The 57671-nt window shown below is 56.5% G+C and carries 41 protein-coding genes (2 of these 41 cut by a window edge); 8 read left to right on the top strand and 33 right to left on the bottom strand.

The window, feature by feature from the left end:
• From HMJ29_RS07655 to pdhA, 5 genes are all read right to left on the bottom strand, one after another.
• On the bottom strand, positions 1 to 842 hold the 5' end (the start) of the coding sequence (locus HMJ29_RS07655) for a pseudouridine synthase (RefSeq protein WP_171590929.1). 1036 nt of this gene lie to the left of the window's left edge; 842 of the gene's 1878 nt are visible here — the first part of the coding sequence; it begins with the start codon at positions 840 to 842; its stop codon lies off the left edge, out of view.
• 165 nt (positions 843 to 1007) lie between these two features.
• Positions 1008 to 1391 carry a TraR/DksA family transcriptional regulator gene (locus HMJ29_RS07650; protein WP_135429831.1) on the bottom strand — a complete coding sequence of 128 codons (384 nt, stop codon included), beginning with the start codon at positions 1389 to 1391 and terminating at the stop codon, positions 1008 to 1010.
• Between the two features lie 278 nt (positions 1392 to 1669).
• A complete protein-coding gene (gene ribH, locus HMJ29_RS07645; RefSeq protein WP_171590928.1) occupies positions 1670 to 2146 on the bottom strand; it encodes a 6,7-dimethyl-8-ribityllumazine synthase in 477 nt (158 codons plus the stop codon).
• A 170-nt stretch (positions 2147 to 2316) separates the two neighbouring features.
• Complete coding sequence (locus HMJ29_RS07640) at positions 2317 to 3090, bottom strand: tetratricopeptide repeat protein (RefSeq protein ID WP_171590927.1); 774 nt, start codon at positions 3088 to 3090, stop codon at positions 2317 to 2319.
• Positions 3091 to 3139: 49 nt separating this feature from the next.
• Positions 3140 to 4309, bottom strand: coding sequence for a pyruvate dehydrogenase (acetyl-transferring) E1 component subunit alpha (gene pdhA, locus HMJ29_RS07635; RefSeq protein ID WP_171590926.1), 1170 nt, complete (start codon positions 4307 to 4309; stop codon positions 3140 to 3142).
• 66 nt (positions 4310 to 4375) lie between these two features.
• Here pdhA and recF point away from each other — a divergent pair, with 66 nt between their 5' ends.
• Entirely contained in the window at positions 4376 to 5488 is a 1113-nt protein-coding gene (gene recF, locus HMJ29_RS07630; protein WP_171590925.1) for a DNA replication/repair protein RecF, read from the top strand.
• 77 nt (positions 5489 to 5565) lie between these two features.
• Complete coding sequence (locus HMJ29_RS07625) at positions 5566 to 5889, top strand: DciA family protein (RefSeq protein ID WP_171590924.1); 324 nt, start codon at positions 5566 to 5568, stop codon at positions 5887 to 5889.
• 261 nt (positions 5890 to 6150) lie between these two features.
• Here the strand turns inward: HMJ29_RS07625 and HMJ29_RS07620 are convergent, their stop codons facing one another.
• The 3 genes from HMJ29_RS07620 to HMJ29_RS07610 form a co-directional block, all read right to left on the bottom strand.
• The gene (locus HMJ29_RS07620) at positions 6151 to 6648 is read right to left on the bottom strand and encodes an acyl-CoA thioesterase (protein WP_216634099.1); all 498 of its coding nucleotides are present in this window, start codon (positions 6646 to 6648) and stop codon (positions 6151 to 6153) included.
• Between the two features lie 283 nt (positions 6649 to 6931).
• A complete protein-coding gene (locus HMJ29_RS07615; protein WP_171590922.1) occupies positions 6932 to 7318 on the bottom strand; it encodes a helix-turn-helix domain-containing protein in 387 nt (128 codons plus the stop codon).
• Positions 7319 to 7660: 342 nt separating this feature from the next.
• On the bottom strand, positions 7661 to 8494 hold the full coding sequence (locus HMJ29_RS07610; protein ID WP_171590921.1) for a glycerophosphodiester phosphodiesterase family protein: 834 nt from the start codon (positions 8492 to 8494) through the stop codon (positions 7661 to 7663).
• A 115-nt stretch (positions 8495 to 8609) separates the two neighbouring features.
• Here HMJ29_RS07610 and HMJ29_RS07605 point away from each other — a divergent pair, with 115 nt between their 5' ends.
• On the top strand, positions 8610 to 9236 hold the full coding sequence (locus HMJ29_RS07605) for a hypothetical protein (RefSeq protein WP_171590920.1): 627 nt from the start codon (positions 8610 to 8612) through the stop codon (positions 9234 to 9236).
• Between the two features lie 87 nt (positions 9237 to 9323).
• Here the strand turns inward: HMJ29_RS07605 and HMJ29_RS07600 are convergent, their stop codons facing one another.
• The 5 genes from HMJ29_RS07600 to HMJ29_RS07580 all read right to left on the bottom strand — a co-directional run bounded on the left by HMJ29_RS07600 (position 9324) and on the right by HMJ29_RS07580 (position 16548).
• Positions 9324 to 9605 (bottom strand): hypothetical protein, encoded by a 282-nt coding sequence (locus HMJ29_RS07600; protein WP_171590919.1) that lies wholly within the window; start codon positions 9603 to 9605, stop codon positions 9324 to 9326.
• Between the two features lie 110 nt (positions 9606 to 9715).
• A complete protein-coding gene (locus tag HMJ29_RS07595) occupies positions 9716 to 10354 on the bottom strand; it encodes a rhomboid family intramembrane serine protease (RefSeq protein WP_171590918.1) in 639 nt (212 codons plus the stop codon).
• A gap of 66 nt (positions 10355 to 10420) precedes the next feature.
• Positions 10421 to 11392, bottom strand: a complete 972-nt coding sequence (locus HMJ29_RS07590; protein ID WP_171590917.1) for a polyprenyl synthetase family protein — start codon at positions 11390 to 11392, stop codon at positions 10421 to 10423.
• Between the two features lie 307 nt (positions 11393 to 11699).
• Positions 11700 to 14213, bottom strand: coding sequence for a ribonuclease R (rnr, locus tag HMJ29_RS07585; RefSeq protein ID WP_171590916.1), 2514 nt, complete (start codon positions 14211 to 14213; stop codon positions 11700 to 11702).
• A gap of 334 nt (positions 14214 to 14547) precedes the next feature.
• Positions 14548 to 16548: an ABC transporter ATP-binding protein gene (locus tag HMJ29_RS07580; protein WP_171590915.1), complete on the bottom strand. Its 2001-nt coding sequence runs from the start codon at positions 16546 to 16548 to the stop codon at positions 14548 to 14550.
• Positions 16549 to 16941: 393 nt separating this feature from the next.
• Here HMJ29_RS07580 and HMJ29_RS07575 point away from each other — a divergent pair, with 393 nt between their 5' ends.
• Entirely contained in the window at positions 16942 to 17928 is a 987-nt protein-coding gene (locus HMJ29_RS07575) for an aldo/keto reductase (protein ID WP_171590914.1), read from the top strand.
• A 216-nt stretch (positions 17929 to 18144) separates the two neighbouring features.
• Here the strand turns inward: HMJ29_RS07575 and HMJ29_RS07570 are convergent, their stop codons facing one another.
• From HMJ29_RS07570 to HMJ29_RS07560, 3 genes are all read right to left on the bottom strand, one after another.
• Positions 18145 to 18798 (bottom strand): lipoprotein signal peptidase, encoded by a 654-nt coding sequence (locus HMJ29_RS07570; protein ID WP_171590913.1) that lies wholly within the window; start codon positions 18796 to 18798, stop codon positions 18145 to 18147.
• A 274-nt stretch (positions 18799 to 19072) separates the two neighbouring features.
• On the bottom strand, positions 19073 to 22519 hold the full coding sequence (gene ileS, locus HMJ29_RS07565) for an isoleucine--tRNA ligase (RefSeq protein ID WP_171590912.1): 3447 nt from the start codon (positions 22517 to 22519) through the stop codon (positions 19073 to 19075).
• Positions 22520 to 22663: 144 nt separating this feature from the next.
• Positions 22664 to 25102, bottom strand: coding sequence for an efflux RND transporter permease subunit (locus HMJ29_RS07560; RefSeq protein ID WP_171590911.1), 2439 nt, complete (start codon positions 25100 to 25102; stop codon positions 22664 to 22666).
• 224 nt (positions 25103 to 25326) lie between these two features.
• Here HMJ29_RS07560 and HMJ29_RS07555 point away from each other — a divergent pair, with 224 nt between their 5' ends.
• Positions 25327 to 25734 carry a hypothetical protein gene (locus HMJ29_RS07555; RefSeq protein WP_171590910.1) on the top strand — a complete coding sequence of 136 codons (408 nt, stop codon included), beginning with the start codon at positions 25327 to 25329 and terminating at the stop codon, positions 25732 to 25734.
• Positions 25735 to 25854: 120 nt separating this feature from the next.
• On the opposite strand, the gene HMJ29_RS07550 is transcribed toward HMJ29_RS07555, so the two are convergent.
• Positions 25855 to 27372 carry a glycine--tRNA ligase gene (locus HMJ29_RS07550; RefSeq protein WP_171590909.1) on the bottom strand — a complete coding sequence of 506 codons (1518 nt, stop codon included), beginning with the start codon at positions 27370 to 27372 and terminating at the stop codon, positions 25855 to 25857.
• 360 nt (positions 27373 to 27732) lie between these two features.
• On the opposite strand from HMJ29_RS07550, the gene HMJ29_RS07545 reads away from it, so the two are divergent.
• Positions 27733 to 29139 carry an inorganic phosphate transporter gene (locus HMJ29_RS07545; protein WP_171590908.1) on the top strand — a complete coding sequence of 469 codons (1407 nt, stop codon included), beginning with the start codon at positions 27733 to 27735 and terminating at the stop codon, positions 29137 to 29139.
• A gap of 191 nt (positions 29140 to 29330) precedes the next feature.
• On the opposite strand, the gene HMJ29_RS07540 is transcribed toward HMJ29_RS07545, so the two are convergent.
• The 11 genes from HMJ29_RS07540 to HMJ29_RS07490 all read right to left on the bottom strand — a co-directional run bounded on the left by HMJ29_RS07540 (position 29331) and on the right by HMJ29_RS07490 (position 47412).
• Positions 29331 to 29816, bottom strand: a complete 486-nt coding sequence (locus HMJ29_RS07540) for a hypothetical protein (protein WP_171590907.1) — start codon at positions 29814 to 29816, stop codon at positions 29331 to 29333.
• Between the two features lie 63 nt (positions 29817 to 29879).
• Complete coding sequence (locus tag HMJ29_RS07535) at positions 29880 to 30371, bottom strand: DUF4385 domain-containing protein (RefSeq protein WP_171590906.1); 492 nt, start codon at positions 30369 to 30371, stop codon at positions 29880 to 29882.
• A 1486-nt stretch (positions 30372 to 31857) separates the two neighbouring features.
• Positions 31858 to 33477: an Ig-like domain-containing domain gene (locus HMJ29_RS07530; RefSeq protein WP_171590905.1), complete on the bottom strand. Its 1620-nt coding sequence runs from the start codon at positions 33475 to 33477 to the stop codon at positions 31858 to 31860.
• A gap of 369 nt (positions 33478 to 33846) precedes the next feature.
• Positions 33847 to 34740, bottom strand: a complete 894-nt coding sequence (locus tag HMJ29_RS07525; RefSeq protein ID WP_171590904.1) for a class I SAM-dependent methyltransferase — start codon at positions 34738 to 34740, stop codon at positions 33847 to 33849.
• Positions 34741 to 35024: 284 nt separating this feature from the next.
• Positions 35025 to 36893: a tRNA uridine-5-carboxymethylaminomethyl(34) synthesis enzyme MnmG gene (gene mnmG / locus HMJ29_RS07520; RefSeq protein WP_171590903.1), complete on the bottom strand. Its 1869-nt coding sequence runs from the start codon at positions 36891 to 36893 to the stop codon at positions 35025 to 35027.
• Between the two features lie 429 nt (positions 36894 to 37322).
• Complete coding sequence (locus tag HMJ29_RS07515; RefSeq protein WP_244678868.1) at positions 37323 to 38051, bottom strand: GNAT family N-acetyltransferase; 729 nt, start codon at positions 38049 to 38051, stop codon at positions 37323 to 37325.
• 286 nt (positions 38052 to 38337) lie between these two features.
• A complete protein-coding gene (gene ybeY / locus HMJ29_RS07510) occupies positions 38338 to 38826 on the bottom strand; it encodes an rRNA maturation RNase YbeY (protein WP_171590902.1) in 489 nt (162 codons plus the stop codon).
• A gap of 7 nt (positions 38827 to 38833) precedes the next feature.
• Positions 38834 to 39286 (bottom strand): ATP-binding protein, encoded by a 453-nt coding sequence (locus HMJ29_RS07505; RefSeq protein WP_171590901.1) that lies wholly within the window; start codon positions 39284 to 39286, stop codon positions 38834 to 38836.
• A 51-nt stretch (positions 39287 to 39337) separates the two neighbouring features.
• Positions 39338 to 42757, bottom strand: coding sequence for a DUF4175 family protein (locus HMJ29_RS07500; RefSeq protein ID WP_171590900.1), 3420 nt, complete (start codon positions 42755 to 42757; stop codon positions 39338 to 39340).
• Positions 42758 to 43073: 316 nt separating this feature from the next.
• Positions 43074 to 44195, bottom strand: a complete 1122-nt coding sequence (locus HMJ29_RS07495; protein ID WP_171590899.1) for an MBL fold metallo-hydrolase — start codon at positions 44193 to 44195, stop codon at positions 43074 to 43076.
• A gap of 166 nt (positions 44196 to 44361) precedes the next feature.
• A complete protein-coding gene (locus HMJ29_RS07490; RefSeq protein ID WP_171590898.1) occupies positions 44362 to 47412 on the bottom strand; it encodes a M16 family metallopeptidase in 3051 nt (1016 codons plus the stop codon).
• Positions 47413 to 47884: 472 nt separating this feature from the next.
• On the opposite strand from HMJ29_RS07490, the gene HMJ29_RS07485 reads away from it, so the two are divergent.
• Both HMJ29_RS07485 and HMJ29_RS07480 read left to right on the top strand, forming a co-directional pair.
• Positions 47885 to 49606, top strand: coding sequence for a M28 family metallopeptidase (locus HMJ29_RS07485; RefSeq protein ID WP_171590897.1), 1722 nt, complete (start codon positions 47885 to 47887; stop codon positions 49604 to 49606).
• A 156-nt stretch (positions 49607 to 49762) separates the two neighbouring features.
• Positions 49763 to 50173 carry a hypothetical protein gene (locus HMJ29_RS07480; RefSeq protein ID WP_171590896.1) on the top strand — a complete coding sequence of 137 codons (411 nt, stop codon included), beginning with the start codon at positions 49763 to 49765 and terminating at the stop codon, positions 50171 to 50173.
• Positions 50174 to 50192: 19 nt separating this feature from the next.
• Here the strand turns inward: HMJ29_RS07480 and HMJ29_RS07475 are convergent, their stop codons facing one another.
• From HMJ29_RS07475 to HMJ29_RS07455, 5 genes are all read right to left on the bottom strand, one after another.
• The gene (locus tag HMJ29_RS07475) at positions 50193 to 51290 is read right to left on the bottom strand and encodes a glycosyltransferase (protein WP_171590895.1); all 1098 of its coding nucleotides are present in this window, start codon (positions 51288 to 51290) and stop codon (positions 50193 to 50195) included.
• Positions 51291 to 51504: 214 nt separating this feature from the next.
• Positions 51505 to 52920, bottom strand: coding sequence for an MFS transporter (locus HMJ29_RS07470; protein WP_244678867.1), 1416 nt, complete (start codon positions 52918 to 52920; stop codon positions 51505 to 51507).
• Between the two features lie 155 nt (positions 52921 to 53075).
• Positions 53076 to 54911 carry an alpha-amylase family glycosyl hydrolase gene (locus HMJ29_RS07465; protein ID WP_171590894.1) on the bottom strand — a complete coding sequence of 612 codons (1836 nt, stop codon included), beginning with the start codon at positions 54909 to 54911 and terminating at the stop codon, positions 53076 to 53078.
• A gap of 122 nt (positions 54912 to 55033) precedes the next feature.
• Positions 55034 to 55741 (bottom strand): SDR family oxidoreductase, encoded by a 708-nt coding sequence (locus HMJ29_RS07460; protein WP_171590893.1) that lies wholly within the window; start codon positions 55739 to 55741, stop codon positions 55034 to 55036.
• Between the two features lie 96 nt (positions 55742 to 55837).
• A protein-coding gene (locus tag HMJ29_RS07455; RefSeq protein WP_171590892.1) for a glycoside hydrolase family 13 protein crosses the window boundary here: on the bottom strand, positions 55838 to 57671 show its 3' portion. It continues 71 nt past the right edge of the window; the window shows 1834 of its 1905 coding nt (coding positions 72–1905); its start codon lies off the right edge, out of view — the gene reads right to left on this strand; the stop codon is at positions 55838 to 55840.

Genomic DNA, 57671 nt, shown 5'->3' with positions numbered 1-57671 from the left:
TTCTCTCCGAAGCTGCCACCACCAAAGCCACCTTCTTTCCGCTCACCGTAAGGGCGCTGGCTAAAGCCGCCCTCGCGGCGCGGCTCCGAGCGCTCTTCCCGCGGAGCAAAGCCTTCGCGGCGGGGTGCCCGCTCTTCCGAGTCTAGCTCATCGGGGCGGCCACGGAAATCGAACGGACGAGCAGGACGTATCTCCCGGTCAGGGCCACTGCCATAGTCGCGGGTAGGAGCCGCTGGCTCTTCACGCGGCTGGAAGCGGTCAGCCTGCGGGGCATCCTGCTCGAAGGGGCTTTTCTTGTTAAACTTGCGGTTACGCTCCCCAGCTCCGCCACGGGGTACGGTGGGCTTGCCTTCCTGGCGGTAAGGCTGGCCAGGCCAGTTAGCCTTGGGCTCATAGGCGCGGGCCGGCCGCTCATCACGGCGGTCATTATCACGCTCAAAGCGACCTTCGCGGCGGTCATCAAAACGGCGCGGGGCATCGCGGTCAAAAGACCGTTGGGGGCGGTCGTTGCCGTACTCACGGTTACCATATGGGCGAGAGCCGCCACCGCTGGGCCGGCCTTCGCCGCCGCGGTTAAAGCCCCCATTGCCTCCCGTTGAGTTAAACTTCTTGGGCCCGCCAAAGCCAGAGCCACTGTTGCCAAATTTCTTGGGGCCGCCGTAGCTGTTGCCACGGGGGGCGTCGCCAAAGCGTGGGTTACCGCCGGTGGGGCGGTCGTCGCGGTTGCGACCCGCGCCACCAGATTTGCGGAAGCCCTCAGGGCTGCTGGAGCTGCCCGAAGGACGATAACTTGAGCGGCCGCTGCGGCCTGGCGTTTCGCCGGAGTTGTGTTGCTTACCCATGAGTAAAAGCATGTGTTCCGTATCGCTACGGTACGAGTGAAAATTCAATTAATGCTGCCGAACCATGGAAACCACAGGCGGCAGAAAACAGTGCCCGGACCAGCGGCGCGGCTCTGGCAAGAGCCCCGGCCGTGGGTCCGGGCAGAAATATCATCTATCGCGGGTTTAGTCGCGACGGGCCATTTTAGCCTCAATTGAGTGCTGCGTGTGGGGCACAGCGCGCAGGCGTTCTTTGGGAATCAGTTTACCAGTACCGATGCAAACCCCATAGGTACCATTCTTGATGCGCACCAAGGCATTTTCCAGCTGCTGGATGAACTTCATCTGACGCGAGGCCAGCTGGTTCAGGCTTTCTTTCTCAGCTGTATCCGCACCATCTTCTAATACTTTCGAGGAAGAAGCAGTGTTATCGGTACCTGAATCGTTTTTGCGGCTCAGCGTTTCTTTGATAAACGCTACTTCCTTGCGGGCAGCCGTGAGCTTATCCTGAATGATTTGCTCAAACTCGGCCAGTTCTTCCCTGGAATAGCGTAGGGATTCGTCACTCATGTTGGTGCAGGGAGATTAAGGGGGGGATATTAAAAAAAGTTGGCAGCTACTACTGCTAGAGAGCAACTCAACTCGTTATGCATCCCAACAGTATGCTCAGAAAATTAGTTTAGGATTTTCTGAGGCTGTAGGATTACCAGGTTTCGCAGTGGCTTCCGGCGCAGTATTTCTGGCCGCAAAGCTACGGTTTTGTAGCTTATTGAGCTATACTTCAGCTTGATTAGCCTAGCTGACACCAGTTTCTTTAGCTAAGCCAGTTTGCTTATCTGCAATAGCTCTTAAAAACCGAGCATGTGGATGGCGGCAACTGCTCCTTCTACCCCCTTGTTGCCGTGCTTTCCGCCTGCCCGGTCCCAGGCCTGCTCTAACGTGTTGGTAGTCACTAATCCAAATATCACGGGCTTGTTAAACTTCAGTCCTACGTTAGTGATGCCACTGGCCACAGCATGGCAGATATAATCATCGTGCTTGGTTTCCCCTTTGATTACTACACCTAAACAGATTACCGCATCTATTTCCTCGTGCTGGGCTAGCAGTTGCGCTCCTAGGGTAAGCTCAAAGCTGCCAGGTACCGTATTGCGGAAGATATTCTCGGGCTTGGCTCCGTGCTTAAGTAGCGTTTCATACGCCCCGCGCGCTAAGGTGTCGGTTATTTCGCGGTTCCACTCGGCTACTACTAATCCAAAGCGCTTGTCAGAAATATCAATGAAGTTATCGGAGGTGTAGTCGCTGAGATTTTTTAGTGCGGTTGCCATGTGGTTTTTGGTATTTGGTACGAGGTGGCCTAGCGCGTATAGCAGTGCGCCGGAGGTATGTAGTAGTTTGCCTACCTACTATTTTAGCTTCGCTTTGTTTTTTTGAAGGCTATTTATAAACAGAAAAGGTGGCCTAGGCCACCTTTTCTGTTCCTGATGAGGAGGTACAGCTAGTTACCAGCCATAGCCTCATCACGTGCTTTGTATTGCTTTGCCTCGCTGGCTTCAGCAGCAGTGGGGTAGTCAGTTAAGATCTTGTCGTAAGCTGTCACCGCACCGGTGTAGTCCTTCGTTAACTCACGGGCCATGGCCTCTTTCAGCAGGTAGCCGGGCGAGAAGTACTCGTTGGCATTGTGGTTAGCAGCTTTGCTATAGAAGTCGGCGGCTTCCTTCGGCTGGTTGAGCTCCAAGTGAGCATCCCCGAGCAGGGCGTATGCCCGAGCCTGCACCAGCAAATCATCGGAACTGAAGTCCTCCAGGTAATCTACTGCTTGCTGGTACTTGCCTTCCTTGAGAGCACCTACGCCCGCGTAGAAGTTAGCTAGGTTACCTGCCGCCGTACCACTGTACTCTGAAGCTACGCGCTCCAGCCCCAAGTTGCGGCCGTCGCCTTTCATTGCCTTCTGCAGTGAGTCGGCCTCCCAATAGCTAACAGCCCGGAACATGGCAGCCTGCCCTTTTTCATCCTGAGATGAGCGCCACAGGTAGTACCCAAAGGCACCCGCAACGGCTAGTATTACCACAGCAGCCAAGCCCAGCAATACATTCTTATTACGACGCAGGAAGTCCTCTGACTCAGCCAGGCGAATAGCCAGCGCGTCTGGGTCTTCCAGGAGCGGATGCTCCGGGTTATAGGCTTCGGCCGGCTGCAAGGGGTCCGAGGACACTACTTGCTGCTGCTGGCGAGCCTGGGGACTCTTGCCCGTAAAAGGAATCTTCGACATGGGTTTAGCTCAAAAAGGCAGCTACGTGAGGCTGGTTAGTTTCCGCTGACTAGTCGCGGATGTAAGGATAGTCCTGCTGCACGTACACGTCTTTGTACAGCTCGTCGGCGGTAGGGTAAGGGGAAGTTTCTGCAAACTCCACTGACTCCTGAACCTGGGCTTTAATGTTCTCATCGATAGCAGCCAGCTCCTCTTCCGTAGCCATATTATTGGTTAGGATGGTGTGGCGTACTGACTCGATGGAGTCGCGGGAACGATAATCTTCCAGCTCCTCTTTGGTGCGGTACTTAGCGGGGTCACTCATGGAGTGGCCTTTGTAGCGGTAGGTTTTGAACTCCAAGAACGTAGGGCCTTCGCCAGCGCGAGCACGCTCCGCAGCGCGAGCTACAGCATTGTGCACGTCCTCAACGTTCATGGCATTCACTGGCTCCGATGGCATGTCGTAGCTCTCACCCATGGTGTAGAGTTCCGTTACGTTGGAAGAACGCTGCACTGAGGTACCCATTGCGTAACCGTTGTTCTCTACTACGAAGATCACGGGCAGCTTCCATAGCATAGCCATGTTGAAAGCCTCGTGCAGGGCACCCTGACGCACGGCGCCATCACCCATGTAGCAAATGCAGAGGTTGCCGGTCTTGTTGTACTTCTCAGCGAAGGCAATACCAGCTCCCAGCGGAACCTGGCCGCCCACAATACCGTGGCCGCCGATGAAGTTTACGTTTTTGTCAAAGATGTGCATAGAGCCACCCTTGCCTTTTGAGCAACCGGTAGCTTTCGCAAACAACTCCGCCATAATAGCGTTAGGAGAAGTACCCAGGGCCAGCGGATGTGCGTGGTCACGGTAAGCCGTAATCCACTTGTCATCTTTGGTCAGGGCCGATACGGCACCCGCTACGCAGGCCTCCTGGCCAATGTAGAGGTGGCAGAAGCCCTTGATCTTTTGCTGACCGTAGAGCTGACCTGCCTTCTCTTCGAATTTGCGCATGAGCTGCATTTGCTCATACCACTGCAGGTAAGTCTCCTTCGGAAACTCAGGGGTAGCCGGCGTGGTAGCCTTGGGGGCGCCGGTTGCGGCTTTTGCCTCAGCATTCGCTGGGGGCAATACCGAATCGGGCTGCTTCACCGTTTTGGTGTCCTTAGAGGATGCAGCTTTAGGGGTCGACGATTTTTTCGTCGAATTGGAAGCCTTGGAGGCAGCCTTTACTTTCGTCTCCGCCATCTTGCTCTCGGTTGTTCGCGTTTGGGATGCGAAAGTACGTAAAAGGATTGCAATTCCGAACCGCGCATGATTCTAGAAAACCTGCATTTATTGTTCTTCAAGAACTACGACGAGGCAAACCTTTTACTCTCCCCTCACATCAATTGCTTTGTAGGCGATAATGGTAGTGGCAAGACTAACCTGCTGGATGCCATCCATTACCTATCGCTTACTAAAAGTGCCTTCACATCTTCTGATGCACAAAGCATAAAACAAGGAGAAGAGTTCTTTGTGGTGAGAGGCCGTTTTAAACTTTCAGCTGATGACAAGGGCGAGATTATTCAGTGCAGCCTGCGCACCAGTCAGAAGAAATCAGTGCTGCACGACAAGCAGGCTTACGATAGAATATCTGACCACATTGGGCGCTTCCCGGTAGTACTTATCTCCCCGTACGATACTGACCTCATTCGGCAGGGCAGTGAGGAACGGCGCAAGTACTTTGATAGTCTCATCTCCCAGCTCGACCACGAGTACCTGGAAGTTCTGATTAAGTACTCGCACCTTCTTAAGCAGCGCAACTCCCTCCTTAAGCTGGCCGCCGACCGGCAGGGTGGCTACGACCGCGACTACCTATTAGTACTGGACGAACAGTTGGCCCCATTAGGTGAGCAGTTAGCTCAGCGCCGGCAGGTGTTTCTTCAGGAGTTTGAGCCCGTGTTTCAGCGCCATTATGAGCAGCTGGCTGATGCCCGCGAGGTAGTCACGCTTACCTATAAGAGTGAGCTTCCCGGTGCCGATTTTCTTAAGCTCCTCCGCCTTCAGGAGCGCAAGGATATTACCCTACAGCGCACCACTCTTGGCCCCCACCGCGACGATGTTACCTTTCTGATGGATGGCCTAGCCGTGAAAGGCTACGGCTCCCAGGGGCAACAGAAGTCGTTCGCTATTGCGCTTAAGCTAGCCCAGTTTGAAGTACTTGCTGCTCGTAAGCAGCACAAGCCTTTACTCCTACTTGACGATATTTTTGACCGCTTAGATGAAAAGCGCATAACCCGGCTTATGCAGCTTGTCGCGAATCAAACCTTTGGGCAAATCTTTCTTACCGATACCCATCTCGAACGCACCGACCGAATACTCTCCTCCCTTTCTGATGACATCCGTCGTTTTAGTGTTGATTCGGGTAAGGTAACGCTACTGTAGGCCACCTTCAGGCTATCTTTGTCATGAGCTTGCTGGCCCTAGGTTAGTTGCTTTTTCTCGCGCGTTATTATACCAAAATGGCTTTTAAAAAACCTTATTCACCTGAAAATTCCCGTCAGTCGGACATAGTGCCGCTGAAGGATGGTATTAAGGCTTTGTTGAAAGCATACCGGCTTCAGGGAAAGCTCAATGAGGTAGTAGTGGTAGCTAGCTGGGAGCGGGTGATGGGCAAGGCCGTTGCCATGAAGACGCAGGAAGTATACGTTAGTCATGGCAAGCTCTTCGTACGTCTATCCTCGGCTCCACTAAAGCATGAGCTCTTTATGGCTAAGACTCGCGTTCTGGAAATCATCAACGCGGAGGTGGGTGAGGAAGTGATTAAAGAGGTAGTGTTCCTCTAGGCCTGCCTCGCTCAACCTTTCCTCCGCCTTTCTGCGCGTTAGGTCACTTAGCTGTTTTTTAATAGGCTCACATATCCGTGCTCATATCTTTGGGCTGCTTGCCCAGGTGTCTTTTGGCGTTTGACAGCAGTTCCGGTTCTCTGGGTAAGCTCAGCATCTACAATTGGCTTTTTTGGTGTAGCAGCTTAGTATTCATTTCACCTGCTATAGCCTTACCCAATTCCCTCTTCCAGACTGAGCAAAGTAGTAGACAGACTCAGCTTAATACCCAATCTCGCATCGCTCCTCTTGTAGCAGGTGCAATTGTCCATCAACGGCTAGTTCGGTCCGGGCATTATCAAACTCTTTCCGGTACTGGGCATTGAACTCTCGGCGCTTTATGGCTTCTAGAAAGCGCCTCGTGTCTTCTTCATTTTCCAGGCGTAGGCCTGGTACCAGCGTGGGCTTACCCGCATCGTCTTTTGCCACCATTGTGAAGTAAGATGTGTTGGTATGCTTTACCAGTCCGGTACGTACATCTTCGGCTATTACTTTGATGCCGACGAGCAGCGAAGTACGCCCGACATAGTTCACGGAAGCAAGCAAGGAAACCAGCTCGCCCACCTCTACTGGCTGCAGGAAATTGACTCCATCCACGCTTACTGTCACGCAGTAATTTCCGGCATGTTTGGAGGCTGCTGCGTAGGCCACTTTGTCCATTAAGGAGAGAAGAATTCCGCCGTGAATCTTACCCCCAAAGTTGGCATAGGAAGGTATCATCAGCTCAGTGAGCGTGACTCTGGAATAGGAGACGGATCGAAATTCAGGGGCCAGTTGCGACGCCATTATTACTGCTTATAAAGGGTGGTGTTTTGCTTGGCTGTGGGCTGGTCACCGACCTCTATTTGAGGGGCAGACTCTTATGCTCGCTCTATTACCTCTGTGCGCTTTCAGGGCGTTACCTACCCTTACTGTAGCTTCTTCTAAGCAGCCTTTACAGCTGTCAATGTTTCGTGGCCGCTACCTAGATAAGAACAAAAATGTTTCACGTGGAACAAATTTGTCACTTAGGACCATACACCCGTAACAGCAGTTCATTGTAGGCCTCTAGCAGGGAGATATACTTAGCCTGTAGGGCCAGAAGTTGCTTTGTGCAGTCTACTTCAGGCGTTTGGGGTGTAACACTCTTTGATGATACACTGTGAGACGCGAACGGTGTTACAACTGATGTTACAAAAGGCAAAGCAGCTTGTTGTAACGATGTAAAGTCCTGAGAAAAATCGTGACCAATTACATCACCAACTCGCTTTACAAATGCGTAATCAAGTGTATCTTCTTTGAATTTACGGTATATGGTAGGACGTGTAATACCCAGCTCCTCCACTATCCTAGTGATGGAAATACCGCTGTTTTTAATAGCTTCTTGCAGGATTTCGCCTTGGTTTGGCATTCAGGGAGGGTGTTACTATTCGTAGTGTAAATATGTAAAAAGTGTTCCAAACAACCAAACACCTTTACGTAACAATATACAAGTGTAACACTGTAACAATGCAAAAATGATACATTAATTGCATGTTACATACAACACTATGTAACGATACACAAATGAAAAACATGTACAGAAGGTGTAACAGATACAATAGAAAACGGCTGAAATAGCTCAGAAAAGCCATTTCAGCCGTAAAGAGGCTTAGTAAAGGAAGGGGCAGGTGGTAGCTCTCCCTTATGAACTTGGTAGTGTTCTTATCAGGGGTGACCTAAGAACTGAGTGTGCCCTGTTCTAGCTGCTGAGCTAATGCCGCAAGGCAAGCAAACGGTCCGGGTAGTCGGTGGTTATACCGGCCGGCTCAAGGGTAAGAATGCGGTGCATGTCGGTGAGTTCATTCACGGTCCAGGGCACGCTGGCTACTCCTCGGTCACGGAGAAATTTGGCCAACTGTGAAGTGAGTAACGGGTGGTGCATGCCATATACCGTGGGTAAAAAACCAAGCTCCTGCAGGTGCTCTTCGGCGGGGCGCTCATCCTCCACCAGGAGGCACAGCGGCAGTTGCGGAAACAGCTCTCGGGCTACCTGCAGAATGCGTTTATCAAAGCTCAAAAGCGTAACCCTCTCCCCTACCTCCGCAGCAGAAATCTCAGCCAGAACCAAAGCAAGAAACTCAGGTGGGGCAGGGTGAAAAACTCCATCACCAAGGACTGAGCTTTTCACTTCTATGCTGTACCCCACGGGGGAGCGGCCCAGTGATTCTGCATAGCTTTCAGCGTCCTGAAACACCTCGCTCAGCAGGGGCTTGTATGCACGTTCAGAGTGCTGCTCAGGGAAGCCTGGGTGGCGCGTGAGGCCGCAGTCATATTGCCGAATTACGTCGTACGGGAGCTCATACAGGTTGTGCTGGCGCTCCGTTGCCAACTCTATAGGTAACCCCGCCGGAGTACGACAAATAGTACCGGAAAACCACGGCTCGTGGGAGACTACCACTTGCCGATCTGCAGAAACAACTACGTCGAGCTCCAGCACATCTACGCCCAGGGCAAGGGCATGGCGGAAGGCAGGCAACGTATTTTCGGGGCGTAGGCCACGGCAGCCACGGTGGCCATGAATGGCGGGGAATGAGTTCTGAGGCATGTGTGTTGGACTTATTTCCCAACTATACGTGCAAAGACTGGCCTAGCGCACCCAAAGGCGTGCAGAGCCTATAAATCGAGGTACTTTTACTCGCTACATCACCTTTACCTACCTGATGAAAAGAATCATTCTTCTTTTGCTGCTACTTAGCCTGGCTGTAGGTGGCTACTTCTATTACCGCAGCCTGAGTGCCGGCCCTACGTATTCTCTGATGCAGGCTGCAAAGGCCACTCAAACGCACAGCATGACGGAGTTTGAGCGCTATGTAGATATCAAAAGCGTAGTGGGCAATCTGATTGATCAGGTTGCTGATCAGAGCGAAACACTGGACAACGTAATTCCTCGTGGCTTCGCCTTTAAGCAAACATTGCCGCTGTTGAAACCTCAGCTCACGCAAGCCGTCCGGAAGGAAATACAGCGCTATATTGAGACCGGCTCCATCGAAACCCCACTCAATGCTCAATCGATGGGCTCCTTGAACTTGTCTGTGCTAGGGGGTATGGTAGGAACAGTAGCCGGACCTGGTAGCCAGTTCAAGGGCATCAAGTACACCCGGGAGGAAGGCGAACAGGCTAGCATCGGGCTGGAGATAAGCCAGCCCCGGTACGATACTACGCTGGTAGTAGAAGTGAAAATGCGGAAACGCGGCGACCATTGGCAGGCTACCGAGATTGCCAATGCCGGAGCTCTGATCAAGAATGTAGCCCGCCTTGAGAAGCAGCGGCTGGTGGGAAGTAAATAGATTTCCCAGCATGCTTATAGAAGCAAAAAGGCCCGTCGCATTTCTGCGACGGGCCTTTTTGCTTCTACAAAAGAGGAACACTTCCTGTTAAGATTTCTTATTTCTACCTGAAATCAGATAATACAATATCAGTCCAAAGGGTACCAATACAACCAACGTCCAGATCAACTTTTTAATTATGCCCCAAGGCTGTTTGAAAATATCTAGAATGGTCAGAGCGGCTAATATGTAATAAATGACGCCAAATAGGCTTACTGCACCATTGTTCTTATACAAATTAGGGCGGCTACAAGAAGACACAATCAGTGACAGTGCCAGTAGAGGTGCTGCAAACGAAAGTCGATTGATATAGGGAGCAAGCTTGTTCATGATGGAAGAGAGTAAGTGAAAAGGGATTTCAGACACTCTTTACGCGCATTCTGGCAAATAGATATTCAGCCATTGATATATTTTTGTTTATACTGTTAATAATCAATCACTTAACTCAAAAACCCTCTGATTTGATCCCAGAAAAATGGGCCAGCTTTAGGGATAAGTATCAAGGTCACTACTAAGCCATACAGAGCGCCATAGAAGTGTGCATCGTGGTTAATGTTGTCGCCACGGCGGCGACCCATATAGTAGGAATAGGCCAAGTACAAGAAGCCGAAGATGAAGCCCGGTATGCCGAGGCTGGGAGGCAGAGGGAATATGCCAATCTTGTTGGTGGGGGCAAACAGTATGGCTGAGAAGATAACCGATGCTACTCCACCCGAAGCGCCCAAACTGCGGTAGCCAGGGTCGTCGCGGTGGCGGAGGTAGGTGGGAATATCGGAGACGATGATGCCCCCGATATAGAGCAGCAGGAAATACAGGATACCGGTAGTGGTGCCGAAGAAGTTCACAAAGACCTGTTCCACAATCTGGCTGAAGGAGTAAAACGCCAGCATATTGAAGAGCAAGTGACCGAAGTCGGCGTGCAGGAAACCAGAGGTGACGAACCGGTACCACTCATTGCGGCGGCGCACTTCGTAGGGGCTGAGAATCCAGCTGTCCATCAGTTCCTGGCTAGACCAGGCATACATGGAGATACCGCAGGTAAGGGCAACCAGTACCAGCGTGGGGCTAAGATTGAGCATAGAGAAAGGCGAGATGAAAAAGAGAGCCAGAAGCTGGTTTCTGAAACCGCTTCTGGCCGAGAATGTCTACTGCTCGCGGTCCATGAGTTGGAGGGCCAGCTGATGCAGGGGCTTTTTACGCTCTGCGGAGGCCGCCACGCGCTCCAAGTGCTGCAAGGCATCTAGGAAGTAGGTATTGATGAGAGCTTCCGTCTGAGGGCGTATTCCGAGCTCATCGTAGATTGCCCGCACCGCCTGCACCTTAGCATCGGCATCTATCACGGGCTGGCCTACGTGGTGGGCTAGCGTGGCTTGCTGGGCCGGCGTGGCCTGAGCCTGGGCAGTGAGCAGTAGGAAAGTCTTTTTGTCGGATACGATGTCGCCGCCCACACGCTTGCCGAAGGTGGCGGCGTCGCCGTACACGTCCAGCAGATCGTCGCGCAGCTGGAAGGCCACGCCAATCCCTACCCCGAACTGGCGGAGGTGGTCGGCATCCTCACGGGAAGCGCCGCCGAGCAGGGCACCCAGCTCCAGGGCAAAGCCCAGGAGCACGGCCGTTTTCAGGCGGATCATGTCGAGATACTGGTCAATGCTGACCTGCGTTTCTGTCTCGAAGCTCATATCCCACTGCTGGCCTTCGCAGACCTCAGCGGCGGTTTGGGAGAAGCGGCGCAGCACGTAGGCCAGTAGCTCGGGCTTCACGTCCAGGAACAGCTCATAGGCCCGCACCAGCATCACGTCGCCGCTCAGGATAGCCACGTTGGGGTTCCACTTCTCGTGCACGGTGGCCTTGCCCCGGCGCAGGGGCGCCTGGTCCATCAGGTCGTCGTGGAGGAGGGTGAAGTTATGAAAGACCTCGGTAGCCAAAGCCGGCTTCAGTACGGGGTCTAGGTCATCGGTAAACAGATGGGCACCTAGCAGCGTGAGCAGAGGGCGGATGCGCTTGCCCCCGAGGGCCATGATGTAGCGAATGGGCTCGTAGAGCGCGTCGGGCGCTTCGCCGTAGCGTAGCTGGCCTAGGCCAGTAGTGAGGCGGTCGGTGAGTTGGGACAGGTCCACAGAAACGGATATGGTTCGAAGGGGAAAGGTACGGAGGAGTCGGTTGGGATGGATGGGTGGCCTAGGCCAGGTGGCAGGCTACAACGTGCCCGCTTAAACTGTCATTGCGAGCGAAACAAGCCTTCGATTTCAGCATGTGAAGCCTTAAACAAAAGAAAAGCCCTTACCTCCCAAGTGGAAGTAAGGGCTTTTGAATAGGTCAATGGTTTGCGCACAATCAAGGAAGGATTAGCTACGCTGTCCTGCGGTTGCTTCGTCGTGCCTCCTCGCAATGACAGGTTGTCCTAGGCCACTTGCTGGTACTGGCCTAGCGGCGCTTGCCGCCTTTGCCGCCGGGGCGGCCTCCTCCGCTGCTGCGCTCGGGGCGGTAGCCGCGGGGCTTGCTGCCTTGGCGGCGGTCCTCCTGCTCGCGACGCTTCACGTGGTCGGGGCGCTCGTCTACCAGTTCAAAGTCGATGGTGCGGTCGAGCAGGTTGGCGGCTTTTACCACCACCTGCATCTCGTCACCGAACTGGATAATGCGCTTGGTGTTGCGGCCCACGATGCGGTAGTTGTCGCGGTCCAGCTCGAAGAAGTCGCCAGGAATTTCGTTGAGGCGAACCATGCCTTCGCACTTGTTCTCCTCGATTTCCACGTACAGCCCACGCTCCGTAAGGCCCGACACCACGCCGGTGAAGGTCTCGCCGATAACCTCCGACATGAACTCTACCTGCTTGTATTTGATGCTGGCACGCTCGGCGGTGGCGGCTAATTTTTCCCGCTCGGAGGAGTGCTTGCACTCTTCTTCCACGGGGCCGACCTCCACATTCTTGCCACCCTCCAAATAGTGCTCCAGGAGGCGGTGCGCCATCATGTCGGGGTAGCGCCGGATGGGTGAGGTGAAGTGCGAATAGTGCTCGAACGCCAGACCGAAGTGGCCTAGGGGCTCGGTGGTGTAAATGGCCTTCGACATGGTGCGCACGGCCAGCGTCTGGATGACGTTCTGCTCCGGGCGGCCCATCACCGTCTCCGACAAATCGTTGAGCTCGGTGCTCAGCTTTTTGGGGTTGGTGAGGTCGAGGTTGTGGCCGAACTTCTTTGCGAAGAGGGCGAAGTTCTGCAAACGGTCGGGGTCCGGGGCTTCGTGCACGCGGTACACCATGGTGAGGCGCGGCTTGCGGTTCTTGAGCTTGAACACGAACTCAGCCACCTTACGGTTGGCCAGCAGCATGAACTCCTCAATCATCTTATGGGCGTCCTTGCGCTCCTTCACATACACCCCCTGAGGCTTGCCATTTTCATCCAGCTTGAACTTCACCTCCTGCGTTTCGAAGCTGATAGCGCCCTGCTTAAAGCGGGCCGCGCACAGCTTCTTGGCGATGCTGTTCATCAGCTGAATCTCGGCGGTGTAGTCGGAGTCCAACCCTTCAATGCGCTCCTGGGCCTCTTCATAGGCGAAGCGACGGTCGGAGTGAATGATGGTTTTACCGAACCAGGAGTTGTAGAGCTTGCCGTTTTCGTCGAGCTCAAACACCGCTGAGAAAGTCAGCTTGTCCTCGTTGGGGCGCAAGGAGCAGAGACCGTTGGAGAGGCGTTCGGGCAGCATGGGAATCACCCGGTCTACGAGGTACACTGAGGTAGCCCGGTACTTGGCTTCGCGCTCCAACTCGGTGCCGGGCCGCACGTAGTGGGTCACGTCGGCAATGTGCACGCCAATCTCCCAGTGGTCGTTCTCCAGCTTCCGGATGGACAGGGCATCGTCGAAGTCCTTGGCATCGGCGGGGTCAATGGTGAACGTGGTCACGTCGCGGAAGTCGCGGCGGCGCTCAATCTCGCTCTGCGGGATGACGTCGGAGATGGATTCGGACTCGGCTTCTACGTCCGTGGGGAACTCGAAGGGGAGCCCGAACTCGGCCATGATGGCGTTGATCTCGGCCTCGTTTTCGCCGGCCTGTCCGAAGCTCCGCACCACTTCTCCAACTGGTGAGCGGCCTTCACCACCCTCCGGAAACTCGGTGATGCGCACCAGCACTTTCTCGCCGTGGTTGGCGCCGTGTAGGTTCTCGAAGGGCACGAATACATCGAAGTAGAGCTTGCGGCTATCGGGCTTCACGAAGCCGATGCCGCCCTGCACAAACAGGCGGCCCACTACCTCGGGGCGCACCCGATTTATTACCTCCACCACGTCGCCCACGGGGCGGCCGTCGCGGGAGCCACGCAGGCGCAAGCGCACGGTGTCGCCGTGCATGGCAAACTTCAGGCGGTCGGTGAACACGCGCACATCGGTTTCGCTCTCCTCACTGATGACGAAAGCAAACTGATCGGTGGCCAGGGAAACGGTACCCGTGATAGTCTGGGCATCGTGCTCCCGACCGGGCCGGCGGCGCGTGTCTGGCTCGTCGGCATCGGGGAAGTCGAAACCCGCCTCGCGACGACGGTGCACCACGGGGTCTTGGCCAAATTCCGTTTCGATGGGGCGGCCACTGCGGCGCGCAGGCACCGGCGTATTCTCGGGGTTGCGGGCCCGCCGGCTGCTAGCCGGAGCGGTGGCAAATTCGGTGATGCCGGGGTCTGTGAGGCGGTACTCGTCGTTCTGGAGGAGGGTAATCAAGCCCGCTTTCTTGAGGGCTTTGAGGTGGTCGAATATCTCCTCGCGCTGCTGCTTGGTAGTGACACCGAGGCGGCGGGAGAGCTGGCGGTAGGCCAGTACTTTGGTGGGGTTGTCGCGGAAGATCCGAAACACGAGGTCTTTGGATACCGATGCGGCAGCGGTGGCTTCTTCGCCACGGGCCGCCTTCGCGCGAGGTGCGCGGGGGGCGGCGGAATCGTCTTTTCTTTTCATCAGAAAATAAGAGCCGCCAGTGGTTGTCTTTTTCGCAGGCGGCGGGGTTGATATGAGGAAGGCTAGTAGCAATACGAGGCCTTCCGAAGTAAGGTACTGGAAGCGCTAATCGACGCTTCTGAGAGATGATACGGAATATATCGGCAAATAACTATTTCCGCCGGTAGCGGGAAGGTTACGGTTGCGTTACGCGGGTGGTTAAAAAGAACGGGCACCCGGTTGTAGAGGCGCAATATTTTGCGTCTCGTCGTTGAACAGTCCTATCAGAACAAGTAGCCCAGAACGGTCCGGCGCAAACAACATCAACACCGATGAGACGCAAAATATTGTGCCTCTACGCCCGGCTGGCTACGGCCGCCCGGATGTCGGAGGGTTCGTCCTTCGGGATAGCGGCCAGCAGCTGCTGGGTGTACTCGTGCTGGGGGTTGGCATAGACCTCAGCCGCTAGGCCACTTTCTACGATCTGCCCCTGGCGCATAACCAACAAGCGGTCCGACATGAAGCGGGCCACGGAGAGGTCGTGGGTGATGAAGAGGTAGGTAATGCCGAACTCGCGCTTGAGGTCGTTAAGCAGGTTGAGCACCTGAGCCTGCACCGATACGTCGAGAGCTGAAACCGACTCGTCGCAGATGATGCACTTGGGCTGGAGCGCCAGGGCCCGCGCAATACAAATGCGCTGGCGCTGGCCACCGCTGAACTCGTGCGGGTAGCGGAGGTAGTGTTCTTCCTTGAGGCCTACGGTCCGGAGGAGCTCCATCACGCGGGCTTTCTGCTGTTGGCGGGTACCGCCTACGCCGTGCACTTGCATGGGCTCCTGGATGGCCTCGCCCACTGTCAACATCGGGTTGAGGGCAGCGTACGGATCCTGGAAAATCATCTGAAACTCACGGCGGCGGCGGCGGAGTTCCCCGGCTGGGAGCTTGGCCAAATCCACCCCTTCAAACAGGATACTGCCCGAGGTTGGTTCCACCAGTCGCAAGAGCGTCCGGCCTAGCGTAGTCTTGCCGCAGCCCGATTCTCCTACCAGTCCCACCGTCTCGCCGGGGTAGATGTCGAAGCTCACGCCATCCACGGCCCGCACGTATTCGGTGGTGCGGTTGAAGAAGCCTTTGCGAATGGGAAAGTGTACGTTCAAGTCGCGGACTTCTAGTAGTGGCCTAGCGCCGACAACGAGCTCTGTTGGTACTTCCGCTGCTTCGTAAACCACTGCCGACTCCGAGGCTACCGTAGTTGGCACGTCTATTTCCGACACCGCATTTACCCCAACCACCGGAGTATCCAGTAAGGGCTGGCCAGATTCTAGGCTGGGAGCCGTTTCTAGCCCGAAAAACGGTTCATCGGGGCGTGAAACAGGATGTTCCACGGGGAACGTTTTGGTGATTTCACTATTGTTGTGAGAGGCTAGGCCATCTTGTTCACCAATTTCATTAGCAACGAGTTGTGTAGGGACAGTTTCAGTGGCAACAAAGCTTCCATCGGCCGTTTCACGCATGAAATCGGCTACTACGGGCAATCTTTTTTTGCCAACTGATAATTTTGGGCGGCAAGCCAGCAAGCCCTTGGTATAGGGGTGCTGGGGGTTGGTGAATATGTCGAGCACCGGGCCTTGCTCCACTACCCGGCCGCGGTACATCACCATAATGCGGTCGGCTATTTCGGCTACCACGCCCAGGTCGTGGGTGATGAAGATGACGGCCGTGTTGTGCTGGCGACGGAGGTCGTCGATGAGGTGCAGCATGCGGGCCTGCACCGTCACGTCGAGGGCGGTGGTGGGCTCGTCGGCGATGAGGATGGCGGGGTTGCAGGCCATGGCCATGGCAATCATCACGCGCTGCTTCTGGCCCCCACTGATTTCGTGGGGGTAGCTGCTGAATATCTTTTCGGGGCGCGGCAGCTGGGCCATGCGGAACAGCTCCACGGTGCGCGCCTCCGCTTCCTTCGCGCTGAGGGTGGTGTGCAGGCGCAGGGCTTCCACCACCTGACTGCCGCAGGTGTACACCGGGTTCAGCGAGGTCATGGGCTCCTGAAAAATCATCCCGATGTCGTTGCCGCGCACGCGCTGCAGCTGTTCCTCGGAAAGCTTCAGCAGGTCCACCTCCCCTAGTGCTTCCGATTGAAACTGTGCCTCCCCCGATGTGATGCGGCCGGGCGGCAGCGGAATCAGTCCCATCAGGGCCAACGACGTCACGGACTTGCCCGAGCCTGACTCGCCCACGATGGCTAGCGTCTCGCCCCGCCGCAGATCAAACGAAATGTTCTCCACGGCCCGCGTATCGCCGCGGTGGCTGGAGAAGTCGATGGTCAGGTTACGAACGGAAAGAATGGGCTGGGACACGGCGGCGACGAAGGAGGAAGCGGAAAAAAGTAAAGATAGGCAGGCAGGCAGTAGCTTGCGGCGCAAGTCTCCCGTATGTCATTCTGAGAGGCGCGAGGAATCTCGGGACCGGCCTAGGCATTGTTTGAATTTCTCTAGAACGTCATGCTGAGCGGAGCCGAAGCATCTCTACCTCTGACTAACTACTGGCCTAGAACAGTACCCGCTCCATAACCCAAGGTTTACACCTTGGGCTAGTGAAAGCACGAAGCAGTAGAGATGCTTGCCTACGGCGACCTTCGGTTCGACAAGCTCAGCATGACGGCCTGTAGGAGCATGAGCAACCTCTAGGTCACTCCCCAGATTCCTCGCGGCTCTCGAAATGACAACCCAAACCCAACTCAACCAACACATATGCACTACCGCAAACTGGGCAAAACCGGCTTCAACGTTTCCGAAATCAGCCTTGGCACCTGGCAGGTAGGTGGCAAGTGGGGCGACCCATTCAGCCACGAAACCGCCGACTCCATCCTGAACAAAGCCGTGGATAGCGGCATCAACTTCATTGACACCGCCGACGTGTACGGCGACGGTGAAAGCGAAAAGGCCGTGGGCCGCTTAGTCCGTAGCCGTTCTGAGCGCGTGTACGTGGCCACCAAATGCGGCCGGCAGCTGCAGCCCCACGTGAATGAGGCCTACCAGCCTGAGGCAATTCGGAAGTTTGTGGAGGCCAGCCTGCGCAACATGCAGCTAGAAACCCTCGATCTGATTCAGCTGCACTGCCCGCCCACGGAGGTGTACTACCGCCCCGAAATCTTCGAGGTGTTCGACCGGCTCAAGGACGAGGGCAAGATTCTGAACCTGGGCGTGAGCGTAGAAAAGGTGGAAGAAGGACTCAAAGCCCTCACGTTTTCCAACGTCACCACTATTCAACTCATCTTCAACATGTTTCGGCAGCGCCCCACGGAGCTGCTATTCCGCGAGGCCAAGCGCCACGATGTGGGCCTGATTGTGCGCGTGCCGCTGGCTAGTGGCCTGCTTACCGGCAAGTTCTCCCCCCAAACCACCTTCTCCCCCGACGACCACCGCCAATTCAACCGCGACGGCGCCGCTTTTGATAAAGGCGAAACCTTCGCGGGCGTTGACTACGAGACTGGCCTAGCCGCCGTGGAAGAGCTGAAAAAAGTATTCCCCGATCAGCCCAACCTCGCTCCCATTGCTCTGCGCTGGGTGCTGATGTTCGATGAAGTGAGCTGCGTAATTCCTGGCGCTTCCAAGCCTAGCCAGCTCGAGTCCAACCTCAACGCCGCGGAGCTACCCGCGCTGTCAGGTGAGCAAATGGACGCCGTCCGCAGCATATATGAGCAACGCATCAAGCCGCTGGTGCATAATCTGTGGTAAGAAGAGTGGCCTAGAACGACCAAACCAGAACGTCATGCTGAGCGCAGTCGAAGCATCTCTACCTCTGGCTATTCAACTGGCCTAGAACATCAGCAACGAAGCGGTAGAGATGCTTCGACTGCGCTCAGCATGACGTTCTCTTGGTTTGCTTTTTAAGCATAAAAAAGGCCCGCTGGAACAGTTCCAGCGGGCCTTTTTTATGGTTTTTAAGCTTGTCTAGGCCACTTCTGAGGCTTCGGCATCGAGGCGGGCTTGGGCCGCGGCGGCATCGTCGGCGGCTACGGGGTGGTCGTCGTCTTCGTCGTGGCTGAAAAAGCGGTTCTGGAAGATTAGAATCAGGGCTACACCTATGAAGATAGCGGAGTCAGCAATGTTGAAAATGGGCCATAAGGATACATGGGAACCACCAACTAAGGGCCAGGAAGCGGGCAAGATGCCTTCGTAGATATCCACGTAGAGCATATCAATCACCTGCCCATGAAACCATGGCGTGGGCGCCGTAATGGGGGCGTTGTCGTAGATGATGCCGTAGAAAATAGAGTCGATCAGGTTGCCGATGGCCCCGCCCAGAATTAGGGAAACGCAGGTGATAAGGCCTTTGGGCGCGTGGCGCTGCCAGAGCTTGTAGATGTAGTAAGCAATACCTGTTACGGCTACTAGCCGGAAGCTGGTAAGAAGAATTTTACCGTAAGGAGGCGGCAGCTCCACCCCGAAAGCCATGCCGGGATTCAGGGTGTAGTGCAGCTTAAACCAGTCGCCGATGAGGTGAATTTCATCGAAGCGGTCCATGTAGGTGTGCACGGCCCACTTTGAGAGCTGATCAATGAGGATGACCAGCAGGGCCACCAAGTAATACTTCCAATACTTCATAAGCACAAAGTGACGCAGAATTTTTGACTCCGCTGCGTGGCGCCCCACTACAGCCTCTGCGTCGTTAGTATATGTTCGGAGGCGGCTTTTGTGCCGATATAAACCCGTTTTTTGAGGATTTGTGCGGTGTTATGCCAAACGCTCCTTCAACGGCAAACTTACTCTAAACAAACGTTTTTCCGGGTGAGCCATGCTGAGCTATTTATGCACAAACAAAAGGGCCGCGAAACGTATGTTTCGCGGCCCTTTTTAGCTCCAATAGTGGCCTAGGCCACTAGCTGTTGGCTACTTCCAACTGCACAGGCACGGTGTACTCATCGAACTCCAAGACAGAACCGCCATTCAAATCCGGGGCAAAGTTCAGGGCCAGGGCCTGCACTTCTTCGCGGATGTAGTCGCCGAACGACTGCACGGCGGCTTGTAGCTCGGGCTGCTGGCCCAGCGTCACCCGGATTTTGTCCTGCACTTCCAGGCCGCTGTCTTTGCGCAGGTTCTGGAGGCGGTTCACCAATTCGCGAGCTACCCCTTCCTGGCGCAGCTCGTCGGTCAGGGTCACGTCGAGGGCTACCGTGAGGGGGCCGTCGGTGGCTACGAGCCAGCCGGGCAGGTCCTGGGTGCGGATTTCCACATCGTCGGGGGCCAGCGTGAGGGCTTCACCATCTACTTCTACGGCCAGCTGACCGGTTTTTTCGAGGGTGCTGATTTCCTCGGGGGTCATCTGCTGGATGCGGGCACCCACGGCTTTCAGCTTGGCACCGTACTGCTGGCCCAGGCGCTTGAAATTGGGCTTCACCGACTTCACCAGCACACCGCTGGTATCATCGAGGAACTCCACGTGCTTCACGTTCACCTCGGCGCAGATCAGGTCTTCCACCTTGCCTACCTGCTCGCGCGTGCTTTCGTTGAATACCGGCACCAGGATGCGCTGCAGGGGCTGACGCACCTTCAGCACCGACTTCTTCCGCAGGGAGTGCGTGAGCGAAGAAATGCGCTGGGCTAGCTCCATGCGCTCCTCCAGAGCCTTGTCGATGCGGGTTTCATCGGCCTGCACCAGCAGCGTGAGGTGCACCGATTCAGGGGCTAGCGGCGTATTCTTCGCTACGGCTTCCTCGCGCATGCCGTCGGTCATGTTCTTATAGAGCCACTCCGCGAAGAAGGGCGCAATAGGAGCCATGAGCTGCGAAACCACCACCAGGCATTCCTGCAGGGTTTCGTAGGCGGCACGCTTGTCCTGGGTCAGCTCGCCTTTCCAGAAACGGCGGCGCGAGAGGCGCACGTGCCAGTTGGAGAGCTGATCGGTAACGAAATCCTGGATGGCGCGGGCGGCCTTCGTGGGGTCGTAGCCATCGTAGTGGCCGCGCACTTCCACAATCAGCGACTGCAGCTTGCTCAGAATCCAGCGGTCCAGCTCGCTTAGCTCCGTGTAGGGCACGCGGTCAAACTCGCGGGCCTGGAAGCCGTCGAGGTTGGCGTAGAGGGCGTAGAACGAGTAGGTGTTGAACAGCGTGCCGAAGAAGCGGCGCTGCACCTCCGTAATGCCGGCCAAGTCGAACTTGAGGTTGTCCCAGGGCTGGGCGTTGGCAATCATGTACCAGCGCGTAGCGTCGGGGCCGAACTGCTGGATAGTGGCAAACGGATCCACGGCGTTGCCGAGGCGCTTGCTCATCTTGTTGCCGTTCTTATCCAGCACCAAGCCGTTGGCCATCACGTTCTTGTAGGCCACTGAATCCTCCAGCATTACGGCCAGCGCGTGCAGGGTGAAGAACCAGCCGCGGGTCTGATCCACGCCTTCGGCAATAAAATCAGCCGGGAAGTTCTTCTCAAACTTCTCTTTGTTCTCCAGGGGGTAGTGCCACTGGGCGTAGGGCATGGCGCCGCTATCAAACCACACGTCGATGAGGTCGGTTTCGCGGTACATAGGCTGGCCCGAAGGCGATACCAGGAAGATATCGTCTACGTAGGGGCGGTGCAGATCCATCTTCTCCCCGTTGGCGTAAGGGTTGTGGGTCATAACCTCAGCCGCTACGGCCTTGTCAATCTCCTGCTTTAGCTGCTCTACCGAGCCGATGCAGATTTCCTCCGTACCGTCCTGGGTGCGCCAGATGGGCAGGGGCGTGCCCCAGTAGCGCGAGCGGCTCAGGTTCCAGTCCACCAGGTTTTCGAGCCAGTTGCCGAAGCGGCCGGTACCGGTGCTGGCGGGCTGCCAGTTAATGGTTTTGTTGAGCTCGATGAGCCGGTCTTTTACCGCCGTGGTCTTGATAAACCAAGAGTCCAGGGGGTAATAGAGTACGGGCTTATCGGTGCGCCAGCAGTGCGGGTAGGTGTGCTCGTACTTCTCCACTTTGAAGGCCGTACCGTCGCCTTTCATGCGGATGGCAATGCTTTCGTCGAGGGTTTTGTAGTCGGCGCCGCTCTGGTCGTGGCCGTCGTAGTTTTTCACCCAACGGCCGCCAAACTCGCCCATTTGCTGCACGTAGCGGCCGGTGCGGTCCACGATGGGGCCTAGCTTGCCCTCATCGTCGGCTACCATCAGCGCAGGCACATCAGCCTGCTGGGCAGCCCGGAAGTCATCGGCGCCAAACGTAGGCGAGATGTGCACGATGCCGGTACCGTCTTCGGTAGTCACGAAGTCGCCAGGAATTACGCGGAAGGCGCGCTCCTCCCCTTCAAACGCCGGGAAGCCTTTATCGTGGCCAAACAGACGTTCGTAGCGGATGCCAACTAAGTCAGCGCCTTTGAAGGTATTCTCGATGCGCCAGGGCAACACTTTGTCGCCGGGCTTGAAGTCTTCAAACGAAGCGTTTTTGCCTTTCTCCGAGAAGTAGCGACCTACCAATGCTTCCGCCAGCACCACCCGAATGGGGGCGTAGGTGTAGGGGTTGAAGGTGCTTACCAGCACGTACGGAATGTTTTTCCCGACTGCTAGGCCAGTGTTGGCGGGCAAGGTCCAGGGTGTAGTCGTCCAGGCCAGGATGTACACGTCTGGTTCGGCGGCACTATCGCCATACAAGGCAGCCAACGGCACTTCGTCTACCTGTACATTGCTGAACAACTGCTCCGATTTCTCGTCGCGCTTTACCTTGAACTGGGCCACGATGGTCGTGTCCTTCACGTCGCGGTAGGTGCCGGGCTGGTTCAGCTCGTGCGAGCTTAGGCCAGTACCAGCAGCGGGAGAGTAGGGCTGGATGGTGTAGCCTTTGTAGAGCAGGCCCTTGTCGTAGAGCTTCTTGAGCAGGGCCCAGCAGCTCTCAATGTACTCGGGCTCGAAGGTGATGTAGGGGTCATCGAGGTCAACCCAATAGCCCATTTTCTCGGTGAGGTCGTCCCACTGGGCTTTGAAGCGCATCACGGTTTCGCGGCAGCGCTGGTTGTAGTCCTCAATGCTGATTTTCTTGCCGATATCCTCCTTCGTGATACCCAGCTCCTTCTCTACCTGCAGCTCAATGGGCAGGCCGTGGGTGTCCCAGCCGCCTTTGCGGTTCACCTGCTTGCCCAGCAGGGTCTGGTACCGACAGAAGATGTCCTTCACCGTCCGGGCCATCACGTGGTGAATGCCGGGGGCACCGTTAGCCGAAGGTGGGCCTTCATAAAACACGAACGTAGGCTGCCCTTCGCGGGTGCTTACGCTCTTCTCAAAGATGCCGTTCTGCTTCCACCACGCCAGGATATCGGTGCCGACCTGGCCGTAGTTGAGCGGCTGCTTGTATTCGGGGTAGTTCATTGAGTGGGGGTCGTTGTATCAGAACGTCATGCTGCGCCTGCCGAAGCATCTCTACGGCTAGCTATTTAAGTGGCCTAGGACCAACTCAACGAAGCGGGAGAGATGCTTCGGCAAGCTCAGCATGACGGTGGTAAGAATAGTGGTTTAGCCGTTCAATTTAGGCTGCACCTGAATACGGTTCAGATTCAGTTCCAGGTCGTCGTCTTCCTCGTGGTAGTTGTCGTCGTAATGACGAATACTGGACTGGTCGATGACATCCTCGTCCTTGCCGTGCTCAAAGGTAACCAGCAGGCAGGGCAGCAGAATCAGGTTGGAGAAGTTGGTTATTAACAAGCTGGCCGACATTAACAGGCCCAGGGCCTTGGTGCCACCAAACTCTGAGAAGGCAAACACCGAAAAGCCCAGAAACAGTACAATGCTGGTGTAAATCATGCTGGTGCCGGCCTCCGAAAGCGTGGTGCTGATGGCCGCCTTCACGCGGCGGCCGTTAGCGGCCATTTCCTGCCGGAACTTGGCCAGCAGGTGAATGGAGTTGTCGCCATCAATACCCAGCGCAATGCTGAAAATAAGCGCCGTGCTGGGCTTAAGCGGAATGCCAAAGTAGCCCATAATACCGCCCGTGAGCAGCAGGGTGAAGAAGTTAGGCAGCAGCGTAAAGAACACCGCCCGGATGCTGCGGAACAGGATCAGCACTACCAAGCCTACGAGTACGAAGGCAATAATCAGGCTTTCCTTGAGCGTGCCAATGAGGTACTCGTTGCCTTTGGTGAAGATGACGGTAGTGCCGGTCAGCTTTACATCCATGCCCGTGCCGTTGAAAATCTTCTGAATCTGGGGTTGAATCTGGTTGCTAAGCAGCGTATCGAGGTTGCGCGAGCCGATGTCGGCAATCTTCAGGGAGATGCGCGCCCGCTGCATGGTGCTGTCGGTGAAAGAGCGCAGCAGCTTACTGGTGAGCTGGCCCTCGTTGCCTTTCGTAGACTGCGAGTGGGCCAGGTAGCTGAAAATGTAGTTCTTCTCAGAGTTATCGGGGAGGCGATAATACTCGGGGCTACCGTTATAAAAGGCCTGGGTAGAGGCCTTCAGGAAGGTAACCACACTCACGGGCGTAGTTAGCACGGGCTGGGTGCGCAGGAAGTTCTCCAAGCGGTCAATCCGCTCCAGGTTCTTGAGCTTCAGCAGGCCTTTGGGCTTGCCGGTATCCACTACCATTTCCAGGGGCATAACCCCGTTGAAGTGCTGCTCAAAAAACTTCAGGTCGGAGTTTACCGACGAATCCTTGGGCAGGTCATCGACCATGTACGACACTGATTTCACCTTCGTAACCCCAAACGCGGCCAGCACCACAAAGGCCAACGCCGCCAGGTACACAGTACCGCGGCGCTCCAGCACCAGGTAGTCGAAGAATTCCAGCAGCTTGGTTAGGGGCTTAGCCTCCAGGTGCTCCAGCTGCTTGGCGGTAGGCGGAGGCAGAATGGTGAAGATGATGGGCATCAGAATAAATGACACCACAAACGCCACAAAAATATTGAGGGTAGCCACCAGCCCGAACTGGTACAGAATGGCAATGTTAGTGAAGCAGAACACCACAAAACCAATGGCCGTGGTGGTGTTATTCATCAGGGTCACTAGGCCAATCTTGCGCACCACCCGTGCCATGGCCAGCACCTGGTTACCCGATTTGCGGTAGTCGTAGTGGTAGCGCGAGAGCAGGTAGGTGCAGTTTGGAATGCCAATAACAATGATAATACTGGGAATCAGACCGGTAAGCAGGTTGATTTTATAGCCCAGCAGTACCATGGAGCCAATGCACCACGTTACTACAATCAGCACAATCAGCAGCGGGAACACCACCGCCGACCACGTCCGGAAGAACATGAGCAGCGTGAGGGCCATCATCACAATGGTGAGGCCTACAAATAGCTTCATCTCGGAGGCTACCTTGGTGGTCATGGTGGCCCGCACGTAGGGCAGGCCGGCGTAGTGCATCCTGATGCCCGTCTTCTTCTGAAAGCGCTCTGCGTGGCCCAGTATCTTTTGCATCACAGCCTCTCTCCGGCTAGAATTCAAATACTTGGGGTCCATGGTGAGGGCCAGGAGCGTGGCCCCGGTAGTGGGAGAAATCAGCTGACCCTTATAAAACTCCTGCGCGTTTACTACCCGCATCAGCGAATCGAGCTCGGGCTGGGTTTGGGGGAAGTGGCGGAAAATAGGAACAGCCCGGAAGGTTTGGTTGCTGGTATCTTTCTCCAGCTTCGGCAGGCGGGTTACACCCAGTATGCCGTTTACGCCTTCCACCTTGCTGAGCGTATCCGTGAGCATACGCAGCTCATTGAAATTACCAAGCTTATACACGGAGCTGTCCTGCATGCCCAGTACGAGCACGTTGCCATCTTCCCCAAACGTGCGCTTGAACTTCTGGAAGTACACCATGTCGGGGTCGTTGGGCGACACCACCTGCGCAAAGTCGTAGGTCATCTGCACCTTACGCGCTTCCCAGGCCATAAACGCCGTGATGACAGCCAGCAGCCCGATAAGCAAGCGGCGGTTCTTAATGACAAACAGAGCGAGGTTTCTCCACATAGGCTGCTAAAATGCAGCAAAGGTACGCAACTACTCCTTGGGCGTGGTCATTAAACCTTTAGCTCAACTATAGTCTAACTGAACGGCTTACCCAGCTGTTTCTACTATTTTTTAGAATATAGGCAACAACTTATGTAGCTTACAGCGTAAACAGCCGCACATCAATACGTTGCGGGTTCAACAAATTGCACTTTGAGGCGTGTTGGTTGTTTTATTTTGACTTAATGACACTCTTTTCATCCCCGGAAGCTACCCTCACTTTCAACTCAGCTTCTCAGACTCTGCATCTTAGCTACAGTGCCACTCGATTGTCGGTCTCCTTCGGGCAGGCCTACCAGCGGGCACTAGAGGAAATGCTGGAGCACAACGTCGATAAGCTGCTTTTAGACCTTAAACGGAATGCCCCCCCTACTGAAGACGAAACGGAGCATTTGCTGCAGCCGTTGATTACGGCACTGCCCGCGCACCACAGTCGGCCACTCTTTATTGCAGCGGTGGTTTCAGAAGGACAGTACCAGTACCAGATTGCTTCTTACTCTTCGGCGGCCAGCCAAACCGTGCCACCGGCCCACATAGAGTTCAACTACTTCACCTCCCGCCGCGACGCCACTGCCTGGCTCAGCGAGAACTAAGCATCCGGCACTTTTTTAGCGCCATTCCTGCTTTTTCACCTATTCCGAAATAAAAACGCCCCCGGATTCCTCCGGGGGCGTTTTTACGTTCTAGGCCTGTAGCCTTAGCCGCTCAGTGGCCTAGAGCTTTTCAAAAACGCGCGACAGGCTCACGGCCTCGCCAATGTAGCTGCGCAGCTCCGAAATGGGCATGCGGGTCTGCTCGCGGGAGTCGCGGTGGCGCACGGTCACGGTGTTATCCTCCAGGGTCTGGTGGTCGACGGCAATGCAGAAGGGGGTGCCGATGAGGTCCTGGCGGGTGTAGCGCGTACCAATGGAGTCCTTCTCCTCTACTACCAACCGGAAATCGTGGCGCAGGGAGTTGTAGATTTCGTTGGCTTTGTCGGGCAGGCCATCCTTCTTCACCAGCGGGAAAATGGCGGCCTTAATGGGTGCCACGGCCGGGTGCAGGCGCAGCAGCTTGCGGGTTTTGGTTTGCTGCTTCTCGCCTTCGCCTTCCGTAATGGTTTCTTCCTGATAGGCCTGGCAAAGCGTGGCCAGGAACAGGCGGTCGGCGCCCACGGAGGTTTCTACCACGTAGGGCACGTAGTTGCCATAAGGCTTGCCCGTCTCGGGGTTGATGTCGTTGTCGAAGTACTGCTGCTTCTTCCGGCTTAACGCTTGGTGCTGCATGAGGTCGAAGTCGGAGCGGGAGTGAATACCCTCAATTTCCTTGAAGCCAAAGGGGAATTCATACTCGATGTCTACCGCAGCCTTCGCGTAGTGGGCCAGCTTGTCGTGGTCGTGGAAGCGGAGCTTGTCGGCGGGCAGGCCTAGGGCCTCGTGCCAGCGGCGGCGCGTTTCTTTCCACTGGTTGTACCACTCGCCTTCGGTGCCAGGGCGCACAAAGAATTGCATTTCCATCTGCTCAAACTCCCGCATGCGGAAGATGAACTGACGGGCCACAATCTCGTTGCGGAAGGCCTTACCAATCTGGGCAATACCAAACGGCACCTTCTGGCGCGCCGACTTCTGCACGTTCAGGAAGTTCACAAAGATGCCCTGGGCCGTTTCGGGGCGCAGGTAAATCTTGCTGGAGTCGTCGGCTACGGCGCCCACCTGCGTTGAGAACATCAGGTTAAACTGGCGCACATCCGTCCAGTTGCCAGTTTTGCTTACGGGGCAGATAATTTTCTCGTCAAGGATGAGCTGCTTTACGCCGGCCAGGTCTTCGGCGGTCAGCAGGCGGCCCATTTCGGCCAGCAGAGCGTCGGCGCGGGTATTGTCGCCGGCGTTTTCGTACTCGGCAGCCTTGTCTTCGAGCAGCACGTCGGCGCGGTAGCGCTTCTTGCTGTCGAGGTTGTCAATCATCGGGTCAGAAAAGCCATCTACGTGGCCGGAGGCTTTCCAGGTGAGCGGGTGCATGAAAATGGCCGCGTCAATACCCACCACATTCTGGTTGAGCTGGGTCATGGCCTTCCACCAGAGCTGCTTCAGGTTGTTTTTGAGCTCCACGCCGTTGGGGCCGTAGTCGTACACGGCGGCCAAGCCGTCGTAAATTTCCGAAGAAGGGAATACGAATCCGTATTCTTTGGCGTGCGACACGATATCAGCCAGGGTGTTTTCGGCCGTGGCGGCGGCTTTCTGCTCGTTGCTCATATGAAAGGAGAGGTGAGAAGGTAGAGCTTAGAACTCGGATGAATACCTGCTTTGGGGTTCTAATGTCCAAAGCAGGTCTTATCTCTCGCTTTTAAGCTCTCAGTTCTAAAGTACGGGCAAAAGTAGCCAAAGCTTTAGCTAGTCGGCTACACCCTCCGGCTAAAATGCAGCTGGCCCTTTGTTTATTAGCAATTTACTACACTTGCTCCTGGTCTGGCCAACCCGGCGGGCTGACCTACGTTAAGCGCCTCAAGCTGGAGCCTATTCTGCAAGAGCGGTAACAATTTCATAATCTTGTGCCCCTTTACGGCAGCCCTACCTTTGGTTGCCTAAACCTGAATACTCACCAATCCCCCCCTTATGTTTGGCTTAGAGCCTCATGTGCTGTTGCTGCTGATTGCCTGTTTGGTGGCAGCCTGCGCCTTTGAATTCGTAAATGGTTTCCATGACACGGCCAACGCCGTGGCCACGGTCATTTACACCAACACCCTGCGCCCGTGGGTAGCCGTCATCTGGTCGGCGTTCTGGAACTTCATCGGAGTTCTAACGGGTGGCATTGCCGTGGCTATGGGCATCGTGTACTTGCTCCCCGTAGAGAGCCTCGTCGACCAGAACGTGTACCACGGCATTGCCATGGTGGGCGCTCTGATTATTGGGGCCATCATCTGGAACGTAGGCACCTGGTATTATGGCCTGCCCTCCTCTTCCTCACACGCCCTCATTGGTTCCATCCTGGGTGTAGGCATTGCATTCAGTTTCCTGCCGGGCTCCAACAATGCGGCGGTTAACTGGGGCAAGGCCGGAGAGACTGGCCTAGCCCTACTGGTTGGCCCGTTGTTCGGCTTCTCGCTCACTATTGTGATGATGTTCCTGCTCAAGCGTTTCGTGCGCAACAAGGCCATCTTTAAGGAGCCGCACAAGCGTAAGCCCCCACCCCTCTGGATTCGTCTGATTCTGATTGCTACCTGTACGCTGGTAAGCTACTTCCATGGCTCTAACGACGGGCAGAAGGGCGTAGGCCTCATGATGCTGATTCTGATTGGCATCGTGCCCTCATACTTCGCCCTCGACCACGCCAAGAACCCACTTGATATGCGTGACTCGTTAACGAAGGTGGAGCAGGTGATGCAGAAGGTTAACGTTGGTGATTTGAGCGTGCAGGACCGCGAGTCGGTGGCCTACATCAAATCGCAGACTAATGCCCTCGACAGCATCTTTGCCGGAAAAACGGAAGTAAAGCAGTTACCGCAGAACGCCCGCTTTGAGATCCGCAAGGCCATTCTGTTACTGGGCAACCAGGCCAAGAAAATTCAATCGAGCGAAAAGGTAAGCCTGAGCACCGAAGACCGCGATACGCTTAAAACCAGCCTGAGCAAGATGAAGGAATTCACTGACTACGCCCCTTGGCAGGTGCTGGTAGCCGTGTCCGTTTCTCTGGGCTTAGGCACCATGATTGGCTGGCAGCGCATTGTGAAAACCATTGGGGAGCGTATTGGTAAAGAGCACCTGACCTACGCCCAGGGTGCCTCCTCGGAGTTGGTAGCGGCAGCCATGATTGGTGCCTCTACGGCCTATGGCTTGCCTAGCAGCACCACGCACGTATTGTCATCGGCTATTGCTGGCTCTATGGTGGCTAACCGGGGTATCAAGAACCTTAATCCTCAGATGGTGCGCAATATTGCTTTGGCTTGGGTACTTACCCTGCCCGTAACCATGGCCTTAGCCGGCGGCTTGTTTCTGCTGTTCCGGGCTATTCTGCCTTCTTAGGTCACCTTTGAATTACACAAAAAAGCCACCCCGGTTTGGGGTGGCTTTTTTTATGGGCATTTCTCACCGCGTCGCTTCTCAATGTGGAGCGTATGGCTCATCAGGATAATCTGAGGCGTGAAAAGTCCGGTTTATCAAATACTTATCAACTTATCAACACTGAAATCGTGTGATTTTGTGGATAACTCAGTTTAGGCAGGCCACTGCACTTCTAAATCGTCGTTAATGAAGACCCCGAAGTTCACGAACTGCAGCTGCTCTTCATCGAAGTACATATCGATCATCTCCTTCTCGTAGGAGAGGCGCATCTCGCCGGTATCCATTTTCTCCACCTCGCTTTGCTCGTGGCCGTGGCGCTGCATCAGGTCCTGAATTTCCTCCGGGGATTTGCCATGAATGGCTTCGCCGTACAAACGAATGCCGGGGTGGTCCGTCTCAATGCAGCTCAGGCGGTAGTCGTCCTCACGGTCGAAGTACAAGGAGTAGCCTTCTTCCAAGTAGTTCCAGGCTTGGTGTTCAAATTCGTCGTCGTCTTCCGACTCTTCAATTTCTTCCGGCTCGCCCATCAGGGCGCGCACTTCATCCATGGAGGCACCGAACTTGAGCGGCCCCATGCCGACACCGAGCGTGATTTCGTTTTCTTCAGTGCTTGACGATTGGTTGGCGGGCGTTTGCATAGCCATATTGGTAAGGGTGAGTGTCAGGAAATGGTAGAAGGGTTAAAGGTAGGTATTCGTGCTTCACTTGCCGTATTGGGCCTCAAACTCGGCTCGCTGGCGCACATACTCGGGGTGTTGCTTGGCCTGGTCCCACTTGCGCTTGAAGATGGCCGCTGCCTCTGCTTTCAGTGGGTCTTCGGGGGAGCGGGGTAATTCTTCGCGGCCGTGGGCACCGCTTTGGCCTTTTTTATCGTCGGGCACCGGGCCATCATACTTCTTACCACCGCGGTGGTTAGCGTAGCGCCGGGCGCGGGTAAACCCCATTTGCAGAAACTTCCGGGCCATGTCGGCCCCAACAAAGTCCTGGGCTTTTAAGTAGGCCTCAAACAAGCCGTAAATGGTTTCGCTAGACTCCCGGGCCACCTCAGGGGTCCGGAAGCGCCAGTGGGGCAGAATCTCGCCTTTATAGGGCTCTACCAACAGTACCCCCTGCTCGCCTTTGCCCACTCGGTAGTACTCCGGATGCTTCCGGAAGTCCAGAGAATGAAAATCGAGGTCGTAGTTGAAGGGCATATGCGCTAGGCCAGTACCGCTGCGTGAGTAAATGGGTTAGATGCCTCTATACGCCCATTTCGACTTCCTGGCTGCTCCTCAAATAAAAAGGCTCATCGGTTAGTGGATAACAACGGCTTACTATGTGGATAACCAACTAGTTATAAACACACTACGCTATTCTTTGGGCTTTACCGCGTTGCACAGAAAACAGGTAAGGGCATCAAGCCTACAAGTGATACCCGTATTTGTAGGCCAGTTCATTTACAGAGCGCTAGGTTTCCCCAGCAACAGCATGAGCCGTTAAGTGTCGCGGGGCACTACACCAGAACCCGTCCTGCCCGATGTCCTGACCAACGTCTCCTGTTTACAAGGCAGCCCAACCCGCTAGGCTACCCTTTCTGCAAAACCGAAACCCCGGTCCGCTTTTCCACAGGTTAATAACTTTTAAAATATTTTTTTCTTAAAGTCTCTTTTTAATCCCTGTCATAGGGGCTGTGTATAAGTGGATAAAAAGAACGGGTTATTAACACGACTAATAACTTGTGTACAAGAACAGAGTTATGCACCGTGTATCAACAGGGTGTGTGGATAGTAAACAACAGATTACTAGATGGTTAATGCAGTTTTTCACAATCCACATACCTTGTCAACAAATCCACAATTCACAGGGTGGGTCGTGTGTGGATTGTAGAATTTAAGGGGGATAGTTATCCACCCTTATCCACTGCTGAATTGTGCTGTAGCGGTCAGGTAGCAACCAAAAAAACTTGTGCCCAACTTCTCCACGCGTTATCCCCAGGTTTCCCCACCATTATCCACAGATTATGCCCTGGGCGCAAACAGGCGTGGAAAACTCTGTGGATTGCGTGAGGAGAACCTCTGCAAATCTGGCCTATCGGGCTGGAAACGCAGATATAGAATGTGGATAGCTGCATGAGCTATTCTATATATAGAGGAAAATAGCACTATCCCAACCCAGCTACCCCACTTGTGTAAAGAAGAGTTAAAGAGACCAGGGCAGAAGGTAGTTTCGATTTAGCGAGTGGCTGACTAATGAGATAAGCCAGGCACATTTCACAGCGCAATCAGTTGAGGACGGTCATGTGGCATCTGATGGGCGGGCCGTAAATGGGGGCCGAAGTGCAGCAGTGAGCTGTACCAGCCTCTGACGTGCATCTCGTGACACGGAAAGTAGCCTGAAACGACACTATTCCTGCGGCACCAACAAAGACGAAACGCATAGTGGTGGCACAGGTAAGTCTTGCGTCAGTACACTACCGTAGTCAAAGCGTAGCAAAAACAAAATGCCCGGCTGGTTAGAGCCGGGCATTTCTGGTGTAATTAGGCCGTGTCTGAAAACTCCAAAACGGTCATGCTGAGCTTGCCGAAGCATCTCTACCGCTTCATGTAAGCTCGTATAAGTAAGCGGTAGAGATGCTTCGGCAAGCTCAGCGTGACGTGCAGCAAGCCTTAAACGACTTTTCAAACACAGCCTACTAAGCGATTAGAAGCTCAGCGCCTCTACAATGTCGAAGTTGGCGCGTATCTGAATGCTTTTAGGGAAAAAGTAGATAGGCTCAGGGGGTACCCGTAGCTGTGGGTCGCCGCCCTGCCAGCGGCCGTCCTTATTAGTATCAATAAGCACGCGCAGGGTGTAGGTAGCGGGTGCCAGATAGTCGAAGCGGTAAGTGTTTTTGGGGCTAAGCAAAGTGGCTACCACCTGGTTGTTGGCATCAAGTAGTTGTACCTGATAGCTGGTATACTTCGTGGTAATGGTGCCACTGAGGGTGCCGGTGGTAGCTTGGTCAGTTACGCGGAGGCGCAGTAGCGGCTTCAGGCCGAGGCGTTGTCCGGTTACGCTTTGCACCACGGTGCTGTCGAGAATTATCCCTACGGTTTTCTTGGCTTGCGTATTCAGGGTAACCGTGAGGGTGCTGCGGTCGGGGCTCAGCACGGCGTCGGTGGGCACCCGAAGCGGGCGGCGCTTCAGAGAGTCTTCTACCAACGTGCCGATGGGTTTACCGGCCACCAGCCGAATAGGCTCCGTGAATTTGAATCTCACCTGGCCCTGGCGGTACACCTCCCGGGGGCTACCCTCTACCGTGTAGGCAGCGGGGCGCTTGGTGGGCGGGTTACCCTGGAAGCGCACGTTCACGGTGTCGCGGCCCACGTTGCCGGCGCTGTCAGTGGCAGCCAGCAGGTAGCGGCCTTCGGTGAGATCAGGGAAGCGGTAGAGCACAACGCTGCGGCCCCGCTCCGTTAGTTGCACTGCCTCGTTGAGCACCGGCGGCGTGGGGCCACTCAGCGCCGAAAGGGTAGCTGCGGTCAGGCCCTCGTTGTAGCTTACCTGGAAGTCAGTAGGGCCGGGTTTCTGGCTGATTACGTTCGGGCGCCGGCTATCGGGCCGGGTAAGGGTAAGCTGCAGCGAGTCGGCGTTGGGCCGCACCGTGTACAAGGTGGGCAGATAGGCAATTCGCTCCCCTTCCTCGTAGCGTAGACTTTGGTTTTTATCGGCCAGAGCATAGAGCTGGTAGCGGCCCTCTTTAAGATACTGCAGGTAAAACTGGCCTTGCTTATCGGTGCGAGCCAAGTAGTAAGGCCGGCCGCGCCGAATATTGGCCGTGTCGCTTTCCTGATACAGCATAACCACCGCTTCGGCCGCCGGCTTGCCCGAGAGCAGCTCCGTAACTGAGCCACGCACGGAACCAGAGTCTAGCTGCGCGCCGGTACTAAAGCTCAACCGCGCATCGGGGGCCGGGTTGCTTTCCGTAATGTCGGAAATGGCGTTGCCGAAGTTGAAGGAGTAGGTGGTATTTGGGGCGAATGGCTTGTCGAAGGTAAGCGTAACGGCGTTGCGGTCTTCGCGCACTTTGTACTTGTTGTCGTCGCTGATGTAGGGTGCAATAATCAGGTTCTTCTGGAGGTCCTTTACCTGAATCGACTCCGAGAACACCAGCCGCACCGACTGCCCCCGCACGTTGCGGGCCTCGTTCTCAGGTACGCTGCTCACCAGCTTCGGGGGCGTGGTATCCCGGATGCCGCCTTCCGGTGAGCTTACCGCGGCGCATCCAGCCAGGCCAGCCACTGCCGATAACAATAGAAAAGAACTAACACGAACGAACATCAACAGGAAGTACTGAGGTCAGGGGGAAAGTAGCGCAACCAACTTGCAGCGCCGCCGGGTAGAACGAGAAAGGCGCAACAGAAGCTGCCAGGCCACCAACGCCTGACAAACCACAACAATTGCGTGAGGAAACGGTAGGTGGCGCTACTGCCAAGCGAAGGTACAACCCTACTCCGCATGCTGCCCAATGAACCAGCATAGCCGCACCGCGGCCACGAGTAAAAAACGTATTGCCCTGAAGCATTAGCACCTAGCCTCTCCCCTACCCTGGCAGGCACTTGGTGCTCCAGGAAAAAACAGAAGACCGTCCCTCCGAGCATGGCTGAGAAAGACGGTCTTGCCAAATTACAGTACTGGCCTAGCCGAAAGTTAGCGCCGAGTGGAAATGTAGATTAAGCTGGAGTACTGGCCTTCATGCTGGGCCGCGTATTGATTTGATTTATAACCAGCCTTGAGCACTGTAAGCAGCCCGCCGCCCCGCTCGGCGCGGTGCTTCTCGCTGAGCATGCTTACGTAATAGGCATCCAGCGCCATGGGCAATACCTCACGCACGCCCATTTTGTGCTTTTTAAGCAGCTGGGTCATGGTTTTGGCGCTGAAGTGGTACAGGTGGCGCGGCACATCATAGGCGGCCCAGTCCTGGCGGTAGTGCTGGGCGTCGAGGCTCTCCACGTTAGGCACGGCAATGATGAGCACGCCATCAGGCTTCAACAGCTTGATGAGCTGCTGCAGGGTTTCGTTCAGAGTGTGAACGTGTTCCAGCACGTGCCAGAGTGTAATAGCATCGAAGGAGCCGGGCTCTAGGGCCGTAAGGTCGTCGGAGCCGATGGGCTGGCCTACGCGCTGGCTGGCTTCTTCGCGGGCCCGCGGGTTGGGCTCTAGGCCACTCACCTTCCAGCCCGAAGACTTGGCCGCCTCCAGAAAGTGGCCCGTGCCGCAGCCATAATCCAGCAAACGGCCCTTGCGCGGCGCCTGTTTATTGAGCAACGCCACCTTGCGGCGCATGGTGAAGAAGCGGGCTACTTTGTAGGCCTGGTTGATAACCCCCCCTGCCCCACTGTTGTGCGATACGTACTCCTCCGACTCATAATACCGCCCAATGTGGGCAGCATCGGGGCGCGGGTTGGTGAACTGAAACGAGCAGGCGGCGCACTGCTGAATCGCGAAGCTTTCCTTGCTGACCGATTTATCCTCCACCACGAGCTTGTTGCGAAGCTCCGTCTTGCCACACACCGGGCATTTGTCCAGACGTTCGTAAACCACTGAGTTGTGCTAATTTATTTATTGTAAGCCGGAACGAACAAGTAGGCCTAGGCCAGTCCGCCCTCGTTGCGAAGGTACAAAACGAAGCTGCCACAAATTCCAGGAAGGATCTGTGGCAGCTGTTGAATGAATAGGAACAAGTTATAAAGCCATCATGCTGAGCGCAGCGCAGCATATCTACCGCTTTGTTGCGAAGCTAGGCTAGTTGAGTAGCCAGAGGTAGAGATGCTTCGGCTGCGCTCAGCATGACGTTCTTATTAATTCGTTCCTGAAAATCAGACCATCTACCGGCCCAGGTACACCATCAGCACCGATACGTCGGCGGGGGATACGCCGCTAATGCGGCTGGCCTGGCCTAGGGTTTCGGGCTGAATCTTGAGCAGCTTCTCGCGGGCTTCGTGCGAGAGGGCGGGCATGGCTTTGTAGTCGAGACGGCCCCGGATGGTGAAGTCTTCCAGCTCCTGCACGCGGGCGGCTTGTTGGTGCTCCTTCTCCAGGTACGCCTCGTATTTCACCAGAATCACGGCTTGCTCTAGGGCATCGGGGCGGTACTGGCCTAGGGCCAGCGTGAGGGCGGGGAGGGCGCGCGTGAGGTCCGGCAGCTCCACATTGGGGCGGCGCAGCAGGTTCACGGCGCGGGTTTTCTCGTGAATAGTAGCCGAGCCAATTTCCTCTAGCCAGCCGTTGATTTCCGCGGGCTCAATACCGAAGTTCTTCAGCAGCTTCACGATTTCGGCGGTTTGCTCCTGCTTTTCGCGCACGCGCTCCATGCGCTCATCCGACGCCAGACCGAGGGAATGGCCTAGAGGCGTGAGGCGCAGGTCGGCGTTGTCCTGGCGGAGCAGGATGCGGTGCTCGGCGCGGCTCGTAAACATGCGGTAAGGCTCGTCGGTGCCTTTGTTTACGAGGTCGTCGATGAGCACCCCGATGTAGGCCTCGCTCCGCTTCAGGATGAAGGGCTCCTTGCCGTGCACTCGGTTGTGGGCGTTGATGCCGGCCATCAGGCCCTGGCACGCCGCTTCTTCGTAGCCTGTGGTGCCGTTGATCTGGCCCGCGAAGTAGAGGTTCTTGATGCGCTTGGTTTCGAGCGTCAGGTGCAGCTGCGTAGGCGGGAAGAAGTCGTACTCAATGGCGTAGCCCGGGCGGAACATCTTCGCGTTTTCGAAACCGGCAATTTTGCGCAGGGCGCGGTATTGCACATCCTCGGGCAAGCTGCTGCTGAAGCCGTTCACGTACACCTCTACTGTGCTCCAGCCTTCGGGCTCCACAAAAATCTGGTGGCGGTCCTTGTCGGCGAAGCGGTTGATTTTATCCTCTACCGAAGGGCAATAGCGCGGCCCCAGACCCTTAATACGGCCCTGGAACATCGGCGACTTCTCGAAGCCCTCCTTCAAGATTTCGTGCACCTCGGGGTTAGTGTAGGTGATGTAGCAGGGGCGCTGCTTGGTGAGCGTAGGCGTGTCGAGGTAAGAGAATTTGCTCGGCTCGGCGTCGCCCGACTGCTCTTCCATTTTAGAGTAGTCGAGGCTACGGCCATCCACGCGGGGCGGGGTACCGGTTTTCATGCGGCCCGCTTCAAAGCCCAACTCCTTCAACTGCTCCGTGATGCCGGTGCTCTTGCTCTCGGCGGCGCGGCCACCGCCAAACTGCTTCTCGCCAATGTGGATAAGGCCGTTCAGGAAAGTACCGTTGGTCAGGACCACCGACTTGCCCCGGAACTCAATGCCGAGCTGGGTCTTTACGCCCACCACCGTGTCGTTTTCTACCACTAGGCCAGTCACGGCCTCCTGCCAGAAATCCACGTTCAGGGTTTGCTCCAGGGTCATGCGCCACTCCTCGGCAAAGCGCATTCGGTCACTTTGCGCGCGCGGGCTCCACATGGCGGGGCCTTTCGAGCGGTTCAGCATCCGGAACTGAATCATGGTTTTGTCGGTGATGATGCCCGACTGCCCGCCCAGCGCATCTACCTCGCGCACAATCTGCCCTTTGGCCACCCCGCCCATAGCCGGGTTGCACGACATCTGCGCGATGGTGTTCATGTTCATCGTCACGAGCAGGACCTTCGAGCCCATGTTGGCAGCCGCGGCGGCCGCCTCACATCCGGCGTGGCCGGCTCCTACTACAATAACGTCGTACTCTTCTTGCTGAAACATGGCGGGGTAGCAAAGGCGCGAAACAGGGAGCTTCGCGTGTTGTTGAACTCTGAGTTAGCGGGTCGCTAACGGTAATTCGTTCGGGGTAAACAGCACTTGGGGGCTTAGTCGTTCAACATAGTGCGCCGCTAGTGCCGCGTGCTATGTGCATACCAACAAAAACGCCCGCGTTTGGGCGGGCGTTACTAGAGAAACAAGTTCAGCAGCCGGACGCAACGCGCTCAAAACGTGCGCAAAGATACGCAGCTAATGGCTTCCTTACATAAGAGCCTTTTAGGTAGAGTGAAACGATGTAGAGGCGCAATATTTTGCGTCTCTTTGTTGCTGACGTTGTTTAGAATGCGGGAGTTCTAGGCCAGTCGTTCAACGACTAGACGCAAAGTATTGCGTCTCTACATCGTTCTGTTATTTACTGCCTATAGAAATGCTCTAGTCTAGGTCGAACTCCTCGAAGTACTCATCTGGCATATTCCTCATCAACTGAGTTGATTGAGCTGCCACCGTATCCCAGGAAAACGGCAGCCATAGGCCAGTCTCGCAGTCAAAAGCCTCGGTGGCCGCCAGGCACGGAAACAGCTTGTAGTCGAACTTGGGATAGTTGTATACCAGGTAGCCGGGGTAATAATATTCGTGTTGCTTGGCCAGGGCGTGCTTTATTTTCAGCAGCATCAGGTACTTGCCCAAACTGTGCTTGCGGTAGCTGGGGTGATAGAAGTTCATGATGCCGGCCAGCGTGCGGGCCCCGCTGTCGAAGATGCCCGCCGCAACCAGCTGGTCACCATCGCGCACCTCGAGTACTTGTGAGTTAAACACGTTGTGGGTAGCGCCAGCCAGCATGAAGGCCTCCACCGTTTCGGGTGCATCGAAGGTGATGGAGCTACGGTACTGGGCGTACAGATTCTCTAGTTCGTCGGTGAGTTGAAAGTGCCGGATGGTGGTCGTGAACCGCTCATTGAGGCGCAGCAGGCGGCGCTGCTCCGGGCCGTAGTGCATTTCCGCAAGCACTATCCGCAGCCAGTGCACAGTGTATAGGTTGTTGTTGATGGGCAGGAACCGGCAGGTAAACAGGTCCTGGTGCATCCGGTAATAGCCCTGGCTCAAATAATAATCTAGCGCGTCGCCTCTGATAATGGGGAAGTAAGAAGGAGTAGCAGACATGCGGCGTATTTGGGTAGTTCGGTGAGGGAGAAGTGGCCTATAGTAATACACTTTATAAAGACCGTCATGCTTTATCTGGCGTCCGCTTGTCGAATCATCTCTACCGCTTCGTTGAGTTATTCCTAGGCCAGTGATTAGCCAGAGGTAGAGATGCTTCGGCTTCGCTCAGCATGACGATAGTTAGCGTAGAACAAGCTACACATACTAGGTCACCTAAACCAAAAACGCCCGCGTTTCGGCGGGCGTTTTCAGTACTATCAGAAGAGTCAATGTAAAATCAATAGGCCTAGAAGGTGCGCAGTGACAGGCAGTAGTCCTCTTTCTTGCGCATGGCCGTCTGGCTGAGCAGGTCCTTGTCGGCGTAACCTAGCAGGTGCAGCACGCCGTGAATCATGACGCGGTGCAGCTCGTCGCGGAAGGGCACGCCCAGCTTTTCGGCATTTTCCCGCACGCGCTCCACCGAGATAAAGATGTCGCCCTCGATGATATCCGATGTATCGGCGTTGTCGAAGGTGATGACGTCGGTGTAGGTGTCGTGGTCGAGGTACTCCATGTTTACCTTGTGCAGGTACTCATCGGAGCAGAAGATATAGGTGAGCTGCACAATTTCGTACTCGTGCACTTTGGCTACCTGCTCAATCCAGGAAACCAGAGATTCAGCGTCGCCTAGCTCAAACTCGACATCTTCCACCAAAAACTCAATACCGTGTACTTCGTGCTCGTGCGTGGTATCGTCGTCCTCAAACTCGTCGTGGTCGTGCGGAAAGTCGCTCATACCCTACTTAGTTGCTAGCGGAAGCATTTTCAGCACCGTTCAGCGCGGGCTCCTGAGAAGTAGGCAGTAGAAAGGTGAGCTGCACGTTGCGGCCATCTTTCTGGAACTCCACCTCGTCGGCCAGGTGGCGGATGAGGAAGATACCACGCCCACCGGGGTTCTCAATGTTTTCGGGAGCGGTAGGGTCGAGAAGATTAGTGTAGTCGAAACCTTCGCCCTGGTCTTCTACTTCAAACTTCACGCGGTCGGTATCCACTATCAACGACAGAAACACGTTTTTGTCCTTGTCGAACTTGTTGCCGTGCCGGATAGCGTTGTTTACCGCTTCCGTGACGGCCACCATGATGTTACCGTAGATGTCATCTTCAATGTGAAAGGTATCCTTCGAGTTGTCGATGAAACTCTCCACCACGCGGATATTTTCGACCAGCGAAGGAATCTGAATTTTAACCTGCTTCATAAAAAGAAAAAAGAGGGAAAGCGGCGTAGGGGCGGTAAAAGTAGCGTAACGCTACTTCATTTTCTGAAAATATTCACTCACCTCGCGCTGATAGTACGGAGTGAGGGCAGGCGGAACAGTCCGGAGCAACTCCGTTTGCCGGTTTTGCTGGCGTTTATACTGATTAAATGCCGGCGGAAAAACAGGCGGGCGGTTCTGTGCTGTCTGCGCTTCGCGCTTGTCATCCTGGTCTCGCTCCCGGGCCGATTTCTCAGCTTCCAGCAAACGAGTCAGGATTTGGCGCTGGCGCATAACAGTTTGCTCCGTCAGCCGCTTGTTTACGAGGTCGGTTTCGGTTTGTTCCATCATTTTTTTGACGTCGCCGAGACCCCCGGCGCCGTCCTGGCCTTTGCCATCTTTGTTGGAGCCGGGCTTGCCGCCGCTTTTCTGCTGCATGCGCTCCAGCTCCTGCATGGCCTGCCGTAGCATTTGCTGCTGCCCGGCTAGCTTGGCTAGCTCTTCGCTGAGGGCACGGCCCTGCTTGCCGCTCTGCTGCAGCTGCTGAATCTGCTGATTAAGCTGCTGCTGCATGCGGCCCAGCTGCCCTTCACCGGCGGCGCTGCCTTTTTTCTTTTTGCGGCTGCCTTTGCCTCCCCCACCCTGCTGTTGCTGCTGGCTCTGGCGCTGCTGCTCCTGCATTTGCTGCAGGGCATCATTCAGCATCAGGGCAAGGTTGTTCATGCTGGTCATGGCCAGCTGCTGGCTGCTGGTGGCGCGGCCCACGTTGCGCTGCCGGATGTGGTCGAGGCTCTCGTCCATGCGGCCGTTCATCTCGCCCACCTCGCGGGTCACGAAACTCTGAATCTGGAAGACTTTTTTTGCCAGCGCATATAAGGAATCCTGCACCACGCGGGCATCGTCCTTGAGCTTGCGCTGGGTCTGGCCGAGCTGCACAAAGCGGGGGTCACTCTGGTCAACGGTGCGAAACTGCTTCATCAGGCCTTCCTGATCGAAGCTCAGCTTGAGTAGGTTTTCCAGAATGTCGCGCAGGTCATCAATATTCTGTTGCTGCTGATCTGACTCCTCCTCTTCCTGCTGTTGCTGCATCTTCTGGGCCATCTGCTTCATCTTGTCAGCGGCTTGCTTCTGGCTCTGGCTTGCTTTCTGGTTCTGGTTTTTCGAGAGTTGCTCCTGGCTTTCCTGCTGCTGCTGGTCCACGTCCTGCTGCTCCTGCTTCATCTCGTCGGCCCCGTTCTGGTCGTCGAGCTGCTTGTCCAGGTCCTTCATGTCTTTGAGGTCCTGCTTCAGCTCCTCAAACTGCTGCTTCTGCTCGGCCTGCTTTTGCTGCAGCTCCTGCTGCTTTTGTTGCTGCTGAGCTTTGTCCTTGGGTGCCTCAGAGCTGTTCTTATCGTTCTTCTGGGTTTCCTCGGCTAGCTTCTCCTGCTCCTTAGCCAGCTCTTGCAGCTTCTCAATGGCTTGGTCCTGCTTCTGCTCAAACTGCAGCTGCTTGAACATTTCGAGGGCGCGCTCCAGCTCCTTTTGCAAAGTGTTTTCCTTGTTTTCAAGCTGTTGCAGCAGTTTCTGCATTTCGGGCTGGTTCTGGTCCTTCTGCTGGTCCAGGAGCTTCTGCAGCTCCTCGTAGAGCTTCTTGGTCTCGGGGTCGAGCAGGGTTTCCATCAGCTTCTGCAACTCCTTGGCCTTCTCGGCCAGCTCGTCGTTTTTCTCGGGGTTGAGTTGGTTTTGCTGCTCCTGGAGCTGCTCAAACTGCTTTCTGAGCTCGTCGAGGGCTTGGTCCATCTGCTGTTTCTGGTCCAGCATGTCCTTGAGCTGCTTGCGGTCCTGGAAGTTCAGGTCGCGCTTCACCTTGAGCTTATCCTCGGCCTTAGCCAGCTCGCGTTCCATCTTCTTGCTCTGCTCCTTCGACTGGCTCAGCTGGCTCTGCACAGCTTGGCTCTGTGAGGCCATCTGCTGGCGCATCTCCGTGCGCGAGGGCAACCGGAACTCCGCCGCCCGGCTCCGCGCCGACTTCGGCCCGTGCACGCCATCGTTATCCCACACCTGCACGAAGTACTCCAGCCGGTCGCCGGGCTTGAGGCCTAGCGGCCGGATATCCCACTGGTGAGCGTAGCTTTGATTGGGGCCGCTGCTCAGGGGCAGGGCGCGGGTCTGGTAAGCAGCGTTAGGCCGGGCCTTGCTCAGCACGCGGTAGTGCAGCTGCAGGCGCGAGAAGCCATAGTCGTCGCGCACGTTGCCGGCCAAAGCCAGGAAGCGAAGTGAGGTCGTATCCTGAAAGCTCTCCAGCGTAATCTCCGGCGCTTGGTCCGGAATTACGGTGAGCTGGTACTGAATTGGGTCGCGGTTGGGGCTGAAGCTGTTCTGCAGCTGCACCGCGTAGTCCTGGCTGCGCACTACTTTGCGGCTCACCCGAAACAGCTCGTCATTGGCCTCGGCCGTCACGGTTTCGTCGGGGTTGCGGAACTGCAGCTGCAGCTTATCAGTGGCGGCGGTAGTGAACTCCCACTGCACCGTGCTACCCTCGGGCACGGTGAGGTTACCAGAGTTGCGGATGGTTTCGGCGGGCTTGCCAATGTAGGCCGGGTAGGCCACTCGCACGGCAAAGTCGCGGAGGTTGGGCCGCTCCCGCACTTTCAGGTCGTACTCCGTAGAGGTAACATTAGCGGCCGAAAGCTGGAAGTTCACATCCTGCTGCAGCTGCCGGAACTGGTACTGGAAGCGGTTGCCCTGGCTGCGGGTGAGGCGGCGCGTGCGCCCCCCATACTCAATGCTGATTTCGTTGGGCAGGGCCTCCCCTTCCACGGCCACATCCAAGGTAAAATCTTCGCCCTTGAAGGCTTTGAGGTCTTTATTGCCCAGCACAAACCGGAACGGTGCGGGCGGGCTGTACTTGTTGTTATAGTGCAGAATCCGCTCGGTGCCCTGCACGAACAAGGCGGGGTAAATCAGGAGCACCAGCATGACCACGGCGGCGGGCACAGCTACGTATTTCCAGAGTGGCCTGGTCTGGCTCTTGATGTTGATGCCCTGGCTGAACTCCACGCCGCGCAGCTGGGCGGCGCGCTGGTCGAGGCTGGCGGCCAGCAGAGCGTTGGTCTGGGCCTGGCCCCGCAGCTGCAGTGCATTGAGCAGGCGGTCCTGCACATCGGGGAACAGCTCACCCACCCGGCGCGCAGCCTGCTCATCGGTCAGCATGCGGCGCAGGTTGGTAAGCGCGGCCAGGGGTTGCCAGATCCAGCGCCCAAACGCATACACCGACAGGCCTACGAACCCAAACAGCAGGCCGGCCCGCACCCAGGTGGGCAGGTACAGGAAGTACTCAAGCAGGTTAACCACCAGGAATAGGGTAAGCAGCAGCCCGCCGGCCACCAGCGCACCCCGCACCAGCAGACTCAGATAAAATTTACGCTTAAAGGCATCTAGCCGGGCCAGCACATCGTCTAGCGCCCGGGTTGTTGCAGGGTCTCGCTCCACCATAGGTCTTCAGCCAGTTTCAGGCCTGGGAAAGATACGGATTTAGGGGCGCAGGATGCACCAACCCATATCCTTATAGGAAGGACGCGCCAGAAGGGGTAAAATGTTCCGTTTTGGAGGAGGTAGGGTTTTGATTATGACTTGGTAGGACCTCACCCCCGGCCCCTCTCCTCTGGGAGAGGGGGGCATTCTGGAAGCAATGGACAATGAAGAATGACGAACAAATCATTGGTCACTGCTCATTACGTAGTGTTCAGTGCCCCGTCTCCTCTCCCGGAGGATGTGGCGCATCACGCCAGCGGGACCGGGGGTAGGGTTCCTACTGCCACCACTGCATCTGGGGCAGGGGCTGGCCTAGCGTTACGGGTTGGCCTAGCTCGGGGGTGGTCATGGGTAGGTGGCGGCGGGCGGCTTCGGCGGAGGCGCGCTTTACCGGGTCGTTCCAGGGGTGGTGGGCCTCAGTGAAAGCGCCCCAGTGTACGGGCAGCAGCACTTGGGCCTGCACATCAAGAGCGGCCTGCACGGTTTGCTCGGGCAGCATGTGAATGTTGGCCCACTGGGCATCGTACTGGCCGCACTCCATGAGGGCCAGATCAAAGGGGCCATGCTGCTGGCCGATGGTCTGGAAGTGCGGACCATAGCCTCCGTCGCCGCTGTAGAACACGCGCTTGGTGGCGGATTTCAGTACCCAGGAGCTCCAGGAGGTGGAGTTGCGGTTGGTGAGGCCGCGGCCGGAGAAGTGGCGGGCCGGCGTGCTAATGATGGTCAGGCCGGGCAGCCTCACCGAGTCGCCCCAGTCTAGCTCATGCACTTTGGTGGGTGCTACACCCCAGGCCAGCAGGTGGGCCCTCACGCCCAGTGGCACGTAGAAATTGCTGGTTTTGTCTTTGAGGCGCAGAATGGTTTGGTAGTCGAGGTGGTCGTAGTGGTCGTGGGAAATCAGTACGGCGTCGATGGCCGGCAGCTCCTCGGCGGTAATGGCCAGCTGCGGGTTGTAGCGCTTGGGCGTAATCCACGGAATTGGGCCCATTTTCACACTCAGCATGGGGTCGAGGAAGATGTTCTTGCCGGCTATTTCCACCAGGCTGGCTGAGTGCCCAAACCAGGTAGCCCGCACGGTTTCCGGCGTTTTCTGCTGAATGCTGGTGGCCGTGAGGGGCCGGGTAGGCAGGGGGCCATCGGGCATGGCATGGGGCGTTTTGCCGAACAGGAATTTCCACAGCGCCGAGAAGGTGCTACCGCCCGTCATCATCTCCGTGGGCACTAGGTTCCTGAACTCGCCATCCTCATAGTGGCCTGACTTCGCGTAGGCCAGTCGCTGCTCCTTGGTGGGCTTGCCACCCAGCTCGGGGCTCAGGTTAGAGAAGGCTACGCTTACCATTAGCAACACAACTACACTACTGCCAACCAGCCGGCCGAGGAATCTCAATGGTTTACGCATAAATACAGGTGAATCAGCTTCCGCCGGTAGTGGTGAAATAGTTAGACGAATAAGTGCCCCTAATACCTTACGGCTATGGTACGGGCGGGTGGTCAGAAAACAAAACGGCCCCGCCCGATGATTCGGGCGGGGCCGTGCAGGCACTCCACTAGTGGCCTAGGCCAGTCTAGTTGGTCTTAGCTTCGGCCTTAGCCTCATCTTTGGCTTTAGCCTTGCGCTTCTCTTTCTTACCGTTCGCGTCTTTGGTCTTGATTTTCATCTTCTCATTGTCGGCGGGCGGTGTTACGGTGACAGGAGCCGGAGCGGCAGCGGGCATGGAGGCTGCGATGGGCATGCCTTCGGTGTCCAGCTCTACTACTTCGTAGCCCAGCTCCGAGAGGCCGGGGAACGACTTCGCACGGTCACCTACTACCAGAATGTACATGTTGTCGGCGGGCAGGTACTTCTGCGCGCTGGCTTGCACATCTTCCTTGGTCAGGCTATTCAGAATCTGGCTCTGCTGCTTCACGTAGTCCTGGGGCAGGTCGTACTCCACTAGGCGCGAGAGGAAGGCGGCCTTCTGCTGGCCGGTCTCGTAGCGCAGGGCATCGTTCTGGCCCACCGACGACTTCAGGAACTGCAGCTCCTCATCCGAAATACCGTTGCGGTAGTTCTGAATTTCCTTCATGAATTCCTTCACCGAAGCGGCCGTAGCATCAGCACGCACACCAGCCGAAGCGGTGTAAGGGCCTACGTAGCGAGTGCTCTGGAAGCCCGAGCGGGCACCGTAGGTGTAGCCTTTGTCCTCGCGCAGGTTCAGGTTGATGCGCGAGTTGAAGGCGCCACCCAGCAGGTAGTTAGAGAGGGTAGCACGGTAATAGTCACCGGTAGCATCGTAGGTGATGGGGGTGAGGTAACCCACCCGGATTTCCGACTGCGCAGCGCCTTCCTTGTTCACGAAGTAGATGCGGGTCTTGTCGGGCTTGGGCGCGTTTTCACCAGCGGGCAGGCTGATGTTCTTCTGCGGCCAAGCCTTCAGAAACGCCAGCTGTGGCGTGAGGGCGTTCTGATCCACGTCGCCTACGGCCACCAGGTAGCTCACATTAGGCGCGTAATACTGCTGGTAGAACTGCTTCACGTCGTCCAGCGTGAGGGCCGACACCGTGGCGGCGGTACCGCTCAGGGGCGTGTTCAGCACATTGCTCGGTCCGTAGAGCAGGCGTGAGTAGGCCTTATCGGCAATAAGCACGGGCTGCGTGTTCTGGTTGGCAATACCTTCCAGCGTCTGTTTCTTGATACGGTCGAAGTCGGCCTGATCGAAGCGCGGGTGCAGGAGGCGCTCTTCCAGCAGCTTCATGGTGGCGGGAATGTTTTTGGTCAGGCTCTGCACGTACACCGTCGTGTTGTCGTCGCCGGCCGAAACGCGCACGGTGCTGCCCAGCTTATCGAGCTCAGAGCTGAACTGCTCGCCGGTGTATTTCTGGCTGCCTTCATTCATCATGGCCGCCGTGAGGGAAGCAATACCGGCCTTGTTCGGCATGGTCTGCTCCAGGCGGTGACCCCCGCGGATGGTCATCAGCATGGTAACCGTCGGGATTTCCTGGTTACGGGTGCCAATGATGCGCAGGCCGTTATCCATGGATGACTGCCAGATGGTGGGCACTTGCACCACCGGGTTAGCCCCGGCAGCGGGCTGCTTGCTGCGGTCGAAGGTATCAGTAGCCTTCACGTATTTCAGGCCCGCGTACTCGTCCTTAGGCGCTACGTAGCCGGCTTTCGATACTGTGAAGTTGTCGGCTTTGGCTGGCTGCACGCCGCCCGTTTTGGGCACCACGCTCAGGATTACCGCCGATTTGCCCTTCAGGTACTGGTTGTACACGCGCTGCACATCGGCCTTGGTCACGGCCCGAATGTTCTTCAGGTCGAGCGGCAGACGGTTGGGGTTGCCGAAGTACGTTTGGTTGGCAGCCAGCTGGTTTACCTTACCGTTTACGCTGCTTAGGCCATTAATCAGGTCAGCTTCTTCGGAAGCCTTAAAGCGCTGCATATCCTCGTCGGTTACGCCGCGGGTTTCAAACTCCTTCAGGGTCTTGCGCACCGTCAGCTCCAAAGAGTCGAGGGTTTTGCCGGGGAAGGGCAGCGCAATCAGCGAGAACTCGCCGGCCAGCTCGTTGGTGCTGCTGTAAGCAGTAGCCTGTACGGCCTTTTGGGGCTTCGTCAGGTTCTTGTACATCAGGGAGTTTTTGCCCTGCCCGATAATCTGGGCCAGCACGGCCAGCGGCACCTCGTCGGGGTGGCCGTTGGGTACCGTTGGGAACACCATGCGCAGCATCGGGAAGCGCACGTTGTCCTGGTAGCTTACGTAGCGGTCCTGGGTTAGCTTCACGGGGGCCAGCTTCTGGCTCGCCACGGCCGGGCCGCGGTTGATGGGGCCGAAGTACTTCTCCACCATCTTCACCACCTCGGCGGTCTTCACGTCGCCGCCCACGGTGAGGGTGGCGTTGTTGGGGCCGTACCAGCGCAGGAAGAAGTTCTTGAGGTCGTTCACGTCGGAACGGTCCAGGTCTTCGAGGTAGCCAATCGTCGACCACGAGTAGGGGTGGCCATAGGGGTAGAGCGTCCGGATGATGTACTCGTTGGCCTGGCCGTAAGGGGCGTTATCCACGCGCTGGCCACGCTCATTCTTTACCGTAGAGCGCTGAATCTCAAACTTCTTCTGACTTACGGCATCCAGCAGGAAGCCCATGCGGTCGGCTTCCAGCCACAGTCCGGTTTCCAGCTGGTTGCTGGGCAGGGTCTCGTAGTAGTTGGTACGGTCAAGGTTGGTAGAGCCGTTGAGGCTACCACCGGCCGAGGTTACCAGCTTGAAGTGCTGCTGGTCGCCTACGTGGTCGGAGCCCTGGAACATCATGTGCTCAAAGAAGTGAGCAAAGCCCGACTTCCCAATCTGCTCCCGGGCCGAGCCTACGTGGTAGGTCACGTCTACGTGCACCAGCGGGTCAGAGTGGTCCTCGGTCACGATGAGCGTGAGGCCGTTGGGCAGCACATACTTCTCGTAGGGAATAACCAGCTCATTGCCCTTGCGGGTTACTTTCTCCACCAGCTTAGCACCACCCATGGTAGAGGTAGGAGCCTTTTTTACTGTGGCCGGCTTGGGAGTAGACTTTTGTTGGGCCATTGCCGGGTTGAGGGCCAAAGAGGCACCAAGCCCGAGCAAGAGCAAATGATTACGAGTCATTAGTGGGGAAATAGAGGATGAAGAAAGCTTAGTAGCCCGGAAGTTACGCCGTGAAAGACACAGTAAAAAACAGGAAGATGCAAGTAATTGCCTAGGCTTATTCCAAGCCAAGCCAACTGATCTAAGGAGCATGCCGAAATACCACGCACAAGCAGAATGTCTGGTGTGAGTTGCTTAAGATACCGGCGCCCACTGTGGAGACACTCACTTAGGCATCCTCGTCGCTACTGTTGTTTAGCAGCGTCGTTCTAGGCCAGTTGTTTAATAGAGGAGACCTGAGTAGGTGTCACTACAGCGGGCCCGAGGTAAACTGATTCAAGCTAACAAGCCACCAGCGCTACAGTGCCTGAATGTATTCATAGGGTAAGATATAAATCCAAGGGATTTTCAGCACCTTGAGCCAGAGTAGCCTAGCTGCCGAAAATCGGCGCCTAGGCCACTCAGTTCGTTCCACCATCTCCCCTACTTGCGTATGCGCGTTCTTTCTACCGCCGCTTTGGCGGGTCCGGCTCTGCTGCTCGGCCTCTTGGCCGGCTGCCAGGGCAACTCCTCCACAACCACTACCGCCAGCTCCAACGCGGCCACTGCCCCCTCTGACACCACCATCACCTCTCCGCCCGATGGCATCACGACGGCGGATATCGGCAACCATATCAAGGTGCTGGCTTCTGATGAGTTTCAGGGCCGCAAGCCCTTCACGGCTGGCGAGGAAAAGGCCACTACCTACTTGGCAGATGAGTTCAAGAAGCTAGGCCTCAAACCCGGTCCCGATGGCTCTTACTTCCAAAACGTACCTCTAGTAGAAATTACCGGCACGCCCTCCAGCACCATGCAGGTAACCGGCAAAGGCCAACCCCTGACCTTCAACTACAAAACCGACTTCATGGCCTTCACCGAGCGGGAAGTACCCTCGGTAGCCCTGAAGAACTCTGAGCTGGTGTTTGCCGGCTACGGCGTGGTAGCCCCCGAGTACGGCTGGAACGACTACGCTGGCCTCGACGTGAAGGGCAAAACCGTGGTGGTGCTGGTAAACGACCCCGGCAACGCGGGCAACGACACCACCATGTTCAAGGGCAAGGCCATGACCTACTATGGCCGCTGGATGTACAAGTATGAGGAAGCTGCCCGCCAGGGTGCTGCCGGCCTGCTCATCGTGCACGACACCAAGCCGGCCGCTTACCCGTGGTCGGTGGTGCAGAGCAGCTACTCCGGTGCCAAGCTGCGCCCCCAAACTACTGATAAGGGGGCCAGCAAGTGTGCCATTGAGGGCTGGATAACGCTGGATGCCACCAAAAAGCTGTTCCAGGCCGCCAACCTCAACTACGACCAGCTTTACGCCGCCGCCAACAAGAAAGGCTTCAAGGCCCAGCCCATGGGCCTGACCCTGAGCGTGAGCGTGGAGAACAAGCTGCGCCGCCGCAACTCCAAAAATGTGGTGGCCGTGCTGCCGGGTGCGGCCCGCGCCAATGAGTACATCATCTACTCGGCGCACTGGGACCACCTCGGCATCGGGCCCGCCATCAACGGCGACTCTATCTATAACGGCGCGGTAGATAATGCCAGCGGCTGCGCGGCCCTGCTCAGCATTGCCAAAGCCTTCACCCAACTACCCCAGCCGCCCGCCCGCAGCATCGTGTTTCTGGCCGTGACGGGCGAAGAGCAGGGCCTGCTGGGCTCCGGCTACTACGCCGCCCACCCCTTGTTTCCACTCAACAAAACGGTGGCCGACATCAACATGGACGCCCTCTCCTCTTTTGGGCCCATGCGTGACTTAACGGTAGTGGGCCTCGGCCAGTCTGACCTTGATGATTATGCCCGCGAAGCCGCCAAGGAGCAGGACCGCTACATTCAGCCCGACGCCCAATCGGAGAAGGGATTCTATTACCGCTCCGACCACTTCAACTTTGCCAAAGTAGGCGTGCCCTCCCTCTACGCCAGCGGGGCGGCTGATAGCCGGGCTAAGGGCAAGGAGTACATCACGCAGCAGCACAATGAGTTTGAGGAGAAGCACTACCACCAGCCCTCCGATGAGTACAACCCTAATTGGGACCTGCGCGGCATGGAACAGGATGCGCGCCTGCTGTTCCGGGTAGGGCAACGACTAGCCAATGAAACTACCTTCCCCAACTGGAAGCCGGGCTCTGAGTTCCGGGCCATTCGGGGGAAAAGCATGGGCCAGAAACCCAAAGCCTAGGCCAGTACAGAAACCTCTTGAGAAGGGAGCCGCTCACCAGCGGCTCCCTTTTTGTTTTTTGCCGCCTGGTTCACATAAACATCATGATACAAAAATACTTTTCAAGTCTCACAACGGGAAAAGTAACCTATATCTTTACCGCCATTATTCTGCCTGATGCATCCCTCCGAAACCGACTACATGGCCCTTTCCTACCGCTCTGACCTGCGGTTGCTGTTCCTGCGTTGGCGCCGGCCGGCCTCACCGGCTGAGCATCGGGCAGGCTATCAGGCGGCCCTGCAACTTGCTCAGAAAGAGCAGGCGGGGTGCTGGCTGATAGATTTGCGCAGCCGGGGGCTAGCCGACCCAAAGGATTTACAATGGGTACTGCAGGAGTTTCGGGCTGATTTTCAGGTTGCACTGCCCACCACCACGCGCCGCTTGGCTTACCTCACCACGCCCTACCACGCCGAGGTGCTCCGCCCTCGTCTTGCGGAGCTTGATACGGTAGCTAATACCGGCACTGACATTCGGGTGTTTACTGAGGAGATGCCCGCCCAGCAGTGGCTACAAAGCGGCAATAATTAGCCCCGGCATTTAGAGTGGCCTAGCCCTCTGCCCAGCGGTAGCGCCGCTCCTTCCACTGAATATAAGAGGGCCACACCGTGTAGACGAGGGCCGCCACCGACACTACCAGCAGGTAGCCTTCATAGAATAACAGTACCTGCCAAGACTCCCGCCGGCCCACCTGCCGGAGCGTGATGAGCAAAAACAACGTTTGGCAGAGCACCTTGGCCGCATAAAGCGCGGCAATAACAGGGTAAGGCAGCAAGCCCGGCCACCCCAATACGGTGTAGAAAAAGCCGTAAGAGCTGAACAGCAGCGTGAGTTGCCAGGGCAACCGGCTGGCCCCTTTCATCCAGCGCTTGCGCTGGTGAAGCAGGTGCCGCACCGTAGGCTGCGGTACTGATACGCCTAAGGCGTCGGGGGTAATAATATTGCGGAAGCCCCACCCCTGGTTTACTACCTGCTCAAACAGCTGCAGGTCTTCGGTGATGCTAAACGCCAAGGCCTCATACCCGCCAATAGACTCATACGCTGCCCGCGTCACAAGCATGTTGTTACCTACCGCCGTAATGGGCAGGCCCAGGTCGGTGAGCAGCCGTATCAGGTTCAGGCCAAACAGCCAGTCAAGCCCCTGCAGGCGGCCGAAAAGGCTCCCGCTGGCGGTGGTAATGCCCGTAACAATACCTACCCCCTCTGGGGCCGCGGCCAGCATGGTTTGCACCCAGTTGGGGGCCAGAGCCATGTCGGCATCGGTGAACAGCAGGTAATCAGCAGTGGCGGCGCGGCAGAGGTGGGCCAGTACGTTGCTCTTCCCGCGGGAGGTACCCAGGCGGTGTCGGACGGGCAGCAGTCGAAACTGAGGCTTATTCTTAATGAATGCCTCTACCACGGCCATGGTATTATCAGTAGAGGCATCGTCGCCGATGAGGATTTCCAGTTTCTCAGCGGGGTAGTTTAGCTGCAGCAGCGCCTGCAGGCAGCGCTCAATGGTGGCTTCTTCGTTGCGGGCCGCTATCAGGATGCTGACCCGGGGCCGGGCGCCCGAGTCATGCAGGGCGGGGCGAGGTAACACCAGCAACAGTAAAATCAGCAGAAAGAGCCCGAAGAATATGCCAAAGAATACGGTTACGACTATCATACGCTGCCTGTCTAGCTGAAAGACCGCGCTTTAGCTGAGGGCAAAGATGCGGCACTAAGTATCTAGGGAATACGGCCAGCGCGGTAGTTAGTAGGAAGGGGTAAATGCTGATTTTAACTTCTCTGGCCTAGTATAAATACGGACAGGCCTAGCGCAGAAAAGCCCTTTCCACCACAAGTAGAAAGGGCTTTCGGAGGCGGTTAAGCGACGAATACTACATCCTTGGATCAGACTCAACCGGCGCATCGTAGCCGGGTGAACTGGTATGGATGGTTTCTGCTGCCGCTGGCAACCGGATGTCGTCCTCATCGTGGACCAGCAGCGTGAGCAGGCCCGAAAGAATCATGGAGGCGCCCCCGAGAACAAGGGTATAGACGGATTCACCCCCGAAGACATTCTTCGTGAAGAAGCCCAGAATCAGGCCGGCTACTACCTGCGGAATCACAATAAAGAAGTTGAACACGCCCATGTAATACCCCATTTTGTTGGCGGGCAGAGCTCCGGCCAGCATCGCATATGGCACGCTCAGAATAGAAGCCCAGGCAATACCTACGCCCACCATGGAGAGCAACAGCATAGTGGGGTCCTGAATGAAATAGATGGAAATGAGGCCTAGGCCACCTGCTACCAAACACAGAAGGTGTGTGATGCGGCGACTGGTAGCCCGGGCAATAACTGGTAGGAGCAGAGCGGCAATGGCCGAAATACCATTATACACCGCAAAGCAAATGCCTACCCAGTCGGCCCCTTCATTGTAGAGCTTGGAAGTGGTATCGGTGGTGTGATAAATGTGGCTGGTTACGGCGGGCGTGGTGTAAATCCACATGGAGAATAATGCCAGCCAAGAAAAAAACTGCACCACAGCCAGCTGGCGCATGGTTTTGGGCATGTGAAAGATACCCGCAAACGATTCCCGCACGCCATTTAAAAAGCCAGCGTTCTGGCGCTTCTCAGCCTCAAATTCCTCCATGTTTTCCGGCGGATACTCCTTGGTGCGGAGCACCGTCCAGAGTACTGCCAGGAAGAACACCACCCCACCAATGTAAAAGGCATACTTCACCGACAGGGGAATTTGCCCGGCGGGTGCCGTATTCGATACGTTAAACCAGTTGGTAAACATCCAGGGCAGCGACGATGCTACCACGGCTCCTACCCCGATAAAGAAGGTTTGCGCCGCAAAGCCGGTGGTACGTTGCGAGGAGGGCAGCAAGTCACCTACCAGCGCCCGGAACGGCTCCATGCTGATGTTGATGCTGGAGTCCATTATCCAGAGCATGCCCACGGCCATCCAGAGCGCCGTGACGTTGGGCATTACCAGCAGAGCAAACGAGGCTAAAACGGCACCTACCAGAAAAAACGGCCGCCGCCTACCCCAACGCGGGCTCCACGTCCGATCCGACATGTAGCCGATGATGGGCTGCACCAGTAGGCCAGTCAGCGGAGCCGCCAGCCAGTAAAAGGCTATTTCGGTGCCGCCCATGGTTTCAAAGATGCGGCTGACGTTGGCGTTCTGGAGGGCAAAGCCGAACTGGATGCCCAAGAAGCCGAAGCTCATGTTCCAGATTTGCCAGAAGCTGAGGCGAGGTTTTTCGCGGGTGCTGGTGGGAGCGGCCGCTACGCTGGTTGCCATGTGGTGGGAAATGGTAAAGAGGTGAGGAAGTGAAGAGGTAAGGAGGTGATAAGGTAATGGAGTTATGAGGGTAATGAGGTGGCCTAGGCCACCTAAGGTTTGCACTGTTTGGGACGAGACACTTGCGCGCTACGTCACCCCCATCACCTCATTACTTATTTGGCTTTGATTTCAAAGATGTAGGCGCTTTGTGGGGCCAGCGTTAGGTTGAGAGCCTGCACGGTGGGGGCCTGGTTGAGAAGGTCGGTGTAGGTGTAGAACTGGGTGGGACTGAGGCCCATCAGCTGGAGCACGTTGGGCGGAATGCGCAGGGTGGGCTTGTAGGTTTTGTCGGGGCTGAAGTTGGCCACGATGAGCAGTTTCTGCTTATCGGTGTAGCGCACGAAGGTGTAGAGCTGGCGCTGGTTGTATTGCTGATCGAGGTTGTTGGCGTCCTGCAGCTCGTAGAACTTACCGCGCCGGATGGCGTCGCTCTGGCTGGTGAGTGTGAGCAGGCGGGTATAGAAGCTGTGGAGCTGCTTCTGCTCGTCGCTGAGCTTGCCGCCATCAAACTTGCCGCCGTTCATCCATTTCTGGTGTTCCGGCACGCCCCAGTAGTCGAAGATGGTGGTGCGGCCGTCTTCGCTAGAGAAGCCCTCGGCACCATGCGCCGGCTCGCCCACGTGCTGCCCGAAGTACAGCATGATGGGGCCCGTAGCCAGCGTAGCCGACACCGTCATGGCCGGGATGGCGGCGCGGGGGTTGCCGGCAAAGTCCTTGGAGGCAATGCGCTGCTCGTCGTGGTTTTCCAGAAAGCGCAGCATATGACTTGCGAAGCCACGGCTTTCCTCGCTCCATACTTTGGTAATGTCCTCGGTGGTACCCTCGCCGCGCATGAGGCGGCGCAGGCCATCGTAGAGGCCTACCTTGTCATAGAGGTAGTCGAAGTGACCCTGCTCAATGTACATTTTGTACGTCTTGGCGTCGTAGGCCTCTCCAATGAAAATCAGGTCGGGCTTGATCTTCTTGAGCTCCGGAATTACCCAGGCCCAGAACTCCACGGGCACCATTTCGGCCATGTCGCAACGGAAGCCATCCACGTCCTTCCTGGTCCAGAAGATGAGGATGTCGCGCATTTTCAGCCACGTATCCGGGGTGGGCGAGAAGTGCTTGGCGCGGCCGTTCTGGTAATCAACCCCGTAGTTGAGCTTAATGGTCTCAAACCAGTCGTCTACCTTGGGTGCTTCCGAAAATACGTCGTTGCCAGTGGCCTTGGCGGGCACTTCCTGAAACTTCTTGTCCTCTTTCGGGCCGGTTAAGGGGCCTAGCGGGTTGTAGCCAGCCGGTACCACAAAGCTTTTGCCGGGCAGGTAGTAGAAGTTGTTGTTGGGCGCAAAGGCCTTGGTCTTGTCGTCCTTCTCCCCCAGGTCTGCCACGCCCGCCGGGTGGGCATCCGACTTATAGGTGCGAGCTACGTGGTTGGGAATGAAGTCGATGAGCACCTTCATGTCGTTGTCGTGGGTCCGCTTTACCAGGGCTTCAAACTCCTGCATGCGGTTCTTCACGTTCACGGCCAAGTCGGGGTCCACGTCGTAGTAGTCCTTCACGGCGTAGGGCGAGCCGGCCCGCCCCTTCACCACGTCGGCATCATCGAGGGTAATGCCGTCCTTGGTGTAGTTGGTCATGGTGGCGTGCTCCAGCACACCGGTAAACCACACGTGGCTCACGCCCATCTTCTTGATAGCCTGCAGCGCGGTGGTATTAATATCGTTGAACTTGCCCACTCCGTTTTCCTGGAGCGTACCATAGTGCTTGTTCACGGCCGTTTTGTTGCCAAACAGGCGCGTCATGAGCTGGTAAATTACCAGTTTGTGGTCCTGGGGTACTTCGTCGGTGGTGTTGGGGTCCGAGCTGGAAATGGTTTCTGCCACGGGAGCTGGGGGTTGCTGATAGAAAGAAAATGAAGCTAGTCCTAGGGAAAGGACGGCAACCGGCAGTACCAGGTTTTTCATAGGCAAGTAAGGAAAGGTGAAATGATGAGGTAGTGAAGTGGTGAGTTTGACGTTTATGCGGCGCTATTTGCGCGGTCTAGGCCAGTACGCCATCAAACTCACCACGTCACCACTTCATCATCTTACCACTCCTGCGTAAGGGGGTGAATCATGAGCTCATCTACTACCACGTGGGGCGGCGCTTCCAGCACGTAACGCACTGCTTGGGCAATATCGGAGGGCTTGAGGTGAGTCTTTTCGAGTTCCGGAGAGCCGGGGTGTGAGTCGTTGAAGTAGGTGTCTACCATGCCGGGGTAAATGGTGCTCACCTTCACGCCGTAGGGCCGCAGCTCCTTGCGCAGAGAGCCAAGCATGGCGTCCTGAGCATACTTGCTGGCCCCATACACGGTGCCGTGCTCGAAGGTGCGCTTGCTTACATCGGAGGCTATGCCCACAATGTGGCCTTTCTTCTGCGCTTTCAGGTGAGGCACTACGGCTTTGCACATCAGGAAGGTGCCCTTCACATTCACGTCAAAAATCCGGTCCCACTCGGCGGCTTCAACGTTTTCGAGCAGGTTAAAGGAGCCTACGCCAGCGTTGCACACCAGAATATCGAGGCGGCCAAAGCGGCTGAGGGTTTCATCCACCACGTTTTGGGCATCGTCGGCGTCGGCTACGTCGGCAGGAATGGCCAGGCCCTGGGTTTTGGCGTTGAGCTCTTCCAGTTCCTCGGCGCTACGGGCTACGGACACCACTTTGGCGCCCTGCAGGGCCAATAGCAGGGCAATGGCTTTCCCGATGCCGCGGCTGGCACCCGTTACGATGGCTACTTGGTCGGTTAGGTCGGTCATAAGAATCAGGCTTAGTGGGCTTATGCTGAAAAAGCAACCAGTGCTATTCGCATAAGTTACGAGGGACTGCGGAGGTTCCCGCAGTCCCTCGCCAGACTACTTCTTCATCTCTACTACCCAAGCCGTGCGGCCAGGAATTTTAAATGATTTCAGGTCGGAAAGCGTGGCGCCGGTAGCTACCTCGGTGCCAGATGTAAACCCACCGGTGCGCTCGGCAAACCGAGTGCCGTCTACCGTCTTCTCGTCCTTGTTGCCGTTGAGCATCACCATCACGGTCTGGCCCTGGTCGTTATAGCGGAAGTAGGTGTACACCCCGTCCTGCGGAATGAACTGCATGAGCTTGCCGGTGGCTACTACCGGATGCGTTTTGCGGTAGTTGGCCAGGGTGCTGAGGTAGGTAAATGCCTCGCCAGCCTGCCCGGTGCGGCCGGCGGCCGTGAAGTAGTTGGTCTTGTCACCAGCAAAGCCGCCGGGGAAGTCCTCGCGCACCTTGCCGTCGGGGTTGGAGAAGTTCTTCATCAGCACCTCAGTTCCGTAGTACAACTGCGGAATGCCACGCATGGTGAGCAGCCAAGCCACGCCCATCTTGTACTTGGCAAAGTCCTCCCCTATCACGGAGTAGAAGCGGCTCATGTCGTGGTTGTCGAGGAAGGTCACGTTGCGGGTCGCGTCCTGGTACATCCAGTCGCCCTGCAGGGCCTCGTACAGGCGGTTCATGTTGGGCTGGTCGCCGCGCAGGGCATCGTGAATAGCGCCCTGCGACTGGAAGTCAAACACCGACTCCAGGTTGGACTTGAACCCATCGACGGGCTGGAAGATGTTGCGGGCGAAGAAAGCCTGCTGAGCCGTGCTGCCCACCCAGGCCTCGCCGAACATGAACAGGTTCGGGAATTCATCAGTGAGGGCCTGCCCCCACTGCATCAGAAACTTGGGGTCGGAGTAGGGGTAAGTGTCGATGCGGTAAGCATCCAGGCCAGTGTACTCTACCCACCACAGGAAATTCTGAATCAGGTAGGTAGCTACCAGCGGGTTGCTCTGGTTCACGTCGGGCATGGTGGTATCAAACCAGCCCCGGTTGTAGAGCTTGCGGTCCAGCTCCGAGGCATACGGGTCGTTGAGAGCCAGGGAGTTGTAGTTGCTGCGCGTGAACTGCGGCCACTGATTGAACCAGTCTTTGGCGGGCTGATCCAGGAACAGGTAGTTCTTGCTGCCCATGTGGTTGAGCACCACGTCGTGCACCACTTTCAGGCCGTTGCGGTGGGCCTTGTCCACAAACTGGCGGTACTCCTCCAGGGTGCCGTAGCGGCGGTCGGTGTTGTAGTAGTCGGTGAGGGCGTAGCCGTGGTAGCTAGCCTTGGGCATGTCGTTTTCCACCACCGGCGTCATCCAGATGGCTGTGGCCCCCATGCTCTTGAGGTAGTCGAAGTGGTTTTCGATGCCCTTCAGGTCGCCGCCGTGGCGAGAGTACATCGAGTCGCGGGCCACTTTGGGCGCGCGCATATCCGGGATGTAGTCGTTTTTCGAGTCGCCGTTCGAGAAGCGGTCCGGCATCAGGAAGTAGATAAAGTCCTGCTGATTCAGGCCCTGTACCTTCTGCTTGTCGCCGGGGGTAGTGCGCTGGCGCAGCTCGTAGGCAACGGTCGTCTTCTTAGCACCTTTAAACTCCAGCTTCAGCTTGCCGGGCTTGGCATCAGGCGCAATGGTGAGGTTAACCAGCAGGTAGTTGGGGCTTTCCAGTTTCTGGGTGCCTTCCAGCGTTACGCCGGGGTAGGCGGCCATGTTCAGCTTGCTGTCGGCAATACCGGGGCTGTGCACCAGCAGCTGCAGCTTGGGGTTCTTCATGCCCACCCACCAGAAAGTAGGGTCAATGCGGGTGGCGGAAGCAGCTTTGGCGGCCGGCGCGACCAGCTCAGTAACAGTAGGGGTAGTG

Source organism: Hymenobacter taeanensis (assembly GCF_013137895.1).
GTDB classification, from domain to species: Bacteria; Bacteroidota; Bacteroidia; order Cytophagales; family Hymenobacteraceae; genus Hymenobacter; species Hymenobacter taeanensis.
This window is presented reverse-complemented; position numbering and strand designations above follow the sequence as displayed.

Coding starts and splice junctions, on each gene's coding strand:
- HMJ29_RS07650 (WP_135429831.1), bottom strand. CDS start 1,391: ATGAGTGACGAATCCCTACGCTATTCCAGGGAAGAACTGGCCGAGTTT.
- ribH (WP_171590928.1), bottom strand. CDS start 2,146: ATGGCAACCGCACTAAAAAATCTCAGCGACTACACCTCCGATAACTTC.
- HMJ29_RS07640 (WP_171590927.1), bottom strand. CDS start 3,090: ATGTCGAAGATTCCTTTTACGGGCAAGAGTCCCCAGGCTCGCCAGCAG.
- pdhA (WP_171590926.1), bottom strand. CDS start 4,309: ATGGCGGAGACGAAAGTAAAGGCTGCCTCCAAGGCTTCCAATTCGACG.
- recF (WP_171590925.1), top strand. CDS start 4,376: ATGATTCTAGAAAACCTGCATTTATTGTTCTTCAAGAACTACGACGAG.
- HMJ29_RS07625 (WP_171590924.1), top strand. CDS start 5,566: ATGGCTTTTAAAAAACCTTATTCACCTGAAAATTCCCGTCAGTCGGAC.
- HMJ29_RS07620 (WP_216634099.1), bottom strand. CDS start 6,648: ATGATACCTTCCTATGCCAACTTTGGGGGTAAGATTCACGGCGGAATT.
- HMJ29_RS07615 (WP_171590922.1), bottom strand. CDS start 7,318: ATGCCAAACCAAGGCGAAATCCTGCAAGAAGCTATTAAAAACAGCGGT.
- HMJ29_RS07610 (WP_171590921.1), bottom strand. CDS start 8,494: ATGCCTCAGAACTCATTCCCCGCCATTCATGGCCACCGTGGCTGCCGT.
- HMJ29_RS07605 (WP_171590920.1), top strand. CDS start 8,610: ATGAAAAGAATCATTCTTCTTTTGCTGCTACTTAGCCTGGCTGTAGGT.
- HMJ29_RS07600 (WP_171590919.1), bottom strand. CDS start 9,605: ATGAACAAGCTTGCTCCCTATATCAATCGACTTTCGTTTGCAGCACCT.
- HMJ29_RS07595 (WP_171590918.1), bottom strand. CDS start 10,354: ATGCTCAATCTTAGCCCCACGCTGGTACTGGTTGCCCTTACCTGCGGT.
- rnr (WP_171590916.1), bottom strand. CDS start 14,213: ATGAAAAGAAAAGACGATTCCGCCGCCCCCCGCGCACCTCGCGCGAAG.
- HMJ29_RS07575 (WP_171590914.1), top strand. CDS start 16,942: ATGCACTACCGCAAACTGGGCAAAACCGGCTTCAACGTTTCCGAAATC.
- HMJ29_RS07570 (WP_171590913.1), bottom strand. CDS start 18,798: ATGAAGTATTGGAAGTATTACTTGGTGGCCCTGCTGGTCATCCTCATT.
- ileS (WP_171590912.1), bottom strand. CDS start 22,519: ATGAACTACCCCGAATACAAGCAGCCGCTCAACTACGGCCAGGTCGGC.
- HMJ29_RS07560 (WP_171590911.1), bottom strand. CDS start 25,102: ATGTGGAGAAACCTCGCTCTGTTTGTCATTAAGAACCGCCGCTTGCTT.
- HMJ29_RS07555 (WP_171590910.1), top strand. CDS start 25,327: ATGACACTCTTTTCATCCCCGGAAGCTACCCTCACTTTCAACTCAGCT.
- HMJ29_RS07550 (WP_171590909.1), bottom strand. CDS start 27,372: ATGAGCAACGAGCAGAAAGCCGCCGCCACGGCCGAAAACACCCTGGCT.
- HMJ29_RS07545 (WP_171590908.1), top strand. CDS start 27,733: ATGTTTGGCTTAGAGCCTCATGTGCTGTTGCTGCTGATTGCCTGTTTG.
- HMJ29_RS07540 (WP_171590907.1), bottom strand. CDS start 29,816: ATGCAAACGCCCGCCAACCAATCGTCAAGCACTGAAGAAAACGAAATC.
- HMJ29_RS07535 (WP_171590906.1), bottom strand. CDS start 30,371: ATGCCCTTCAACTACGACCTCGATTTTCATTCTCTGGACTTCCGGAAG.
- HMJ29_RS07530 (WP_171590905.1), bottom strand. CDS start 33,477: ATGTTCGTTCGTGTTAGTTCTTTTCTATTGTTATCGGCAGTGGCTGGC.
- mnmG (WP_171590903.1), bottom strand. CDS start 36,893: ATGTTTCAGCAAGAAGAGTACGACGTTATTGTAGTAGGAGCCGGCCAC.
- HMJ29_RS07515 (WP_244678868.1), bottom strand. CDS start 38,051: ATGTCTGCTACTCCTTCTTACTTCCCCATTATCAGAGGCGACGCGCTA.
- ybeY (WP_171590902.1), bottom strand. CDS start 38,826: ATGAGCGACTTTCCGCACGACCACGACGAGTTTGAGGACGACGATACC.
- HMJ29_RS07505 (WP_171590901.1), bottom strand. CDS start 39,286: ATGAAGCAGGTTAAAATTCAGATTCCTTCGCTGGTCGAAAATATCCGC.
- HMJ29_RS07500 (WP_171590900.1), bottom strand. CDS start 42,757: ATGGTGGAGCGAGACCCTGCAACAACCCGGGCGCTAGACGATGTGCTG.
- HMJ29_RS07495 (WP_171590899.1), bottom strand. CDS start 44,195: ATGCGTAAACCATTGAGATTCCTCGGCCGGCTGGTTGGCAGTAGTGTA.
- HMJ29_RS07490 (WP_171590898.1), bottom strand. CDS start 47,412: ATGACTCGTAATCATTTGCTCTTGCTCGGGCTTGGTGCCTCTTTGGCC.
- HMJ29_RS07485 (WP_171590897.1), top strand. CDS start 47,885: ATGCGCGTTCTTTCTACCGCCGCTTTGGCGGGTCCGGCTCTGCTGCTC.
- HMJ29_RS07480 (WP_171590896.1), top strand. CDS start 49,763: ATGCATCCCTCCGAAACCGACTACATGGCCCTTTCCTACCGCTCTGAC.
- HMJ29_RS07475 (WP_171590895.1), bottom strand. CDS start 51,290: ATGATAGTCGTAACCGTATTCTTTGGCATATTCTTCGGGCTCTTTCTG.
- HMJ29_RS07470 (WP_244678867.1), bottom strand. CDS start 52,920: ATGGCAACCAGCGTAGCGGCCGCTCCCACCAGCACCCGCGAAAAACCT.
- HMJ29_RS07465 (WP_171590894.1), bottom strand. CDS start 54,911: ATGAAAAACCTGGTACTGCCGGTTGCCGTCCTTTCCCTAGGACTAGCT.
- HMJ29_RS07460 (WP_171590893.1), bottom strand. CDS start 55,741: ATGACCGACCTAACCGACCAAGTAGCCATCGTAACGGGTGCCAGCCGC.